The sequence below is a fragment of the Sphingobacterium faecale genome (assembly GCF_016746095.1).
GTDB lineage: Bacteria > Bacteroidota > Bacteroidia > Sphingobacteriales > Sphingobacteriaceae > Sphingobacterium > Sphingobacterium faecale.
The window spans coordinates 403,701-461,371 of record NZ_JAERTY010000004.1 but is presented as its reverse complement, the minus strand read 5'-3'; the positions used below and the strand labels follow the sequence as shown (position 1 = coordinate 461,371).

Genomic DNA, 57,671 nt, shown 5'->3' with positions numbered 1-57,671 from the left:
TCCTAATGGATTTAATCTGTATCTTACAGGTTTATATGTTGCTTCTCGTGAAGAAATGTCTATGGGAGACAATACTTATTTTGCTTTAAACTTTGCGTCTACAGATATTGGTGCAGATGCAGGAGTGGAATATACGGGTTTACGGAATTACGAAACCACGTATACCCCGAATAATACAAATTTGAACTTATTGTGGAACTGGGCATACACACAAATGATCCTCCGTGCAAATACACTGATAACGTATGCTAACAAAAATGGAACCTCAGTCTGGACAGATGAAAAGGAAAAAAATAAAGTCATTGCCGTAGCCAAATTTTTTCGGGCATATACCTATAATCTACTAGTAAATTCTTTTGGCGGTGTGCCATTGGTCGAAGAGATTTATTCTACACCTAAGAATGATTTTAAAAGAGCTACAAAGGAGGAGATTCTAAACTTTGCTAAGGAGGATCTTTTATTCGCAATACAGTGGCTCCCAACTATTGCAGAGGAGAAAACGGATGGTAAAATTACAAAAGGTGCAGCGCAACATTTATTGACAGAGGTGTATTTAGGATTGGGAGATAATACTTCGGCAATAAGTAGCGCCTCAGATCTTATAGGTTCGGGAATGTACAAGATTATGACTACGCGGTTTGGTGGGAAATCAACCGAGGCGGGAGATGTGTTTTCAGATTTGTTTTTGGATGGAAATGCTAATCGGTCTTCTGGAAATCAAGAATCTATATTTGTGTGGCAATTTGAAAATATGGTAAATGGAGGAGGTTCCAGCTTAAATGGTAACGTACAAATAAGAAATTGGGCCCCTTTTCTCAGTAAAATTGTGGATCCTGATGGTAAACCGATGCTGGTCGTAGATAGTTTGGGGAGAGGTGTTGGAAGAGTTAGAGGAACCAACTATTTTTTATATGATATTTGGAAACCAGCACCTAATGATATGCGTAACTCTTCTTATAATATGCGAAGAAAATTCTATTATAATAATCCAAGTTCGAAATACTTTAATACATTGGTTGAGAAGAAGACTGTTTATGACGATACGATGCGAAATATTTATCCTTACTCTAGAAAAATTGAGGGGGCGCCTTGGGCTAATAATGCTACATCGGGCAGAAGTGCTAAAGATGTAATCGTGTATCGTCTTGCTGAGACCTATCTGTTACGGGCAGAAGCTTATTTGAAGGCAGGGAGGAAAGATCTATCTGTTTTGGATATCAATGTTTTACGATCTAGGGCAGGAATTGCCCCAATAAACGAAGGAGAAGTAACCATTGACTTTTTACTTGACGAGAGAGCAAGGGAATTAACTGTTGAGGAACCAAGACGAAGAGTGCTAGTTAGGTTGGGAGTTTTAGTGGATCGTGTTAAGAAGTATAATCTCCTAGAAGAAACTAGGAGTTCTATTCAACCCTACCATCTCCTTTTTCCGATACCTCAAGCGGCTATTGATGCCAATTATGGATATAAACTGGATCAAAATACTGGATATTAATTGTTAAACATTAAAATAGAACATACGGGATAATCAGATAACGTAAGTCGTGAAAATTTGGTTATCTTGAGTGTAACATGTACCAAAAAAAGAATTATGAAAACAAATGTTAAAAAATTACTCGCTTCATCTTTGTTGTGTTTTGGCTTTTATGGCGGTTTCTCACAGGATTTTAAAATACCTCCTTTATCTGTCGTTGGTCAAAATGGAATTGTAAGTGCTCAACTTATATATGATATGGATGAAAAACCGACCGCACAATGTCATTCTTCGACAATTATCGAAACTTCAGATGGCTTAATGTGTGCATTTTTTGCAGGCACACATGAAAAAAATAAGGATGTAGGTATCCGTGTCTCTCATTTGAAAAATGGTAAATGGTCTTGGCCCGTTGAGGTTGTCAATGGGTTTCTAACAGATTCAGTAAAACACCCCTCTTGGAATCCTGTTTTATTTAAACCTAAAGATGGACCGACATATCTTTTTTATAAGGTGGGACCTAATGTTGACACTTGGTGGGGAGCATATACAATTACTGAAGATGAAGGGAGAACGTGGACCAGACCAGTGAAAATGCGGACCGACAAAATAGTTGGGGATCTTTTGGGACCGATAAAAAACAAACCAGTGCAACTAGCTAATGGTACTATTATAAGTCCAACAAGTATCGAGAGTCGAGGAACATCGAATGATAGAAATTGGCGAATTTATTTTGAACTGAGTTATGATAATGGAAAGAATTGGACGGTCGTACCACCAATTAACGATGGAGAGGAGTTTGATGCTATTCAGCCTAGCGTACTTGTCCACAAGAATGGTGACCTTCAGATCATCGCGAGAACTATGCAAGGAGTCTTGGTCACAAGCTGGTCTAAAGATGAGGGAAAAACTTGGTCTCCATTAAAGAGTACAGGTTTACCGAACCCTAATTCGGGAACAGATGCGGTAACATTAAAAGATGGCAGACACCTTCTTATTTATAATCATAGTACTAATAAGGGAGAGCAACCTAAAGGGCGAAATCTTTTAAATCTGGCAATTTCAGATAATGGGATAGATTGGAAAATTATTTCGACGTTAGAAAATGAGCCTAAACCAGATGGTTATGCATATCCTGCGATTATCCAGACTTCCGATGGTATGGTTCATATTACTTATACTTATAACAGGCGGTCAATTAAGCACGTAGTAGTGGATCCTAGAAAAATAGATTGAATTTTAAATAAACATAAAAAATAAGACATTAATATTGGTCTCTAGGAACACTTAAAATGATTTTTTTTAATTTTAAACGCTTAGCGATGAAGAGTGTTATACTGTTTGTTTTAATACTCAGTATCGGAATAGGGCAAATCAGCGCTCAAAAGTATTGGCAGGTTCCTGGTAAAGTTGTTCATTATCAGCCCACAAGTACACAGAAGTATATCGGTTCGCCGAGCTTAGCTATATTACCAAATGGCGATTATGTGGCATCTCATGATTTTTTTGGGCCCCAAAGTTCTGAATGGCAACAGGCTGTAACTACCATCTATAGATCTAAAGACAAAGGAAGAAGTTGGAAAAAGGTGGGTGAGATTAATGGTGCTTTTTGGAGTTCTTTGTTTGTACATAAAGGAGAGCTATACCTGTTGGGTCCCGATAGACATCATGGTACAGTATTGATCCGTAAATCGCTCGATGGTGGGAGGTCCTGGACTAAACCCACGAACAAGGAGAATGGTGTATTGTTGGCTGGAGAGTTTCATTGCGCACCTATGCCGGTCGTGGAGTACAATGGACGTTTGTGGCGTCCTATGGAAACGGCACATGGGCCTGAGCTGAAATGGGGGGAGCGCTATGGTGCAATGGTTATGTCCGCGGAAATTGATGCGGACTTGTTAAATTCCAAATCGTGGCAAACAAGCTCGACTTTATTTTTTGATAAAAGTTATCTGAATGGAAATTTTACGGGTTGGTTAGAAGGTAATTTTGTTGTAGGACAGGATAATAAGATGTGGAACATTCTGCGTGTGGATGATCGGACTACACTAGACGAGAAAGCAGCTATGGTAGAAATATCTCCGGATGGTAAGAGACTTAGTTTTGATCCTGTTAGTGGTTTTATTCCATTTGACGGTGGAAGTAAGAAGTTTGTCATAAAACATGATTCGGAAAGCGGCTATTATTATACGTTGACCAATTCAATACCAGAACGTTATCGGTATGTGGATTCTAAAAGAACGAATCCCTCGGGGTATAGAAACGTATTAATGTTGCGTAAGTCAAAAGATCTAAAGCATTGGGAGGATGTAAAGGTTATCCTTGAACATGAAGATATAGTTAATCATGGATTTCAGTACGTAGACTGGTTATTCGAGGGGGAGGATATTATCATATTATGCAGGACAGCCTATAATGACGGTAAAGTGGATGCTAAAAATAATCATGATGCTAACTTTTTAACTTTTCATTGCATTGAAGAGTTTAGGAAGTTATAAGATCTATAATCTTAAATGAGATGAGTTTACGATTTTGTTATTTGTTATTTAGTTTTTTAACCGTAATATTTAGTAGTTGCATGAACAAATCTAAGGTTTTAACCTTGACCAAACCTATAGGTGGTCATACCATACACCATAATGGCATTTTTTCTCCTAATGATGAATGGATTGTTTTTGATGGTCGTAATGATGATACCAAAATCGGGGAGACCTCGACAGTAGGCATGGTCAATGTTCATACAGGCGAGGAACGTATTCTTTATAAAACGGATCGTCAGACAATTTATGGCCCAGGTGTTGGAGCTGCCTCTTTTAGCCCCAAAGAAAATATGGTTTTGTTTATACATGGTCTTTATGATGCCGACGAGAAAGAACCTTATGACATGACTAGACGCTTTGGATTAGCTATAGATACTGATAACCCTATGCAAGGGATACATATGGATGCTCGTGACGTAGTGGAGCCTTATACAGCAGGAACATTACGAGGAGGTACGCACTCGCATTGTTGGAGTGGGGATGGACAGTTGGTCAGCTTTACCTATAACGATGAATTTGTAGATTCTGATTTGCGAATGGTCGGTGTGATGGTTCCGAATGAGAATGAAATAGAAGTGCCCAAAGCCAGAGGCAATAACAACGGAAGGTTGTACTCCGCAATAGTGAGTGATGTCATTCGAGAGCCAAAGTGGGGATCAGATGAAATATCAAAGGCTTTTGACGAATGTTGGATTAATGGTACGTCTAAGATCGCATTCCAGGGAAATACCCGAAATGACAACGGAGATACTATAACAGAAATCTATTCGGTAACAATAGATCCTGGATTAATTTTGAGCGATTCAGCGGCAGTCGGTAAGATTGGAGAACGACCGCATGTGCCAAAGGGAATTCGTCAGCAAAGGTTATCCCGTACCTCAAAAGGATTATCTGATTTAAGACATTGGTTGAGGAGTTCGGCTGATGGCCGCTTTATATATGCTCTGGCAAAGGATGAACAGGAACGTAATCAAATAGTACGATGCGAGGTGTCTACAGGTAGTTTTAACTATGTGTCGAGTTTTGATTTTTCTATTTCGTCGCCGATAAATGTGAGCGAAAGAGGTGACAAGATAACTTTTGTAGCTGATAATAATGTACATCTATTCGATTTGGAATCGAAAAAATTAGATAAGTTGACTTCATATTCTTCTAATGATTTAAAGGTAGTGGGTGCGCCTGTATTTTCTAGAAAGGATGATAAGATAGCCTTTAATCAGTTCGTCGATCAGAATGGAAAGCTGGTTGTACAGATTAAGTTGATCGATTTAAACCAAATATAGGCAATGATACATAAAAGGGAAGTTCATACTTCCCTTTTTTATTTATACAGAAAAAAATGAAGCGAAGTGTCTAATACTTTATAGCGAGTTTATGTCTTAGTGGGTAAGTCTTGTTACTGATGAAATGGTCGGATAGATAACCCGAAGTTATCTTTTCATGTAACCGTTCTTGCCATATCCCCAGTATGCAATCCATCCCAAAAGGGTTGCTAGGAGAATAATTAAAATCCATATAAGCCGTTGTGTATTATAAAGGCGTGGGTTGTTTACTGCATGATAAACGGTGTATATAAAAAAGGCAAACAAAGCGACCATAATCAAGATTAGCTCTATAGTGTTTGAAAAAGGTAGCTGCATATTTCCTAACTCGGTTTTAAATGTCATGTCTTTATAGCTCAAAAGTAGGTTTCCTGCGGCATAGAAAATATGGGAAACCGTAAAAGTAATTTTTTATCCTAACAAGGACTTCTAGGTTTTTGAGATATAGATCGCAAAAGCTGCGAATTATGTAAAGTATAAAAGCAAAAGATCATTGTTCTTGCCCCTGCTTTATACTTGTATTGTCAATTTTATCTATTTAATTGAATTATTTTGTAATAATAACTACTATTTAGGTAGACTTAGTGTATATTTGTTTTTTTAATATCGGTAAGATGATGAAACAACCTTTTTTACGAATGTGTTGAGGGGATAATGTAGCAGGAATCAATTATCCCCTGAAACATTGACCATTAGTTTTTAACCCACTAAATATTCTTATTTTTAGTATGAACAGAGCTTTACACACAAGTCTCGTATGGGTGGCCATTACCCTCGGGACAGGAAAAATTTATGCCCAATCTACCCTCGTTGGAAGGGTAGTAAATCAACAAGGGCAAGCTGTAGCCGGAGCTACGGTAACAGATCTCGCTACAGCATTAAAAACGCAGACTAATGCAGAGGGACATTTTTCATTAAACATTAAGTCGGATAAACCGAGTATCAGTGTCAGCTATATCGGATACGAAGAACAGGTACTACGTGATTTTTTGCTTTCGGGAAATCTACTGATTACATTAAAATTGGTACCCGAACAGTTAAATGAGGTAGTCGTTACGGCTCTAGGGATATCCCGGGAAAAGAAAGCCCTAGGCTATGCAGTACAGGAGGTCAAAGGAACCGAATTGCAAACAAGACCCACAAATGCCGTTAGTGCCCTTTCGGGTAAAGTTGCAGGTTTACAGGTTATTTCTTCGGGAGGGAATATGGGAGGATCTTCTCGTGTGCTTTTGAGAGGGATAAACTCTATTACAGGTAATAATCAACCACTTTATGTCATTGATGGGACACCTATAGACAATAGTGACCTGAATACAACAGCGACTATAAACGGTAGTGCAGGTAAAGATTTGGGAAATCTAATTCAGGATATTAATCCAGATGATATAGCTAATGTAACGGTTCTTAAGGGACCAGCTGCTGCGGCTCTTTACGGTTCTAGAGCTGCGAATGGTGTGATTTTGATTACAACCAAAAAAGCAGCTAAAGGAGATCGTGTCGATATCTTTGTGAATACAGGTCTGGAGTTTGAGAATGTGATCCGACTACCTAAGCGACAGAAGCTCTATGGACAGGGCTATTCTATGGACTTCAAAACTCAAGAAATTAATGGAAAAGATTATCAGATTGTAGACTATGCTTCGGATGAAAGTTGGGGGCCTCGTCTGGATGGACGTAATGTATTGCAATGGTATGCTCTGGATCCGGAAGATGAAGATGCCTATTTGAAACCAACCTCATGGTTATATCCCAAGCATGATGTAAATTACTTTTTTAGAACAGGGGTGTCCAATACGAACAATCTTGCCATAGCAGGGGCAAGTGGTAATACAAGCTATAGATTTTCGTATACCAACAAAAATGTCCGTGGTACAGTCCCGAATGCTACATTGAATAGAAATACCTTAAATTTTTCGGGAGGAACACAACTTGGTAAGCTTCGTATTACATCTAATATAAATTATGTTAAGAATGGATCAATAGGTAAGCCATGGTCTGGAGCCTCGAATAGAAATATTATGTTGGAGGCATTTCAATGGGGAGCAGTACAGGTCGACTATAAAATATTGGAAGACTACAAGCGTGCGGATGGTACTCCAAAAGCATGGAACCGGACAGGATGGCAAAATACGCCCGCCGGAAAGGCAACCCGTTTTATTGATAATCCTTTCTGGTCGGCCTATGAAAGTTATTTGGAAGAGCAAAGAGATCGGTTCTACGGCAATGTGGGCTTTCAATATGAAATTAATAATTGGTTAAGCTTAAGTGCAAAAGCACACGGAGATATTTATAACTTTAGATCTCAGGATAGAATAGCGGTATATTCTAGAAGCACATCGCAGTATGAGGAGTCTACCAATACATTGAATGAGTATAATTATGAGTTCTTAGCGACGGCTAATAAAAAATGGAATAATTGGTCGTTGGTAGCCAATATAGGGGCCAATCTGAGGGATCAACAGCGTACGGTTGACTATGCTATTACGCAGGGAGGTTTGGTCGTGCCCAATTATTATAACTTGAAAAATGCATCGTCAGTAAAGGTCGACAACTTTCGCTACCATACGCGAACACCCTCCCTATATGGTAGTGCATCTTTAGGTTACGCAGATTATCTCTTTCTGGATGCGACATTACGAAATGACTGGTCATCGACTTTACCTATTAATAATAATTCATTTTTATATCCCTCCGTGACGGGAAGCATTATTCTGAGTCAATTAGAAGCAATGAAACAGTTGGATTGGCTTTCGTTTGCTAAAATCAGATTAGGATGGGCACAGGTAGGTAATGCTACAGAGCCTTATCAGTTGGCGAAAGCGTACGATGTAGAACAGGCATTTGACGGAAGGCCTGCTAATAGCTTGTCTCAAAAGTTAAACAATGAATTCTTAAAGCCGGAGATAACGACATCTTGGGAAACCGGTGCACAGGTACAATTATTCAGCAATCGTCTCGGAATGGATGTGGCCTATTATAATAACGACTCACGTAACCAGATATTGGCAGTCCCGGTTTCTTCGTCTTTTGGATATGAGACAAAAGTGCTCAATGCGGGTAAAATTAGTAATAATGGAATTGAGGTGACATTGACGGGAATACCTATTAAACAGTCCGATTTCGAGTGGAATACCCTACTGAACTGGTCTAGAAACCAGAACAAAATTGTAGAAATAGACGATATGGTCAATACCCTGACTTTAAGTGATGTCTTAATTAACCTAGTCGCTAGAGAGGACGAGGCATATGGTCAGTTCCTAGGGTATGATTTTGTATACACGGACGATGGAAGAAAGGTATTGGATAAAGATGGACTGTATATGAAGACGTCGCAGTTGGCTCCACTAGGATCGGTATTGCCTAAGTATATATTTGGATTTCAAAATCAGTTCCGTTATAAAAGTTTTAATCTAGGCTTTCTGATTGATGGCCGAGTTGGTGGTAGTTTCTTCTCTCAAACTTATAAGGTGGGGATGTATGCTGGTATATTGGACAAGACAGCAGCCAATAATATCCGTGAAACAGGTATTGTATTGGATGGTGTGAAAGCTGATGTTAATTTCAATGCCGATGGAACCTATACCGTAAGTAATGTTAAGGAAAATGATACCCGAGTGACGGCGCAACAGTGGGCGAGAAATGAATATAATGGGCCAACAGCATTCTCGATATTTGACGCGACCTTCGTCAAATTAAGAGAGGTGACAATTGGATATAATTTCAAACTTAATAATACCAAAGCAATCAAAAATATAGGCGTATCACTATATGGCCGTAACCTTTGGAATATCTATACTAAGAGTAAATATATTGATCCTGAATTTACTTCGAGCGGAGGAAATATACAGGGGATAGAGGGAGGGAATATTCCTACGCCTGTGACGTATGGTTTGAATATAAATATGAAATTTTAGAGCGTTATGAAAGCATATAAATATATTATAGGACTGTTGTTGATGAGTTTACAGTTTGCGGGTTGTTCCGATCGTATTTTTGAAGAAATAAACACAGATCCCAATAGACCCGATGCGGTAAGTACCTCTAGTTTATTGGTTAGTGGTGAGCGTCTCTTGATGAATACAACCCGAAATCCAGACTTAAATCTACGTGGTGCACAATTGTATGCACAATATTTTAGCCAGAATATTTATACTGATCAATCGCGTTATATGATTCCAGTTAACTATTCAGATGCATTTTGGACAGGTATGAATCGGGCATTGAATAATATTAATGAGATAATTAAGCTGAATATAGACGATCGAACTAAGGAGTGGGTGACTATAGGAGGAATTGGAACAAATGTTAATCAGATTGCTATTGCCCGGATATTGAAATCCTATGCTTTCCATAACCTTACAGATGTTTTTGGTGATATACCCTATCAGTCCTATGGAAGCACGGATCCCGACTTTGAAGCGTTGCAACAAAATCCCGACAACCTTACTCCGAAGTATGCATCGCAGGAGAAGATATATACTGATATATTAAATGAGTTAAAACAGTCGGCAGATACCTTGCTCAAGTATAAAGAAGGACAGACTTTTAAAAATTCGGATATTATCTATGATGGAAACAACATGAAATGGGCTAAGTTTGCGAATAGTCTCAGGTTACGCCTTGCCAATCGTATAGCGCATAAGTTGCCAGGCTTGGCTACTGAGCATATCAATGACGCATTGGTGAAAGGTGTTTTTGAATCTAATGCAGATAATGCGGTATTTAAATACTCAAATTCTTCTCCCAATGAAGCACCTCTCTATCAGGCAACGGTAACTGCTAATAGAAAGGATTTTGCAATATCGCACATTATTGTTGATGTGTTGAAGGGAGATAGAGGACCTTTTGGAATACAGGATCCGCGCTTAAAAGTGTTTGCAAAACCTAATAGTAAAGGTGTATATTTTGGCCAGCCCTACGGTTTGCCATTGGAGGCCGCAGATTTATTCCCTGTCGATTCTATATCGCTTCCTAGTAATGTGATCAATGCGGCTAATTATGGCGAAGTCTTGATGGAGTACGCTGAGGTGGAGTTCCTGATTTCGGAGATAAAGGGATGGGATGATCAGGCTTATAAAAACGGGGTGCGAGCATCTTTGGAAAAGTGGCAAATCAGTTCAAATGAGGTAGACAGTTATCTTAATCTCTTGTCTCCTGCTAATAGAGAAAATGTATTAAGTCAAAAATACTTGGCATTATTTAATCAAGGAATAGAAGGCTGGTCGGAGATACGTCGAACAGGTTATCCGCTATTTTTGGTGAAGAAGGGAGATGTAGTATGGTCTGGTATAGTAAAAGATGCTCAAGTATCCTATGTCTTCTTGCCTGAGGTTGGGGATGAAATTCCAGGCAGGTTTATCTATCCGCTTAAGGAACAGAGTACCAATAGATCCAGTTATAGGCAGGCACTCGAGCGGCAGGGAGATGATGTAATCGGTACAAAAGTGTGGTGGAATAAATAGTAAGGTTGTCAGAATCTATCAAAAAGCCGTATTTCTGTTAAGAGTGCGGCTTTTGTCATTTACAAAAAGTCATTTTAAATTTTGCGAACGGTTAAAATAAGTTTATTTTTTATTTAAAAGTATTTAATTGTGTTTATTTATGTTTATATTAGTGTTTTATACCAATAACTAAATCATGATATGAAAGACAAATCGTTTGTAACTAAGTTGGGGATGCCTGACAATCTGAAGTGGGGGTACCTGGGAATCTTGATCTTTATGATGGGAGATGGAGTCGAGCAGGGATGGTTGAGTCCTTATCTCGTAGAGCATGGAATGAGTATTCAACAGTCTGCTACCTTATTTACGATCTACGGTATTACTATCGCGATATCCTCTTGGTTTTCTGGAGTTTTGGCGGAAAGCTATGGCCCTAGGAAATCGATGTTGATGGGACTAATACTCTATATTATTGGGACAATAGGCTTTGTGGGCATGGGCATGGCCAAATTAGATTACAGTGCTATGTTGTTTTTTTATGCGATTAGAGGGTTTGGTTATCCTTTGTTTGCATACTCATTTATGGTTTGGGTGACCTATAGGGCGCCTCAAAAGACCTTAAGTACTGCAGTGGGCTGGTTCTGGTTTGTTTTTACAGGAGGATTAAATGTTTTAGGAGCCTATTATTCCAGTTGGGCGCTTGAGCGGTTTGGTTATGAGGATACTTTATGGAGTTCAATAATATGGGTTCTGATCGGTGCTTTTTTTGCTTTGGTAATAAACAAGGATAAGTTCGAGACCAAGGCTGCTAAAGAGTCGAAGAGTAAGGAATTACTCAATGGATTGACGATTGTCAAAAGGGAACCCAAAGTACTGCTTGGAGGAATTGTGCGAGTTATTAACACTACGGCACAGTTTGCTTTTCCAGTGTTCTTACCGATGTATATGGCCGAGTACGGATTTGATACAAAAGAATGGTTGCAGATTTGGGGGACAATTTTTACAAGCAATATCATCTTTAATCTAATCTTCGGTTTTGTGGGAGATCGGGTAGGCTGGCGGAATACGATTATGTGGTTTGGAGGCGTAGGTTGTGCTATAGCCACAGTTGTTTTCTATTATTCTCCGATATGGTTTGATGGAAATTATTGGGCGGTGATGGCCGCCGGTGTGACTTGGGGAGCATTACTCGCTGGCTATGTGCCATTATCGGCATTGGTGCCCTCTTTAGTAAAAGATGATAAAGGTGCAGCAATGGCAATACTTAATTTGGGGGCTGGCTTACCTGTTTTTTTAGGGCCAGCCTTAGTCGGTATTCTAATTGGTACAATAGGAAATGAAGGTGTTGTTTGGGTATTAGCCGGTTTGTATGTCATCAGTGCGGTCCTGACTAAATTTATTACGATAGATAGACAGGATTAGAGATTACCTACTAAACTGAATGTAGCTATTAAATGATAGGTTCCCTGATTCAGGGAGCCTATTGTTGCTTCTGTCTTTTATTCCACCACCTAAGCAATTCTCTTTACCGATGTTTTGTCAGTTTAATCAGAATGCTAGATATAATAGCTGTTTTTTTTATCTATGGAAGAAGTATTTATAAGCTTTTCCAGTATAGTTGTAGGAGCTAATTCTTCCGGCTGAATAATTTTTTATTGGCTGGTTCAAAGGTATCTACCTTAAATAAAAAAATATGTTTTTTTCGTTTTTGGATCTATTTTCGAACGGAATAGTAGAAAATTTTATAAAATATTTCCTTTTGGGGATATAATTAAGTAGGTTGTGGAGATGAACATACTACAAACAGCACTCTTAAGCTTTAATGAAGCATCTACCAGTGAGATTTATCAATATGCATTTAATTGGATTAAGAAATTTGGCGCGACGGATCAGGTAGTTCATATATTAGCTTCCGTAGCACTGCTTTTTTTTGCCTGTATACTTTTAGCAATTGTTGACTATATAACACGGTATCTCTTCAATACACTGACCACTAGATTCATCAAAAAAACTGATACTGATTGGGACGATCGGTTGTTGGATAATAGGGTACAGGTTCATTTGAGCCGTTTGATTTTGGTCCTTATAGCGCAGCAGATATTTCCTATTATATTTATGGGTTTTCCCGTGTTTAGCGGTATATTAAATACTTTTTTGAAGATTTTACTGTTATTTGCTGTTTACACTTTGGTCAATAGTATACTGCGTACAGTAAGAGATATTCTTAGAAGTACCAAAGTATTTAAGGACAAACCTGTTGATAGCTACCTCCAGGTTGTGCAGATTTTTTTGATTTTTGTTGTTGGGATGTTGATCGTTTCGTTGTTAACCGGAGAATCTCCTTGGTCGTTTTTAGTATCTCTTGGTGCCGCATCTGCAATTTTAATGTTAGTTTTTAAGGACACAATCCTTGGGTTTGTAGCGAGTATACAGGTCTCTGCCAATGACTCTGTACGTGTAGGAGATTGGATTGAAATGCCTAAGTATGGGGTAGATGGGGATGTCTTACAGATCAATCTGAATAATGTACGTGTTCAGAATTGGGATAAAACTATTGTAACTATTCCGACTTACACGCTGCTTAGTGATTCGTTCAAGAACTATAGAGGTATGCAAGATAGTGGTGGACGGCGTATAAAGCGAGCGATTAATATCAAGATTTCTTCTATCCGTTATGTGACTTTAGAAGAAATTCAACAATTAAAAAAGATTGCTCTTCTAAAACCATATATTGAAAAGCGGGAAAAAGAAATAGCAGACTTTAACAAAGAAGAAGATGTCGATGAAACGATACTAGTCAATGGACGAAGAATGACTAATATTGGACTGTTTAGGGCTTACGCCATGGCCTATGCCCGAAAAAATCCAGGTATTCATCAAGAATTAACACTCCTGGTAAGACAGTTGGCTCCGACCGAACACGGTTTGCCCTTGGAGCTTTATATGTTTACCAGGGGAACGCAATGGGCTTTTTTTGAAGATACTATGTCTGATCTATTTGATCATTTATTTGCTGCAATCAAATATTTTCACCTTGAAATCTTTGAACTACCTGCTTCTGATGATTTGCGTGGTATTTTTGTAGAAAGCTCATCTTTATAGATAAGAGGTGTCGTTTACTCTTTTTTATTTTTGAAGCGCTGATAAGAGTAATTGTCTAGAATAATCGTGTTGAGAATAGTTCTGTTTGTAGGAAGTTTTGACTTTAGACGAAAATTACTTTTTTTCTCTCCCATTGTGTTTTGAATGTAAATAGTGCGTTTATGAGATAAATAAGTATACTGTTTTTTCTGAACTTGCAGGAAGTCGCCCGTAAGCCAATTTGAGACAGATGAAAACCCGATTAGCTTCAAATTATACTAGCTATCTTCACAGTGTTAATTGGTATCCTATATCATTTGGCTGTATGTGTAAGCTATGATAGAAGACTTCCTATTACCATTATAAATTTTCAATAAATTGTGTATGAAAGAAGTGGTCGTATAGGCCACTTCTTCATTGTTTTTCTTTAGTATTAAAGTTAGTGGCAATATAATTCATGTAAATATGAGTTTACCAATAGCTTATCACTGGGAGGGGATTTCTTTTTATAATTAATTGAAATGTCTGTATATAAGGAATTTGAGTAGGTGTTTGTAGCGATTGAGCTACATATGTAATTTCTGCTTTATATTTAGCTTTTTAAAGCTGTAATTTCATTTATTTTTGAAATATAGTTACAGCTTATGAAAAGAATATAATCTAGGAATGAAAATGAGCACTGCCTTAAGAAGCTAATTTTTTCTAAAGTTATATTGTCTAAACCCAATATTTAAATGAGTATCTTATTAACCGTTCTGACATTTACGGTAATTATGCTAAGCGTTTTTTTTATTTTCCTGAATATAGGAAAGGAAAAGATTCTATTTAACCGTTATCTCTTGTTAATGCTCTTAATAGGTGTTTTTTTTCTAATGTTAGAATATGTCTCCCAAATATTTGGGACATCTTGGTTACACCTAGCTTTGACATTTCCCATCGGGTTATTATATGGCCCAGGGATGTTATACTTATTTTATTGTTTACCCCAAAATCATGTAAGAATGATTCAATTTTGGGTTCACCTGATGCCATTTTTGTTGGCTTTTGTTCTCTACTTACTGTTTGTTCAAGATTCTACAATGCATTATCGTCATAGCTCAACGTATATTATAGGTATGCATTTTATGACTACGCTACACGTAGGTTGTTACTTATTGTACCTTAAGACTAATATCGCCCGCATAGTTAAAGAACGCCTTTATCAAAATAGATTACAAAGAGCTTTTTGGTTTGTATTCTTTATGGCTTTGATCATTTGTCTATTATATATATTGGCGGAGATGGTCAACGAAATAGGAAATACTCATATTCATAGAGTTTTTTCACTCTTGCTTTATAGTGTGTTTTTGTTAGGATCTTCATTTGTCTTTTTTATTCATGGCAGATTAAAGAAAGTCTCTGAAGCAGTGGATATAGCTGAGAAATTCATAGATAGATCTACCTCACAAAAATGTAAAAGGAAAAGTGCTTTGGTAACGGTTCCTTTGACAAAAGAACAGAAAGCATGCTATCGGAATCGTATCGAGCTATTTATACAGACACTTGCTTATTTGGATAGTGATCTTAACAAGGACAAATTCAGCACCCAATTGGAAATACCTGTACAACATATTGCTCCTTTTTTGAGACAGGAATTTGGTAAAGGATTTAACGGGTTTATCAATCAATTGAGACTCAATTATGCTATAAGACAGCTTAAGAACCAAGAGTTGATGTACACTATTGAAGATTTATCTATGGTTTGTGGTTTTAGCTCCCGAGCGTCTTTTTATCGAAATTTTCAAGCAGAGTTTGGCTGTTCTCCTCATCAGTACCGCTTGGACTTTGGTCTGTAACTTGCCCGATTCCCTTATTTATTTATTTATTTATTTCTCCATTTGGGCGGAACTATTCCTATCGGCTTGGTAAACTCTGCTATAGGCATTATCGCATTGGAGTAGTAGGTGCTTTTTGCCTATATTGATAATAACAAAACATATACTGGTTAACATCTTTTTTGTCTCTAGTCCTTTCGTAATGCCGAAGTTTTAACTTTGACCTATTTATCGCTCCTGCGATAAAGCGAGCTTGTGGTTTTTTGTCTACATCAGTTAGAATCATGCTTTTTAATGTCTTGTTTTATTTAGGAAAATGCTTTGTATGTGTAAGAAATGTTTTCCTTTTAGCGAAAAACAGCGTGCTATGCTTATGCTTGTTTTTGATTTATTTTTTTATTTAAGTGTTTGTTTTATAGTTGTTTTAGGTTTTTTTGTTTTGTCTTATTTTTTTTATTTTTCTTAGTTGCACAAGGTGTCCACTTGAAGTTGGATTGTTTTGAGACGCTATTGTTTGGAGCAATTGCAAACTTTGTTAAACATTAGCTCTCTAGCGTACGCTTTCGGACTAAACAAGCAAAAAGATGCAAAGTACTGTTCGAGATTAATGGAAATCAATCTAAAAACAACGTATTAAAAAAATAGTAAAAAGAAAGTTATGTATTACGACTACTATCTGTATTATTTGAGTTATTTGAGTTCAGTATATAATGGATATCCATTAATCATTCGTATTACTGTGGTTATGGTAATGGTGCTTGCTGCTATCACTTTGTTTGGTGTATTCCGGTTATTATATATCGGTTACCGGATGAATCGAAAGGAGAAAACGAAGAAAGGTACACGGGATCACTTTGAGGAAAAATTGACTTTTGTCATGCGAAATAAAGTGAATTATGAAGTGGAGGAAATTCAAGAATTACTACAGTATGATACCAACAGAGCCAAGCGGTGGAAATCGGATGTGCTGACAGATATAGTTCTGACTGTTAAAAACTCGGTATATAAAGAAGGCGAATTGAATGAAATTAATTACAAAAATTGTATTGAAGCTTTGCGTTTGATGGGGTTTTGGGAGAAGAGAATCCGTACATCAGGACCTGATAAACGTAAAGAGGCTCTGCAGATTGTCGGCGCTATAGATAATGGAATAAATAGTGGTATTCTTTCCAAGTCTACTTTTCATAAAAATAAACATCTAAGAAAGACAGCGCGGGATCTTCATACAAGCCAAGATAGCTATAATCCCTTTCGATTTATGGAAGAAAATTTTGATGAAGCGTTCACTCAGTTGGATAAATTGCGTTTGCACTCAACACTAATTAAACGATCCAAGGAGGGACGTCTCCCTAATCTATTGCGTTGGATTAATAATTCCAAAAATCCTAATTACATTGTTTTTATTCTACGCGAAGTAGGATTTTTCAAGCAATATGAAGCAGCGCCCACGTTGATGGAAATGTTGGATAGGCAAGAAAATAGAGATGTAAGGGCACAGGTTATACTGACTTTGGGTGAACTAGGTTACCTTGAGTGTGCTTCGAGTCTAATCGAACGGTTTCATTTAGAGACCAATGTGGTTAGGGAAGCTATTATTACCACGATGGGGAACCTGCAAGCCCGTGAAAATTTGGATTTTCTAGTGGAGGCCTATCGATCTACCGAAGATGTAAACTCAAAGCTGATTATAGCAAGATCGATTAAGAGCCACGGAGAATATGGAAATCAGGAATTATTGCGGTTGCAACAGGAGGCTTATGTTAAGGCAAATGAAAATGAAAATACACTTTTGAATCAGGTGTTTTCCGAAACAGCAATTTTACCCGTATAAACCACCGCACATCAATGATTTATTTTTTTACGTATCTGATTTATTTTTATGCTACTGCTTTAGCCCTTTTCTATTTAGGGTTAATGATAATGAGTTATTACAATACTTTGCGTTATCGGTATAGATATACTGAAAAGGAAGAAAACTATCTTAAAGATTTTCCTGAGGAAGCGCCAGGTATATCAATTGTTGCACCGGCATTTAATGAAGAAGTAATTATTTACGATAGTGTCAATTCACTATTGAACTTGGATTATCCAACTTTTGAAGTAATTATTGTCAATGACGGTAGTAAGGATAAAACGTTAGATATTCTTATTGAAGAGTTTGAGCTTGAAGAGGTGCCATACTACTATGCGTATAAAGTATACTGCAGGCCTGTGCGTCGAATATATCGGTCAAAAAATCCAGCTTATAGCAAGTTGAAGGTAGTGGATAAGGAAAATGGAGGAACTAAGGCCGATGCAATGAATGCAGGGGTGAACATTGCACAGTACGATTATTTCATCAATACGGATGTAGATTGTATTCTTGCTGAGGATACACTGAGCAAGATCATTCTTCCTGTTCTTGATTCGGACAAACATGTAATTGCTGTAGGAGCGACCATGCGTATGGTAAACGGCTGTACGGTCGACAAGGGGCGTATTACTCGTGTCAAGCCACCCAACCGTTTGATCCCGCTTTTTCAGGAGACAGAATACTTACGTTCTTATCTCGTTGCTAAGATGGGGTGGTCCATGGTTAATGCTATTCCCAATGTATCAGGAGGATTTGGACTGTTTGACCGAAATATAGTCGTAGCAGCTGGTGGTTTTGATTCCGCATCACATGCCGAAGATATGGATATGACAGTCCGTATGGTAGCCTACATGCGAGAGAATAAAAAAGCTTATCGGATTGTACAGTGTCCATATAGTCTCTGTTGGACAGAGGGACCCCCAAATATAAAGGTTCTGAATAGACAACGTACACGTTGGGGACGAGGTATGCTTCAATTCATTATCGACCATCGCAAATTTTTTCTCAACAGAGATTACGGTCGACTGGGATTCCTCGTTATGCCTTACATTGTTTTCTTTGAGTTTCTTGCTCCGATTATCGAATTTACTGGATTCCTTTTTCTTCTGTTTCTCTTATTTAGCAATCAGGTGAACTTTGATACATTCTGGATGATGATCGCTTATGCTTACCTGATAGGACTATCAGTATCAATAGTTACTGTATCCTATGATTTGGTCTTAGGTAAGCTTTATAAAAACTTCTGGGAGTACCTTAAGTTGGTGCTGTTTTCGGCGTTTGAGGCTATTTTATATCATCCTCTTGTCGTGATATTCACCTTAAGGGGGTATGTCCAATATTTAACTCGTAAAAATTTCAAATGGGGTCAAATGACAAGGCAGGGATTCTCTCCCTCGAAAAATGCTAATACTGTACATAATAATGCTTAAGAAATTTAAATACGCCAAAATACTGGTGGTCTTCTTGGGAGTGCTATCTTACTATCAGCCAGTGTACGCTCAGCGTGCAAGTACCACTATAGAACGCAATGAAGACGCCAAAGAGATTAATGATCTATACAAGCAGGGTAAATGGGAAGCGGGAAAAAATAGAGCAGAGGAGCATCTCAAGAAAAATCCTAGAGACTCGGATATGCGGATGTTGGTGGGTAAGTATTATACCCATAGACAACAATATGATAAAGCTCGCTACGAGCTGGTGAAATCGTTGGAATATGCGCCTGCCAATGTGGAATCCAAACATATGTTGGTTACAGTTGAGACCGAAACGCAACGGTTTTCAAGCGCAATATGCTATATCAACGAGCTTTTGGAAGTGAATCCATACTGGAAGGGGTTGTGGCGTAAAAAGATAGAGCTGTATAGAACCATGGGAAATCACGTAGAAGCGGATCGTTTGTTGAAGCGAATCTCCCAGATTTATCCAGAAGATAGTGAATTGAAAGGAGACCAGGCATACGCACAAGAGCAACGGGCCGTGACAGTTGCTAAAGCCGGTAGAATCGATGAAACTATAGAAGTGTCGAAGAAAAGGATTGACGAACAGCCTAGGCAACAAGATAGTTATTTCGCTGTTATCGATAATTATATCAAAGCCGGCGATTATAATAATGCTTTGGTATACACCGAACGTGCATTGAATGAGTTCCCTGGAAATGGAGGTTTCGTACAGAAGAAAATTGCAATTCTGGAGCACCAACAACGTTATCCTGAAATTCTGTCTTTTTTAGAGTTTCAGATGAAAAGAGGAGGTGGAAGCTTGCGTTCACAGTACAATTACTTCTTATTGGAAGCGGCGAGGGCTGCTAAAAATAGTGATCCAGCGAGTCTATATGGTAAAATATTTGAAAGTTCACCAAGTAATAAAGAGGCTTTTGAGTATGTTTTTAACGACCACATTGCTAAGGAGCAGTACGAAGAAGCCATTGTTGCATTGCATAAACATAGATATAGTGCCGGTACAAGCAAGGATTTGGACATGAGGGAGTTGATGGCGTATAAGCGAATGGGGAATGAAGGAAGAATAGCTGCTTTGACGAGGGAGTATTTTGTTAAATATCCGACTGATTTTGACTTGAGGGATTCGTATGTGACCATGACACTACGGCAAGCGAAGACTAATATGCAAGACGGTAAGATAGGTTTGGCTGTTAACGATTGGAAAGATATAATACGATATGGTGATGAAGAGTCTGTCGCGATTGCTCAAAGTGGTCTATATAATGCCTATGTTGTTGAAAAACGCTATCAGGAAGCAATAATGGTGTTGGATGACTTACTGTTAGATAGACCGGGAGATACGGAGCTATTACTTAAGAAGTCTGATTTGTATAACAAAGAAGGTCGCTATGAGTATGCGATAAGTATATATGAACAGGTTTTAGGAGGGGCTTCTCTGCAGGATCGGAATCGGCTCATGCATGGCTATAACGATATGGTGCAACCTTGGGTTAAGAGCCTAAAGGAACGTTATCAGCTAACAGAAGCAAGACAGCTTTGTGACCGTTGGTTGACTATTGATGAAAAAAATCAAGAAGCATTATTGTACATGATTAATATCTGTTACCAGTTAAAAGACAAAGACGCTATGTTGCGTTACGCTCAGATAGCAGAAGACCGCTATGGGGATGATGTGGCTTTTAAGATAAAACTCGCTGAAGCAATGAACCATAGTTCGGAGAAACGTCCAGATTCTTGGGCTTTGTTACATAGGCAGGTACAATTGAACCCTTATCACGAACCTTTGATCAATACATTTAGCCATACGACAGAAGAGTACGCTGGTCAATTGCTAAAACAGAAGGAACATTATCAGGCATTGACCATAATCGACACGGCGTTATATTACCAACAAGACAATAAGGTGCTGAAGTATATGAAAGGATTAGCTTACGAAGGTCTGAAACAGTATGATTCAGCCTATCGTTATCAGCAGTTTTATGAACCTTCGCTTTTAGAGTTCGCCGAGTTTAAGAGTCACCTTGATTATCTAGGGCAGAAGTCTTACCAGAATAACGTTAGTGTCTCACACATTCGTGCGCGATATGGAGATGATTACGCAATCACATCGATTTCAACGGTAGAATATAGCCGATTTCTCTCCGATGGAAATTCTTATACAGCTAGGTTAAATTATGCAGGTAGGGAAGAAGGGAAAGGTGTACAGGGGCAGGTAGAGTGGTTTTCACCTTGGACAGAAAAACTGTCCACAAGAATTGATCTTGCATTAGCAAATAAGTTCTTTGCAAAATTAGCCATAAACGGAACAGCCCTTTATGTGCTTAGGCCTACTTGGGAAGCGGAAGGGGGACTTGGATATAGAAGACTATTTACCAGACAAAATCTATTCAATCTTAATCTGGGGATGGCTAAGGAAATAGAAGACTTTAGGTTATCTGCGAAATGGAGTAATTTCTTTCTGGATAGTGAGGGTGAAGGGATATATCTCTACAGCTTAGGAGGAAGAGCCCAATATTTTATGCATAATCCCAAAAACTATTTGTTGGCTGTTGGAAGTATAGGTAATTCGCCTGATATCGATCTTTTGAATACGCAGTTCTATAATAGTTTTAACGTTTTCAATGTGATGGTAGGTGCTGGACTAGGTCGATCTATAACGAAGAATATCGGGGCTAGTGTGATGGGAACATGGTATAATTTTCAAACAGATAACTCTGTGATTACGGGCAATTATAGAAACCTTTATAACCTATATTTTCAGTTCCATGTGGCATTTTAAACAGAGCGTATGGTTTTGGATATTATTCTGCCTACTATCCTCGAGTTGTCAAGGAAGAGACTTTGATTTCGCGACGCAACAATTGTTGATTATATCGAATGGGGATAAGGAAAGTGCACGGGCTGCAGATTATCTATTTAGACATTTGGACAAGCGAAATTCAGAGAGAACAATATTCCAGGTTGACCGTTCTGATGTTTATTCTAAAGAATTTAAGGGAGGGATAGTCTATGTTGAGATTGTAGGGGATCTAGAAAGCGATTACGAAATTGTCAACGAATATGGACGATTATCGTTATTTGGTAGAGATCCGGGGATATTGCGTTGGTTGTCCTATATGTTGATCGATAGGTTGGGGGATTGTCATAAGTTAGATAGAGATGATATCCCACCTAATTATTTGGAATTTAAAACTCGTAAAGGCTATTTTGCGTTTGGGTATAGAGAACCCCATCTCCAACCTAATATGGATCAGGACCTATCGGGGATTCTCTTGACCCATAATGTAGATCGGGATTGGGGGCTTTGGGGACACAATTTAAGTAAGGTATTTGCAGGAGGTGCCGACTCTGGCGTTATGGCTTTGGTGGATGGGATTCGGGATAAGGATCAATACTGTTTTTCGTCCGAAAAGACTTTTCAAGCTATTAAAGCTTTCATCATAGAAGAATATGGTCATGGGCTTCGTGGAGCCACGTGGTTTATGGTTGCTCCCAATGATAACGACAAGGTATGTACCTGTACGTCCTGTAAAAAGCAAGGAAATACTGCGAAGAGTGCGAGTGGGGCCGTTGCCGTCCTTTTAAATAGATTGACAGAGGAGTTTCCACACGATCACTTTTATACAATGGCTTATAGAACGACCAGTGAGGCTCCAAAGATTAGGCTGGCCGATCGAGCAGGTGTACTTCTGAGCACTATAGATCTTCCCAAATCACCTCGCTTGGAAAGGAATGCTCCGTCTGTGCAGAAGTTCATTACATTGCTGAAGTCGTGGAATGAACAGACCTTTAGAATTTACTTGTGGGATTATATATCTAATTTTGACGATTATATTACTCCTTTTCCTGTTCTGCGGCGAGTGCAGGCACAGTTAACTTATTTTAGAGAGCTAGGCATTAATGGTCTATTTCTCAATGGCAGTGGTTACGATTATTCACCGTTTGACGACGTTAAAACGTATGTGTTGAGTGCGATAATGATAGACCCCTCCCTATCTGTATCCGATTTGGTGAGGAGATATCATAAAAGATTTTACCCACATTCAGCCGAACTACTCAGCCAATATCTGTTGGAAATAGAGGATAATGCATATAATGATAATAGGGATATCGCTATATATAGCTCTTTCCGCCAATCTATGAAAACTTACTTTGACACGGAGCGATTCAGTAAGTTTTATACGGATTTGGAGTTGTTGGTGGATGATTTACAGGGGAATGAGGGATATCGTGTTCGAACGCTATTAAATGTGCTGAGTTATACAAAATTACAGTTGGATTATCATAATGGTGACGTAGCAGATGGTTTTCTAGAGAATCAAGGCGGTATATTACGCACTTCTCATCGCAACGATACCCTTATTCATAGGTTGGACGAAGCCTTGGAAGAAGGTGTAGTGAATTATAAGGAAGAAAAAGGAGCTTTAAAATCTTATCTCAAAGAGTGGAAGCGATTGAAGGGTGTTTCGAAGCCTTTCAATAGATTTAAGGTAAGTAAGGCAATAGGGATTTCTTCAGCAGATGTAATTGAAAGCTCAGGTTTACTCTGCGATAATAAAGTGGGATTTGTCTCAGATTTTAATCAAGGCTGGTTTTTGGTTGGCGAAGATGTGCGTATAATCGGAAGGAAGCAGGGAGAAGAAAAAGAGCCGATGACATTGGAAATGACATTTCTATTGAATGCTCGGCATCGAATGTCTGCACCTGAACGAATAGAACTGTGGAGTACAGGGAACAAGATTATGCAGTTTAGTACTAACGACTTTTCAGTTCTTGGCGATTTAGTGACGTTAAAAAAGAAAATCGATCTGTTGGCACACTCAGACTTAGAAATAAGGATTTATAAAAATAAAGGATTGAAAAAATCAGTAATCGCGTGTGATGAAATACAGCTATATTAATTATTTTTTTATTATTGGAGTGACGTTTATGCTCGCTTCCTGCGTAGATCTCTCCAAGCGTAAGACGGTTATGGAGGTGGAGGACAATGAACGTCATTATTATCCCATATTGGCCGGACAACAAAAAGATCTTTCTTTTAAATTGAAAAACATTGGCCAGAATCCGTTGATGATTACGGATATTATAACATCTTGTGGATGTTTGAAGATGGACGAAGGCACGGCTGCTTTTACAGTACCTCCGGGCAAAGAACGATTGTTGACATTAAGTTACAATAGTGCCAAGAATATTGGATATGTCAAACATTATATCACGTTGTATGGAAATTTTGAAGATGCTCTTTACAAGGAATTGATTTTTGATATCAATGTTGTGCCAAATGCGATGTACACTAAGGATTATGAAGAACTCTATTCTGATGAGATCAAATCTCAAGGAGGATTTAAAGAGCTTATTGATGGTGATGCTAGCAATAAAGGATATTATATGAATGAGGATTTTGATAAAAGTATACATAATAATAAGTGAGATTTCAGTCGTATATCGTTGGAGTTTTTCTTTTTTTAATTGTAATAGTGGTTTAATAGTTTTTTAAATGAATAGAATTACGGATATTTAGCTCGGTTTGCATTGTTTTTCCAGCTAATGATGCTAAATATCTACGTATGAATTCAGTATCTTATAATCCAAAAGAAATACTGTCTACTTTGATGGAGTTAGAAAGTAGACTGAAGTATTCGATCAATAAGCATTGCCCTGATAGGGAATTGGCACTTTCAGATGATCTTGATAAAGCACTTGAGGAATTTTTAGAGCTTAAGACTGAGGCGGATAATGAAGTTGCATATCTGTCGTCGCAATTAGCCCTGCTACATCTCCATAGAGAACTGGAAAAAACTATTGGAGTGGTGTTAGACACGAACAATCTCCGTGCTTTTTATGATTTTAAGACATTTCATGGAATGCGCGTAATAGAGAAACCTTCGAGGGAAAAACGATGGAAGCTCCATAGGCTTTTTTTGATCGCCTTTATAATTGGATTACTCATTACTGTTACATTGTTCTATTGGTAATATACCGAAGAGCTTCTCATCAATTCTATTAAATTGGTAGAAAGGAAACTTTTGTAAGTAATTATGAAGTTAATTTATCTTTTACTTTTAGAAATTATATTATCTGCGCTTTCTGTCTATGGACAGAAAACATCCAGGAAAGATTCGTTTCATGAGCGATATGTCGAAGTAATAGTATCACTTGTCGCAACGGATATACATGCAGCCCACAGGGCGGCGGATTCGCTTTACGACGTTGCTGCTACGGACGAAGAGAAGATTAAATCGTTAATGTTATTGGCGAAGATATTCGATAATCAAGGTGATATGCGATCGAGTATTTATAAGGGAATGCAAGCAGATACTATTGCCAATGCAACGATGAATTTTTCCTGGCAGAGTAATACGGCAGGTTTTTTAGCGACAGCTTTTAGACAGATTGGGTTGTTTATGGTATCAATGAGCTATTTGGAAAGAGCAGAACGGGCAAATGAATACCAGGATGATAAGATGATGAAAAATCTGACACGTATTAATATTCTGCACGAGCAGGTTTTTCATTATCTCGAGCAGAACCAGTTTGAAGAAGCCCGCCAATGTGCTAAAAAAGCAGCAGCATCTATCGATACTAAGGAAAATGACAATAAAGGTGCAATTTTGGTTAAAGCGACCAATGACCAATTGATGGGGGTCTGTGAGTTTCATCTTGGGAATTTTAATGAAGCTAGCGTTTTTTTAGATAGAGCTTTGAACAGGATTGGTGAAATAGAAAATAACCTTACTCCCTATATTTATAGAATGCAGGCCGAGATCGCTCTGGCCGAAAGTCAATCGAGAAAAGCGAAGGAATGCTTAGATAAAATAGAACCTTACCTTGCTGCCGGTGGAGTCGAAGAGTTGATGATGCTAACCTATAGTACTTGGGCTAAGTATTATGCCAAGATTGGTAATTTGCATAAGACTATTGAAAATAGAATAAAATCAAGCGAAATCAAAAATAAGAGAGATAAGATTGCTAAACAGTTATCGGATGAAATGATATTTAGGCTTCACTCGACCAAGCAAGCTTATCGGGTTAAGTATATTTATGCTATCGGTAGTATTCTGTTTGTACTCGTTTCTACAACGTTTGCTATGTTGTATATATACCGTCGCAAAAACATATACAAACTAAGATGCAGATCTGTAGACAAAAACAATGACACAGTGTGCATAGCGGACAATTTACAGAAAAATGTACTTTCTCCGGTAACCCGTGTTGCTAAAAGAGAAGTTAGTGAAGGAACCAACGTTACCGTCAAGAAAAAAGAAGTTAATATTTCTAAGGATACAGAACAGAGATTGCGTGAACAGCTGAACAAATTAGAAAAAAAGAATTTCTACCTCGAAAAGAGTCTTACGCTCAATCAGCTGGCCAATAGTATGGGCACCAACCCTCGTTATGTGACTTATATTATACAGAAGTATAGAGAAAAGGATTTTTACGAATATATACAAACTAAGCGTATAGAATATATTATTGATCAATTGGATAAATCTCCCGAATTACTTGGATTTAAATTGTCTTATCTGGCCGAGATGTGTGGATTTACGTCGCTTAGTAAATTTTCAACAGCATTTAAATTGGTGACAGGGACACCACCTTCTGCTTATGTACATTTTATAAAGAAAGATCAAGATGAAAGATCGTCATGATTTTCAACCATGTGCTGCTCTTGCTTAAAATATAGTTAAACCATGCTTTTTTGTGAGATCCAGAATCATGTGATAACCTGCTAGTGAGTTGCTATGACTATCCAATGCACGGCTAAAAGCACCTATACCCATGCGATGGGGAACACTAATCACGATACCTCCACCGACATCATATTTGCTTTAAGTCTACCGTACGCCCGTACTCTCCACTGAATTCATACATCGCTGCAATCAGCATCTGTGATAAAACCAGCTTTGCTAATGAACCGTCTTCATATTTACGATCTCCGTCATAGTGGATATATTGATTGGCGAAAAAATAACCGATTTTGGCGAGATCTTCCGCAGTAAGCTCAATGGAGCATTGACGGAAATAATTATCTAATTGATCTTCAGGACCCGTAATAACTCCTGTGTTTTTCATCAGATAGAACCTAACTCCATTACGGTGTCCTGTTGCTTTTTCCGATTGATATACCATTTGGTTATAGGTTATCGAAGGGTTTTTCGTAATATAGCGTACTAGTGCTTTGATCTTGTCAATGTGGGATTTGGTTTATGACCAATTTACGGGAGATAAAAATACAAAATAATACCTGGCTTTATAACATTCCAATCAAATGAAACGTTTTTCAAAATAGAATGTTATAGTAATAGTACATGGTGAAATTTGAAAAATTAACCCGCAGGGTGTTAGTATATTTAAAGAAAAAGGGGTACAATATTTTAACCTCCAATAATGAATTAATAGATTCTGTGATCTACTGGTTTCCAGAACGTATAGACAATACAAGAGTATATATGAGGGATTTGAATAATCTAGGTTACGAGCCGCCGCTCAATCAACCGACCCTACTTCGGATTGAAGAAGCATTAGAGAAGGTGAAAGAAGAAGAGCTGGAAGGATATGTTTTTATAGTGACTTAGGTAGTTTTATCGAGGGTAATGTTATAATTTATATATTAACTTTGCTTAAAGTTAAAGTAATTATCATATCTTTATAAGGTAATTAATTATTTATATTTTTTTAAGTTATCTATGAAAGAAGGTATTGTAAAGTTTTTTAATGAATCCAAAGGTTTCGGATTTATTACTCCAAACGACGGAAGTAATGAGGTATTTGTACATGTGACAGGCCTTACACAAAATATACGCGAGAACGATCACGTATCTTTTGATATTCAGGAAGGAAAGAAAGGTCCCAATGCAGTAAATGTAAAATTGATTTAAAGATTATTCTTGCATATATTGTTAAAGCCGTTCATACTAGGGACGGCTTTTTCTTTTTCCTCTTATTTTTATGTTTTTGTTTAATTCAAAATATATATCATTATTTATTGCTAAATTGTGATTCTAAAAGGCTTTAAAGAGAAATATTTCCAAAAGTTAAATGTTTGTATAAATTTGAAATGATTCGATCAAAAATAATAGGTACAGGAGCTTATATTCCGACAGAAGTAGTTGGTAATCATTGCTTTTTGAATAGTAATTTTTTTACGGATGGAGGTGTTAAGATAGAGCAATCTACCGAGACTATTATTCGTAAGTTTAAGGATATCACGGGAATCGAACAACGACGTTATGCTAGTCTGGGGATTGGTGCTTCAGATATGGGAGCTTTTGCTGCCGAGGAAGCTATTAAGAATTCGGGAATAGACAGAGAGTCAATAGATTTGATTGTGGTTGCGCACAACTATGGCGAAATGTATCATCTGGGGGCACCACGCGACATGGTGCCTTCTGTAGCATCGCGGATCAAAAACAAATTAAGTATACAAAGCACCTCTTGTATTCCCTATGATGTTATTTTTGGTTGTCCCGGTTGGGTACAGGGGGTGATCCAAGCTGACATGGCCATACGCTGTGGCGAAGCTCGAACGTGTTTGGTCATCGGTACCGATACGCTTTCGAGAGTATTGGATTCTTCGGATCGGGATAGTATGATTTTTTCTGATGGGGCTGGCGCATGCATTATTCAGGCTGTTGATGGGACTAATTCGGGAATTATCAATACTGCCGTAAGATCCGATACAGGGATTGAACTCGACTACATTATTTCCGCAGGCGAGAATAGTGGAGAGGTTGAAGAACCCCAGTTTATCAAAATGAAGGGACGCAAGGTTTATGAATACGCGCTTAAATATGTGCCCCAGGCCATGAAAGAATGTTTTGATCGGAGCAGCGAAAATATCAATGATCTTAAGATGATATTCTTACATCAAGCCAATGATAAAATGGACGAGGCCATCGTCAAAAGGTTTTTTGAATTGTATGGTATAGCCGAACTTCCCGAAAATATAATGCCTATGAATATCGCTCATATGGGAAACAGCTCTGTAGCAACAATACCTACACTACTACATCAGGTATTGAACAGAGAAATCGGGAATTTTGCGGTTCAGGAGGGAGATCTTATTATGTTTGCTTCAGTTGGAGCAGGGATGAATATAAATGCTATAACCTATCGATGGTAGATTTGGGAGATTTGGCAGGAGTATGACAACGGTCTTCTTAAAACAAGAAGACCGTTGTCATTTATATTCCCTGAATGAGTCAACCTATCTTGTTGGAGTCTTTTATTGAACATTTTTAGGTTTTCATTGTTCTCTTACAAAAAGATAGCAATGGCAACAGATTCAAAAGACAAATGCTTCGGTTGAATGACTTGGCGAACTGTACGATATAAAGAGTAGTGGATATGATAGGATTTGTAAAATTGAGCTTCAATACACTGATGGATTTAAAGCATAGAGGATATAATATCCTGCGCTCTACATCTTACGTTTCCAATCCCAATCCCACATGGATCCCAGATTATGTAGATGTGACACGCTTTTTTGAAATGGACAGCGAAGAAATTTCTAAAATATCCGGTCCACTAGTTGGCAAACATTTTCTATTGATAGATGACGCCTTAGCCAATAATACCAACGACGAATTTATAGGAGAAGTTTTTATACATGATGAGGTTATCGGTTGACCGTTTCTTCACAATAGTATTTCAAACGTTGTAGGAACATAGCCCAATTGTAGTTACACCATTGGTAGTACTCCGTTATCGATTTCCAATTGGAGTGTTTTAGCACTACTGCTATTTTATCCTTCCGTTGAAATAGCTCGAATGACACGATCGTTTCGAGCCATTCCTTATCTGATTCAATACATTTCCAGAGAATATATTTGTCTGGACATAATTCTAATATCTCCATTTTCGTGATTTCCGGTTCATTAAAATCAAATTCATTGATAAACCCTACTATTGGTTCTACCTTAAGTTTTTTAGTCCATATCTGAGAAAGCCCTGCTTCTAAAGTCAATGTGCGGTATATGTGTGAAGCCGGCGCTTTGATATAATTAATGAGTTGAATTGTTTCCATCGTTTTATTGCTTGAATCGAGTTTTATGAGTTAAATTTAACAATGTCAAAGGGGAATCCACTTGTCTGAGGACAAGTTTTTAAGCACGAATGTTATCATTAAATAACTACCTTAGCATATAATGATAAGATATAGAAGGTATGTAAAGATGAATATGCTTTTCCGTTATGAACATTAATAACTTGATAAAAGAGCTAGAACTGAATCTCGTAGATAATCAACAGATTACTGAGGCATGTGCTATTATAAGTAAATATCTTGATAGTTCCTTGTTGGCTATTCACTTATACGGCTCTGCAGTAGCTGGGGGATTAAAGCCTTTTAGTGATATCGATTTATTGGTGACTATAGACAGGCCGATGAGTGACGATGTACGTACCGGACTTATGCAGCGTTTTTTAACCTGCTCAGCGCAACCAGGTACGAGTGCTAACAAAAGAGCATTAGAGGTTACCGTAATTAACTATTCAGAAGTTGTACCTTGGAAATATCCGCCTAGAAGGGAGATGCAGTTTGGAGAGTGGTTGAGGAATGATATTTTGAAAGGAGTTGTTGAGGGAGCGGTTCTCGATGCAGACTTATGTATATTGATAAAAAAAGCGAGAATATCAAGTATCCCGATGGTCGGTGCAATCGCATCGAAATTATTTGTAGATGATGTTCCAAATGGTGATTTTTTTAAAACCCTTCAAAGTACATTGAGTCAATGGAATAACGAGGAGGATTGGCGTGGAGATGAAAGGAATATCATATTGACAATTGCCCGAATCTGGTATAGTGCATCGACGGGAAACATCGGTTCCAAGGAGGAGGCATCAGGATGGTTAATGGATAGAATACCCACGAACCACCAGTTTTGGCTTGCCCAAGCAAGGCGACATTATTTAGATGGAGGAGAAGGTGAGCTGATTCCAAGCCCTGAGGAGATGGCGTCATTTATCAAGTTTGCTAGAGGGTCGATTATGATAATTCTAGACGGGAGAAAGTCGGTTTAGTTAAAAAATAAATCCTATCTATTTTACATTTTAAAATCCTTAATTGATTAGATCGTTTGTTTTTTTAGGATAAGCTTTTCTGTAGGTAAGCCATCCTCTACACCAATGAAATAACTCTCAAATCCGAATTTTTCAAGAAGTTTCTTCGACGCTATATTATCAGGGTCGATGATTCCTAGAATATCTTTTTCGGGCGATACCTTCTTCGCAAGAGCGAGCATCGCGGCACAGATCTGAGTCCCATACCCTTGACCCCAATAGCTTTTCTTCAAGATGTAGCCAATTTCCAACTTCCTCGAATCATATTTACAGCGTTCCAACTTACAGTCTCCCAAAAATTCTTTATCCGTATTGTAGACTTTGAAATAGCCTAGATATTCTTCCTCATCGTTAATAGCTAAAATAGAATCGAATTTATCCCTCGCTTGGAGAGTGGTAAGTGCTTTACCCGAAATATAACGCATAACATCGTCATTGTAAACCAAGGTTTCGAAACTTCCAAAGTCAGCAGATGTGTATTTACTATATACAATCTTACTTTTTTTCATGTTTGTTATTTTTAACTGTTCGATGTCATTGGGATTAGCCATTCCCTCGTACACTTCATTTCCTCAAGTCTATCTTGCCACTTTCCTTTTTTCGTGTTTCCAGTTTGTTGATCATATAAAGACGATGGCTGGAAAGGTACTCATTTTCGTGCAAATTTAACAATATCAAAGTCTACAAAAGAAAATTAGTAGGATAAAAAAGAGGGTTACCTGTAGCTCTTATCACTGCTTGTTTTAGTTTTAATGATCTTAGCATTCCGATGTATATTTAATATCTTCATAAGTGAGCTATTTAAAATAATAAGCGCTCTTTTTAGTAACTTGCGCCATGTCAGAAAAAGAAAGTCCCTACCAATTATTCACGAGAGAGATACTGTCTATGTGGACCAGCCAAGATGTGGCTTATATTAAGGTGGAAGAATTGTCCAACATTGATGGTACCACTTTTTATGAGCTTATACCCGATTCTGAACTTTTAGATGGCGGAGGACATGACACCCTTTACCCCATAGACTCCGAAGATGTGGATGATATGCTTCTACCCCATAAAAAAATCAAATTCGTCGTTCACAGTGTGTACCTGGAAGAAGACGAGTAAGCGATCTTACTCATCTTGGCATAGCATCTTCATAAAGACAGCACGGGGCCACAACAGTATTGGTTAGTAGATCAGTGTGCTGGATTATGCTTCGCTATCTCCAGCATAGCAGGCGAAGCATGTTTAAATGTAGGAGCTTGTTCAACTAGGCTGCCCGCACCTTTTTTATTAATTTTGAATGTAAGGTCCATTTCTGTGGTAAATAAGACTACACTCGTAAAGGGATTTTTTATGTAGGTACCCAAAGCCGTGAAGAACTCCTCAGCCGGATAGAACTGTTCAATTTCTTCCGTCTTATACCTCAGGTTTAACACAAAGTCATAAGCACCGTTGTCTAGAGGGCGGAGTTGCACATAAATATTTTTAAGCTCCGTATCGCCCATTGTTTTGGCAAAAGTTAATTTGGCAAAAGTTCCTTGATCGATACTTGACTTTATCTGTTCACAAAATTCAACAAATACATTCTGATAGGGCATAGCAAAGAAGTTTGAGCTGTAAAGCTACAGGAAGTAATTGTCTTTTGTGCAAAATAATGTATTAATATCCCATCATTATTTGCTTTTCATCACTATTGTTGGCTTGTGTCTGCTGGCGAACCCACATGCGGTAGTCCCAGATACAGTGAGAGCCCCGCCGCGGGGATGATTTCCTTTTTTGGTATGTTTGCCAATAAATGTTTATATTTCAATTCTAATATAGTCGCTTATGCTCTGGATGAGGAATTTTTTGCTGTTTTTTTGTGGACTGTCCTGTTTTTCACAAGCAGTTGGGCAGGAGGTTTTACCGCAGGAAAATTTTGATATTAAGACCTTGAGGCATATTGCTCGTACACGTACCGAGACACAGCACCGGGTATTTCGAACTATCTCCGATGCCAACAACTATGTAAATATCGGAGTTCCCATCGGCCTGTTCGCTGCCGGGGCTATCAGTGACGATAAGACCATGCGTCAGAATGCCGTATATATAGGCACCAGTACAGCGATTACTGCGGTGGTCAATTATGGACTCAAGCAAATTTTTAAACGGGCGCGACCCTTTCGGAAGTATAACAATTTTGTAGCAGTGACCCAAGCTAGCGGATATTCCTTCCCATCAGGCCATACATCGTCTGCTTTTTCTACAGCAGTCTCCCTTTCACAATCCTATCCCAAGTGGTACGTTATTGCGCCTTCGCTGGTGTGGTCCTCCAGTGTAGCCTATTCGAGAATGTACCTCGGTGTGCACTATCCTTCCGATATAGCAGCAGGAGCGCTGCTCGGAAGCGGTCTGACGACAGGGATTCATATGCTACGTAAATAGATTTGGAGTTTTTATCAAAAATATTCGTATAGATTGGAAATTATAATAACAAAAGCCACCCTAACTAATGCAGGGGGGCTTTTGTAGGAAGGCCCTATTTTTTCTTGTTCTTCTTTGTCATTTTGGCTTTGGCGCCACCACCATAATTGTATGTCTTGCTATTACTTTCCTTTTTCCGGTGAAAAGCTCCTCCTTGGGACTCATCTACCTCGGGTTTACTCCTTGGAGCATTCGATGGTCTATATATGGTTAGATCATCCGGGAGCGGCACAACAGGTATTTTCTCTCCTAGGGATTGTTCCAGTTTTTTGACCGCCGGAAGTTCCAGATCAGTAGCAAATGTGATAGCGATAACGTCATCCTCATTGGTCTTTGCGACATGCTCCATAAAGACATCTCCACTTTCGGGGATCTCAAAATGGAATATAAATGGGATTCCGCTCAGATCAATAGCCGTGGTACCTTCATTGGCAACGATCAGAATCCGACATTCCGGTATCTGTTTGAAATCATCGATATTATCAATACCAGCATCATCATGGAAAAAAGGATTCAACACCGTGACTTCTCCTTTTTTAGCGTGCAAGCTCTGACTTAGTTTTTGTGCCGTCAGTCGGCTATTGACAAATACAACTACTTTATCAAAAATCTCTTCGTCACGCATCAAGAGATTAAGTAAGTTGACCTTCGTCGTGAAATTGGGGACATGGTACAGCATGAGCTCATGTGTGTCCGTAGTCTTCCCGCTCAGTTCATCGACCTCCACGACAGTAGCCAGTGACATGAAATCATCGATCATGTGGTGCAGCTTATCATGTTCCACCGTGCTGAAAGCCAAGTATTGCACCTTGCCACAGCTTTGTGCCAACTCTCTTACAGGTGTCGACATACCCTGTTTTACGATCTCCTCAGCATCATCAATGATAAATGTCTGAATACGGTTTAAATTAAGGCCTAATTTGAGGTATATAGCCCGCGCGCGATTAGGGGTGGCCACTACGATATCTACCCCGCGTACCAAATCTATGATTTCATCTTCCGTACTACCACTTGCTTTGAGGCCCATGATATAAAGATCGTTATTTGCGCTTACGGTTTTAAATCGATCTACGATCTCATTGACTCGCTCTTCGTTCGGTGCTAATACCAATACCTTAGGAGCTTCGTCACGTGTATATTTCAAGCGCATCAATACCCCTAGTATATACGTGGTCGTCTTGCCCGCACCTTCAGGTGCGATACCAATAAGACTATGGCCCCCCACGATACGGGATAGGGTTTGTAGTTGGAATTCTTTTGCTGTAAAGTACCCCAGATCATTCATCGATCTGTGTAGACGCTTACTAAGCTTTAATTTATCTAAAGACACTGCAGAATTATTAAATGTATACGAAGTGACAAAGTTAGCTAAAATATATTTGCTGGGATTATGGGAGATTCTAGTCCGATAACCAACGAAATAACACCTTCTTGGTTGTGAATTCTAAGCACATACAAAAAGGAACTTACTTGCTTTTAAAAAATACTACAGTACCATTTTTAGTAAGTATTGCTTCTGCCTGATGCTCCGTAAAGGTATAGTTCTCATTGCTGTATTGAATACCCGAAGCCGTAGTATCTTGTATCATATGGATTGTATCCTTGCCAAAAATAAGGGTAGCCGTACCAGCAGCATTGTCAAATGTTAGATTTAACTTGTTGCCTTTGTCGTCCGTCAAAGAATCTATAATCAGCTTCGGCACCTCTGTTTTTATAGGAGTTTCAAGCCCTGTGGATTGATCTTCGGTCTGCTGCTTATTTCCATTCTGACAAGCAGTTGTACCTAATAAAGCGCCCACGAGCAATAAGCTCCAGTATCTTTTTTCCATTGTACACATAGTTTTGATACAAAGTTATAAAAATGTGCTCGCTTTTCCATTTTCTTTGCATGTCTATTATGGCTCATCTATTATTTAACATAATTAATTTTATTTGTAATAATATGAACGCAATAAAGTAATTCATTTATTAAACAATAAGGCTGTCGGCTTGTTAGCATAGATAAAGTAGATAGCATGCTGATAAGACTTAATTTATGGCTTTACTAACGATAAATGAAAATGGTTTGTACTGTAAACAGGGAGATTTTTATATCGACCCTTGGCGACCTGTCAAAGTCGCATTGATCACACATGGACATAGCGATCATATGCGATGGGGAATGAAGCATTATATCTGCCATCAGCATACAGTTCCTATTCTCAGGTTACGATTAGGCATTGAGCAGTCTGTACAAGGAGTGGAATATGGTGAACCCTTCGAGATTAACGGTGTCTCGGTCTCTTTCCACCCAGCAGGTCATATTATTGGATCATCTCAGATCAGGCTTTCCTACCGAGGAGAGGTATGGGTATTTACAGGAGACTATAAGATGGAGCCGGATGGCGTTAGTGCGCCGTTTGAATCTCTACTATGCGATCACTTTATTTCAGAATGTACATTTGGATTGCCTGTTTATCGTTTTCCAAGAGCAACGGTATTATATCAGGCAATAAATGATTGGTGGAAATCTAATGCACAACAAGGGTATAATACAGTACTCTACGGTTATTCATTGGGAAAGGCACAGAATATATTGGCTCATCTTGATAAGTCGATTGGGGATATTTATTTACACGGTGCTGTTGCCAATGTAAATGAGGCTCTTGAAGAAGTAGGGTTTCATTTTCCTGGGGTACGTATGACAACAGATATGGACAGACAGTCAATGGAAGGCGCGGTGATTGTAGCGCCACCATCCGCTAATAACACACCTTGGGTGAAGAAGCTTAAGCCTTATCGAGAAGGAATGTGCAGTGGTTGGATGCAGCTGCGGGGATCGCGGAGAAGACGGTCCGTGGATAAAGGATTCGCGCTATCTGATCATTGTGATTGGAATCAGTTAAATATTGCTGTGGAACAGAGCGGAGCCTCCCATGTGTACTTAACGCATGGGTATGAAGTTAATTTTGCCCGTTGGCTAGCCGAACGATATCAGGTAGAGGCCGCGGTGTTAAAAACACTTTATAACGATGAGATGGAGGAGGAAGGATGAATTTCGCGACCTTGTTTGAACGTCTGGACAGCACGACAAAGACCTCGGAGAAGGTAACCGCGATAACGGATTATCTTCACGCTGCGGATGAAACTGAAAAATTACTGACAGTGGCGGTATTGATGGGATATAAGCCCAAAAGACCAGTTAAGACGACCGAACTCAGGGTATGGGCTGCTGAGATAACAGAAATTCCATTGTGGCTGCTTGAGGAGTCGTATTATGTGGTAGGCGATCTGGCGGAGACGCTTGCACTGCTGCTCACTGCGGATCACGCTTCGGATGTGTTCAAGTTGCGGGCAATTTTGCAGGATATCATGATGATGCAGACTTATTCTCCTGCGCAACAGCGACGTGCTATAGAGGCCTACTGGAAAAAGTTTGGTGGTACCAGTCTGTTTCTGTTCAACAAGTTATTGACCGGTAATTTCAGAGTAGGAGTATCGCGTAAGTTAGTGGTCAGGGCGCTTTCGGAATATCTGGCTATGGAAGAAGCAGTGGTCGAGCACCGTGTCATGGGCAAATGGGATCCCTTCGAAGAAAGCTTTAATACCCTGTTCCATCAGCAACTGCTGGAGGAAAAGCACTTCTTACCTTATCCTTTTTTTCTAGCTTATCCCGTAGATCCTGTTTTTTTTGATGGTGCAGCGATTGAAGATTGGATTGTGGAGCCTAAGCTGGACGGCATTCGTGGACAGATCATCGTCCGGCAGGGCGAACTATTTGTATGGAGCCGGGGAGAGGATTTGATGACCGAGAAGTTTGTCGAGTTTGACGAACTCAAAACGATACTGCCAGATGGTACCGTCCTGGATGGGGAGATCATTCCCTGGAAGAACGGGCGACCATTGGATTTTCAATTGATGCAGACTCGTATCGGTCGTAAGAAGATAAGCCGAAGGCATCTGGAGGATGTACCCCTAGTGATGGTCTGTTATGATATCCTGGAGTGGAAGAGTATCGACCAACGTGATCGACCGCTGCTCGAACGACGTGAGCTGTTGGAGCAGGTCTTACAGACCTATCCGGTAGAAAATAGATTGAAATTGTCGGAGATCAAAACGTTTGACAGTTGGGAAGCGGCAGATCTATTTCGGGTCGAAGCCCGGCAGCAACAGGCCGAGGGACTGATGCTCAAACGTAAGGATAGTCCCTACGAGGTAGGCCGTAAACGGGGCAATTGGTGGAAGTGGAAGACGGATCCGATGACCGTAGATGGTGTACTTATATATGCGCAATCCGGGCATGGTCGACGTGCTAATTTATTCACGGATTATACCTTTGCAGTGTGGGATGGGGGGGCTTTGGTCCCTTTTGCTAAGGCTTACTCGGGACTGACAGATAAAGAACTTTTACAGATTGATCAATGGATCAAACGCAATACGGTAGAAAAATTTGGTCCTGTACGCAGTGTCCGTCCAGAGCTGGTATTCGAGTTGGCGTTTGAAGGAATCAGCCTGAGTTCACGGCACAAGTCGGGAATCGCTCTCCGCTTTCCGCGGATCTTGCGCTGGCGTGAGGATAAGCCTGCGGCGGAAGCGAACACCAAGCAGGATTTGTTAGATTTGATAAACGCTAGGCATGAATCCAATAGCTGAGGTCTGGTTTTTTAATCAAGGGTGGCAGCCACATGGTTTTCAAAAGGAGACCTGGAAAGCCATTGCAACGGGGAGATCCGGCCTATTGAATGCACCGACGGGCTTCGGTAAGACCTTTGCCCTGTGGTTTGGGATTCTGCAGCATTATTATGAAGACAAACACTTTCGCAGACAGCAGCAGAAATTTAAAACAACAAAGCTGCATGCGTTATGGATAACACCACTGCGGGCGTTGTCGAAAGAAATCTATAAAGCCACACAGGAGTTGAGTGCGGAGTTGGAACTGGATTATCGGATCGAATTGCGGACAGGGGATACGACTATTGCCCAACGGCAGAAGCAACGTAAATCTCCGCCCCAGGCATTGATCACCACGCCAGAAAGTGTTCACCTGATCTTAGCATCCAAAGGGGCGGCGGATTATTTTAAGCACCTGGAGTTTATCGTGGTCGATGAATGGCATGAGTTGATGGGCAGTAAGCGAGGAGTACTTGTCGAGTTGGCATTAAGCCGATTGAAGGCCATCAATCCCAAACTGAAAATATGGGGCGTTTCAGCTACCATCGGAAATCTTGAGGAAGCACAGGAAATATTGTTGGGAAAAGACCATAACGGGGTATTGGTACGGGCGCAAATACAGAAGAAACTATCGATCGAAACCGTATTTCCGGACAATTTGGAGCGATTTCCTTGGGCAGGCCATCTGGGTATCAAACTCTTGGATAAGGTGGTCGATATCGTGAATCGCTATGGAACGACACTGATCTTTACCAATACACGATCGCAGGCTGAAATATGGTATCAGCATATCATTACGGCCTATCCAGAGTTTGCAGGGCTATTGGCCATACACCACGGCTCCTTGAGCGATGAGATCAGGCAGTGGGTCGAGCAGGCTCTGCATGAGGGTAAACTGAAAGCTGTGGTGTGTACAAGTAGTCTGGATCTGGGCGTTGATTTTCGCCCTGTGAACTGTGTCGTACAGATCGGCTCCCCCAAAGGGATAGCACGTTTTTTACAACGTGCCGGCCGCTCGGGACACCGCCCTTATGAAACCTCGCATATTTACTATGTCCCTACCAATTCGCTGGAGATTATTGAAGGTGATTCGCTGAAATACGCGGTTGCACATCATATCGTGGAGCAGCGCATACCGTATATCCGCAGCTTTGATGTACTCCTGCAATACCTGACGACCTTGGCGGTAGGGGATGGTCTGGAGGCACATGTCGTTTTTGAGGAGGTCAAAAAGACGCATTGTTTTGAAAGTATCACGGAGGACGAGTTTGCACAGTGTATGGCTATGCTGGTCCACGGTGGTAAGTCATTGTCAGCTTACCCTGATTTTCACCGCTTGGTATTGGTCGATGGACTGTATAAGGTCGAAAGTCGTAAATTGGCCATGCGACATCGCCTCAGTGTCGGAGCTATCGTATCTGATCTCATGATGCGTGTGAAATTTATGTCTGGGAAATACTTGGGGAGTATCGAAGAGTCATTTATCTCCCGATTGAAAGCAGGAGATGTGTTCTGGTTTTCCGGAAGACAGCTGGAACTGATCCAGGTTCGAAATATTGAGGCGATCGTCAAGCCTAGTACACGCAGGACAGGGGTGGTCCCTTCGTGGATGGGTGGACGTTTTTCTATATCTCCGGATTTAGGGATCGCTATCCGGCATAGCTTTAGCCATATCCGTAAGAGAACGGGGAAAAGCGACGAAATCAAATTCCTGCAACCTTTATTTAAGGAGCAGGAGAACCGGTCTGGATTGCCTCAAGAAGATGAATTGTTAGTTGAGTATATACATACTAAATATGGCTATCACCTTTTTGTTTATCCCTTCGAGGGTAAACTCGTACACGAGGGGGTGGCACAGGTTTTGGCATATCGGTTTGGAAAGATACAGCCCGTTACATTCAGTATTGCAAGTAATGAATATGGTTTTGAGCTACTGTCGGCTACACCTTTTTCTATCGACCAAGCGTTGATCACCGAATTGCTTTCTCCCAAACACCTGCATAAGGATATTACGGAAGGTATTAATGTACAGGAAATGGCGCGAAGACGATTTAGAGATATTGCCGGTATTGCCGGTTTGGTGTTTCAGGGGTATCCCGGAAAGCAGATGAAAAGTAAGCATCTACAGGCCAATGCAGGATTGTTCTTCTCCGTATTTGAGGATTATGATCCACACAATCTTCTGTTACGTCAGGCTTATGATGAAGTTTTTGATTTTCAGCTGGAGGAAGGACGGATGCAGCGTGCCTTTGATCGCATCAGTAGTCACCGTATTGTGCTGACCTTCCCCGAAAAGTTGACGCCTTTCGCATTTCCTATCTTTTCAGAGTCTTTTAGGGAGCGGTACAGTAATGAAGATTGGCAAAGTCGGCTGGAAACCTTAAAATTGCAGTTAGAAGGAAAATTCGAATAATGGAAAGGAGCTTGTATTGGCGTGAATTGGAATTACAGATGTTGGCTGAAAAAGTATTGTATATACCTTCATATCAGATATTAGTACTATCGGATTGGCATCTGGGCAAACTAGGACACTTCCGACAGGAGGGGATATTCGTACCGCGTATGCGGCTGCAAAGAGAATTGGATAGGTTGGGGATTCTGTTGCAAGAGCGCTCCGTGCACAAGGTCGTGTTTTTGGGAGATCTTTTTCACTCCGTATGGAATAGAGAATGGGACGAATTTATCGAATACATACAGGAATTCCCCACAGTAGAATTTATTCTTACTAAAGGCAATCATGATATTCTTACCGATACGCTGTTAAGCGAGTCACCTCTTTTGGTCGTAGATTATCTAACGATCGAAAAAGATCTTGTTCTGTCACATGAGCCCATACCTGTATCTCTTGGAGCGTTAAATATTGTTGGGCATGTACATCCTGGTACGGAGATCTATGCTAAGGGAAGGCAAAAATTTAAGCTCCCTTGTTTCCATCTACAGGATAATATCCTTACGCTGCCGGCATTTGGTCGGTGGACAGGGGTATGTATTATAAAAAAAACAGTAAGTAACAGACTGTTCCCCATACTAGGTAATGAAGTATTGGAGATTCTATAGTTTGTTTTTTTTATAGTGACACCTGTCGTATCGCGTTGCCACTGTACTATTATACAAAATAACAGCAAGATATAATAAGATAGCGCAAATATCATTAACGTAAAAGTGATTAAACCGCTTAGTTGATGCTGTACCAGCATTAAACTATATCTTAGCGATATACTACGAGGTATTGCTCCAGCCATTTGTTTCATAGATACAGGTCTACATGTAATTTGCATTTTATAGGATAATACTTATATTGCGATATATAGCCATATTATGTACATTAAACCGCTTTCGGATGAAGACAAAATTGCTATAGGCCTATATCGTGATGAAAAGGTTTTTAAGATTTTTTTTATTAATAATTTCAAACGGTTACGGGACTATGCATTTTTATTTTTAAAGGATAGACATATAGCTGAAGACGTAGTCTCCGAGGTTATGTGGAAAATATGGCATCTCGAGTCAGATCTCGTACATATTGTACGTGTCGAACAGTACATGATGCGTGCCGTTAAAAATAAGTGTCTTAATCTAAGCCGGCTAAATATCCCCATATTTACCTCCAGTGATGAACTGGAAAATAATGATTTAAGATCAGAAACCTCTTCCCCCGAGGAAATTTTAATCCAGGTAGAATCTATACATCGTATTAATCAGGCTATTGAATTACTCCCCGAAAAGACAAGGATAGCTTTCAGGTATGTCAAAGAAGAAAAAAAGACATATAAAGAGACAGCAGAGAAAATGAATATCTCTGTTAAGACGGTAGATAGACATATACAGATCGCCATCAAAAAGCTATGGGACTATCTGAAATAATAAAATAATATTAATTTAATATTCGATTGGGGATTTTGCCATGGATTTGTGTCTATGTATATAGAAACGAATTAAAACTATGTCTTTATCCGAACAGCAAATCCTAGACTTACTTCAGAAACATTTGGAAGGAAATCTGACTGACGATGAGCTCTCTTGTTTAAAGGAAGAGATAAAGCATAATAATAACCTAAAAACCATACTGCTTTATCTGGAGTCTCCCGAGGAGATTCCGTATCTCGATATCGAAGCAGAACTTGTTTATGAAAAAACGAGGCCCAATTCTCTGTCGCATCTATCAAAGGATATTCCACGACAGCATAAAGGTATAAGCATAAAGACCATATTGGCTATTGTTGCGTTACTCGCTCTTTTTGGATTTGTGTGGCTAACCTTTAAAAAGGGGGCTGCTCCACAGAGAGATGGAAAATGGAATGTAGTGAAGACGGCAAAGGGGGAACGAAAATTCTTTAAACTAATAGATGGCACATCGATCTGGCTGAATAATGAAAGTACCTTAAGTGTCAAGGAAGGCTATGGTAAGCGCCATCGAGAAGTTCTGTTAATAGGTGAAGCTTATTTTGATGTTGCCAGAAACGAAAATTTGCCTTTACATGTATATACCGAACAAACAAGTATCGAGGTATTAGGTACTGTGTTTAATGTGCGTTCCTATCCAGAAGACAAAGCGACGGAGGCATCCCTGATAGAAGGTAAAATCAAACTAACAGTAAAGGGAGAAAAGAAACCTGACTATACGCTGTTGCCCGGAGATCGTGTTATTGTAACCAAGGTTAGTTCGACCGATAGTTCCCCTATTAAGCAGGTTTCGCCAGAAACAGTAAAAATGCAGGTCCACTATAAAAAAATGGATCTTAAAAGCAAGGATCTTGTTGATTTTAAGTGGATTGATAACCAGCTTGTGTTTAACGGAGATCCACTTCCGGTTATGTTGCAAAAGCTTAGTCGTTGGTATAATAAAGTGATAATCTTGGAAACAACAGCCTTGGAACAAGAAGAGTTTTCGGGAGTATTTAACGAAGCGGAATGCGAACAGGTGTTAGATATTCTGCGGAAAACAGGAGCAAAGTTGAATTATGAGACCAAAAGGGATACTATTTATATAAAATAAAATAATATGGAGTAAATCTAATAAAAAGGGCACAGCTGTTTAGAGCGGCTGTACCCAGAGTTTAACCCAGAGCACCGTGCCCTAGGAAAGTAGGTGCTCTTTTTTGATTAAAATTTAAATCTAATGTATGAAAAAAATCTTACAAGGTGGGCATTCTGTGCCTATCAGAAAATGCCTAAAAAGACTACTAATGCTCAAGTTTATTGTTATATTACTGTTATCCTCTACCTTCGGTGCGATAGCCAATGTGTCGAAAGCACAAGGGACTGTATCTTTACGGTATACAGATGTCAGTCTCAAGAATGTACTTATCGCTATTGAACAACAGACCAAGGTTACATTTGTATATCACGACAATTCAATCAATGATATTAGGATTCGAAATTTGGATATATCCAATAAAGATTGGAAAGCATTTTTAATGCCTCTATTGGCATCCGAAAATTTCGATTTGGAGTCCTTAGGAGCGAATCGGGTACTTCTCAAAAAGAAAAATGGTCAAGATAGAATCGTTTCAGGTACCGTCAAGGACGAATACGGTAAGCCGTTGGTTGGTGTTTCTATTAAAGAAAAAGGACGGGACAATGCCACTTCCACAAATTCTGACGGTCAGTACTCCTTTGTCGTTAGTACCCAAGATATAGTGTTGCAGATTAGTTATCTAGGCTATCTTTCACAAGAAATATCGGCAAATACCAATAGCAGGCTCGATGTGATTCTGAAAGAAGATTTGGCTCAATTGGAAGAGGTTGTCGTAGTAGGATACGGTACACAAAGAAAAAAAGATTTGACAGGAGCTGTTTCCAACATTTCTGCAGACAAGTTAAACACACAGAGCAATGTGAATATTGGTCAAGCGATCCAAGGCAAGATAGCCGGCGTAGACGTCGTCTCCCAGGGAGGTGCCCCTGGAGCAGGTAGTCGAATTACTATCCGAGGCATAGGAACGTTGAATAACGTCAATCCTCTGTATATCGTCGATGGGATATATATGAATAATATGGACAATATCAATCCCAACGATGTCGAGAGTATCGATGTTCTTAAGGATGCTTCTTCGGCGGCTATATATGGCTCTCGTGCTGCGAACGGCGTGATAATAGTTACAACAAAATCAGGTACAAAAACGGATGGCGTACCCCAGATTGAAGCTTCAGTAAATACAGGTTTACAGAGCCCTTCCCGTTATATGGAAATGCTAAATGCGGAGGAATGGGCACGTATTACCACACTATCCCGAGCAGCAATAGGAAAGACTCCTCTAGCAATGGCCGAAGAGCTCTCCAGCAAAGAAGATAATGATTGGCAACATATTATGATGGGCAGTGCATTAATGCAAAATTATAATGCGACTATAAAAGGAGGAAGTCAAAACTTTACTTATTATACGAGCGTAGGTTATATGAATCAAGATGGCACCATAAAAGGAACAGAATATAAGCGCTATAACGCACAGTTTAAGACGGATTATACACGTGGGTGGTTCAAAATGGGAAGCAATGTGTTGTTTTCAGCTCAACAGAATAATCCTTTATATGGCTTTGCCCGGGGTGGTTATTTAGGAATCATCTTGCAATCGATCCCTACATTGTCTCAATATGACCCGAGCAATAGTAGAGGAGGGTACGGAAAAGTTTTTGGAGATGCTACAGATATTCCAAATCCACTTGGTATCCTGGATGAAAAGTTAACCAAACGGACTTGGGATGAAAACAAGATCTTCCTTAACTTCTATGCGGAAGTCAAACTACCCTTGGGTTTAAAGTATCGATTTAATGTGACACCCGACTTTTCTTACGCACGTAATACCATTTTTGAAAACGTCTATGATTTTGGATTGAGGAACAATAGTATTTCCAGTTTATCAGATGACAGAACGAATGGGAAAAATCTGTTGGTGGAAAATCTATTAAATTACGAAGCAAATTTTGGAAAGAGCAGGGTTACAGCGATGGTCGGCTATGCCTACCAAAACTTTCAGTCAAGGTATATTATGGCCTCCGGTCGTGGTCTGCCACAAGGTATTTATGAAGTCGGGGCAGCTACACAGGATCGCTTAAATAATGCTTACTCCAATGAAAGTGCGCTAACTTCTATTATCTCCAGAGCATTTTATTCTTATGATGACCGTTATTTATTGACGGCGACCTATCGTAGAGATGGCTCATCTAAATTTAATAAAGATAACCGATACGGTCATTTCCCTTCATTCTCGCTGGGGTGGAACGTGATGCAGGAATCTTTTATGAAAAAAGTACACTTCCTGGATCAAATGAAACTCAGAGGGGGGTATGGTGTGCTTGGCAATCAGGAGATTGCGGACTATATGTATAGCTCTGTTGTGACTTCCAATATCAATTATCCGGATGGAAATGGTGGATTGCTATTAGGAGCATTTCCAAAAGAATTCGCTAATCCGAGTATCCGTTGGGAAGAAACTGCTATGACCAATATCGGAATAGATATGACGATGTTATCGAATAGACTAGGTGTTACTGCAGACTACTATGTAAAGAATACGAAAGATATTTTGCTTACTGTACCTATTCCAATATCAACCGGTGGTGCGAATGATCCTGTTGTAAATGCTGGTAGAATACAGAATAAGGGTGTCGAATTTTCTTTGAATTGGAATGAACGTCCATCCGAACATTTTAGTTATGGTATTACCGCTACGGGAAATGTATTGACCAATCGTGTTGTAGCTATGGGAGAAAAAGATCAAATAATCCATGGAGGAACTAACCGGACCAATGTTGCTACTACACGCACTTTGGCGGGATATCCTATTGGAGGTTTCTGGTTGATCCCTACAGCAGGTATTTTTCAGAATGATTCGGAGGTAAGTGCACACTCTTCCAATGGTTCATTAATACAACCAAATGCCAAAGCTGGTGACATTCGATTTGTGGACAGCAATGGAGATGGCAAGATCACCGACGACGATAGAGTGTACATGGGAAGTCCATTGCCATCATCATCATTTGGTCTCAATTTTAATGCAAGTTACCATAGTTTTGATCTGCTATTGGGACTGCAGGCTGTTTTAGGTAATAAAATTTATAATGGCACCCGTCTGGAACTCGAAGGTGTTAATAAAGGTACAAATTATCTCCGTACGGTACTTGATTATTGGACACCAGAAAATCCCAATACAACTATACCAAGACTGGTGTGGGATGATCCAAATCAGAATTCACGGCCACAATCGGATCGTTATTTAGAGAAAGGTGACTTTTTTCGGTTACGTAATGTACAGGTAGGTTACACGCTACCAGCCTCGTTATTCAGAGAGCGTATAAAAAAACTACGTTTGTATACGAGTATAGAAAATCCTTGGACGATAACAGGTTATTCTGGATTTACCCCCGATATTGATGGAGGAGGTAGTGTTACTTCGCGGGGTTTTGACAACTTCGTTTATCCAATCAATCGCATTTTTATGTTTGGTGCACATCTTTCATTTTAATAGATTAGTCATGAAATTATATAAATATTTTACCATAGCAACCATTTCAGCTTTACTCTTTTCGTGCGAAAGCAAGCTTGATTTGGTCAATCCCAATAGCGTCACTATTGAAACCTTTTGGAAGACTGAAGCCGATTTTAGTCTAGCGATAAATTCGTGTTATACACCGTTGAAGAACTGGAATGGTGGATACTATGGGACGCGGGGTTTAATGACCCGTATATCCAGAGCAGATGATATCGAATTTAGAAATGATATTAATGAGATTTATGCTATGCATCGTTTTACTAATGATGCATATAATGCTGTAGCTCAAAATATATTCTATCAGTTTTACAACGCTATATATCGAGCAAACTCGGTATTACAGGAAATAGAAGGGAAGGGCTTTTCTGATGATTTTGTGGCCAATATACGCGCTGAAGCCCTGTTTATCCGTGGCATGTATTACTTTCAATTGGCAAAGGAATTTGGCGATGTCCCTATCCGGATGAATGCATCACAGGAACCAGCGACTTTTCCTAAAGAAAAATCTCCCCAATCGGACGTCTACAACCAGTCTGTAAACGATTTTAAAGCAGCAGCAGATCTGTTGCCGTTGAAAAATACCAAAGGCAAACCTACTAAGGGGACTGCCTATGCTTATTTAGGCAAAGTATATGTTTATATGAAAAAGTGGGAAGAAGCACGACAAACCTTACTCCCTTTGACCAAAGCGCCTTACACCTATAGACTGGTAGAAGATTATGCTTGGAATTTTGATGAAGAGCATGAAAATAATGAGGAAAGTATATTTGAGATATTGTACGAGCCTGTAGGTGGTTCAGATATATGGGATAATGGAGAAACGGCAAATTCGGCACAATCGACAACCATAGCCGTAGAATATGCAGCAGGTAGTGTGGGAGGTTGGTTTGAAGCTCAGCCTACCCAAAAAATGATGGATATATTCTGGAAAGAGAAACGCGTTGATGGGACTTATGATTATCGGGCACTAGTCTCTGTTGCCTGGGATTATCCAGGTTGTATGTATTATCAAAAGCCAATACAAGATGTTCTCAATGCTGCGGAGTTAAAACAGTATTGGATTCTAAAATCACAGAATTCCAAGACACGGACCCAAGAGGTGGAATCAGAACCCTCTTTTATTAACGAACGGGCTATGCGCTATGCTGACGTCATATTGTTGCTTGCTGAGACTGAAATCGAGTTAAAAGACGCCTCTGCCGCAGTCGGGTATATTGATCAGGTACGCATGCGCGGTGGTAATCTTCCCCCTTATGGTGGTGATAAAGATCTCGTATCTCTTAAACACGAATTAGTCCATCAGCGTGCCATTGAGTTTTTCAAAGAAGGTGAGCGTTTCTATGATTTGCGGAGATGGGGGCTTTTGGAGCAGGAATTAAAAGCACAGAATCCGCTGCGGTTTGCAAACTTTGATCAGCGTCACTATTACCTGCCTCTCCCAGCTAAAGAGATACAGACGAATCCGTTAATAAAAGAGAATAATAAGGGCTGGTAGATATCAAAATAGATGTATAGTATGTTAAAAACTGATTTGAAAATTATAGTATTAGTATTTTTTCTTTTCGTGGTTGATCAGTTGGCTTTTGCACAAGAGCACAGCGAAAAGGAGCTTCCAGAACTGAACGATCCAAAAGTACGGAACCGGCTGTCTTGGGACTTAGTGAAGCCAGACATAGGGGTCGGATTCGGTTCAGTCAATACACATTATGAGAAATCTTCTGCACCATCAATTGCGGATCTTCAGCCTACTTGGGAGAAGAGAGCATGGAAGGGGGAGCGTATACATACACAGCTTGTATTGTATAGTAAAAAAAGCTTGAGTAATGTAGAACTACAGGTCAGTGATTTAAAGAGGAAAGATTCCAATAAAAAGATCGGCAATAACAATATAAAAGCAAATTTTGTGCGTTATGTGATGACGAGTGATCTGGGAGATCTAAAGCAAGGCTGTGATATCAGGATCAAATTGGATTCTTCATTGCGGGCCGATATCATTGATGATGCAGCCGTTTACAATATCGCTGATTCGACGACACGACCAATATGGCTTAGCATTAATATCTCCAGAGATACAGAAGCTGGAGTCTACAGAGGGGCATTAATAGTCAAAGCTACAGGTTATAAACAAAGGCTTCCTTTTGAAATTACCGTTTTAGAGCATATATTGCCAGATAGCAAAAAATGGAGTTTTCATTTAGACCTATGGCAAAATCCATATAGCGATGCCCGTGTGGCTGGGGTTAAACTTTGGTCAAAAGCACATTTTGATGTTATGAAGCCTGTTTACGAACGTCTGGCTTCAGCAGGACAGAAAGTTATCACCAGTACGTTGATCCATGACCCTTGGAAATCTCAAACCTACGATGTCTATGGTGGAATGATTAAATGGATAAAACAGAAAGATGGAAACTGGAGATATGATTTCGATGTATTCGATCGCTGGGTTGAATTTATGATTTCGCTTGGAATTGACAAACAGATAAACGCCTATGGTATGATACCCTGGACACTTGAGTTTACCTATTATGATGAGGCTACAAGAGAGAATAAACTGTTTAAAGCCAGTCCAGAATCAATAGAGTATGCTGCGTACTGGAGAAGAATGCTATCTGCCTTTGCGACGCATCTAAAACATAAAGGGTGGTTTGAAAAGACAATGATAGCTATGGATGAACGGCCATCGGCACACATGCAGGCTGCAATTAAAGTTATAAAAGAAGCAGACCCTAATTTTAAAATTTCTATGGCTGGCAATTATCATGAAGAGCTACAGGCATATCTTACAGATTATTGTATATCATCCACAAACCGTATGCCTTTTGATGTGGTCAAAGAGCGCAGAGAAAAAGGATTTATTTCAACTTTTTATACCTCATGTACAGAAATATTTCCTAATACATTTACATCTTCAGAATATGCTGATCTAGCTTGGTTACCTTGGCATGCGTTGTATAATAATTTCGATGGATATTTACGTTGGGACTATAACAATTGGAATGCCAATCCCACACAAGACTCCCGCTACAGCGTATTTCCTGCTGGGGATTGTTTTTTTGTTTACCCTGGTAACCGGACATCTATTCGTTTTGAACGCCTACGTGAAGGTATCCAGGACTTTGAGAAAGTACAAGTATTACGCCATCAATTTGAAAAGAATGGCGATCAGGACAAATTACGAAGGCTACAGCAGATTATTGGTACCTTCAAGATAGAGTCCTTAGATCAAACTAACGCTCATTATTTTGTGGATAAAGCACAACAGGAATTAAATACATTTTAGTTTCAGTTTCAAGTAAGCTTTAAAAATCCCCTTGGTACTTACTAAGGGGATTTTTCATTTGTATGCAGTCTGTAGCTGGAAGATAAGCAAAGCAAAAAAACATTAAATATTAATAAAAGCATAATAATGATTAAATGATGAGTGAACACCATGTGCGTATATTCGGCGCAGTGTACAGCTTCTGTTTAGCTGTCAATTTTATTTTATATTGAAAGACAATAAAAATCAGTAAGAACCGATGGTTTTTGATAATAAAAAAAACGTATCTTGGGTATTATTGTACATTCCAACATACTTAAAAAGTGCTATGAGAATAGGTTTCAAGATTACCAGTGTCATTATATTATTTTGTCTGTGCAATGTTTGCGGACTCGCGCAAAGAAGCTTAAATCTGGATTTCGAACTCAAAAATTATGCTACTTCCTTGCCCAAGCGCTGGTATGCGGGGGGAGAGGGATTCAAGGTCTATATGGATAGTATCGAAAAATATTCAGGCAAGTGGAGTCTAGCTATGGAAAAATTTGGTGATACAAATGGTAAATTCGGTGTATACACAGGCAGACTCCCGATTGAAGTTCTCGTTGGTAAAAATATAGAGTATAAGGGATGGATAAAGACCAATGATGTTAAAAATGGATATGCAGGGCTATGGCTCAGAATAGATGGGGAGAATGGGGCTATGCTTGCACTTGATAATATGAGTAACCGAGGTTTAAAAGGTAATAATAACTGGACTCCGGTATCCATAAAGATGAATGTCGGTCAAGAAGCAAAAAATATAGATTTTGGTGGTTTGTTTACCGGAGAGGGCAGCGTATGGTTTGACCATCTCGAATTGTATATCGATGGTCATAAATTTATAGACATTATAGAACCTGAACCAAAAACTTTTATTAGGCTTGATGAGCTCGCTAAGCTTCAAAAGTATATATACCCCTTACGTACATACGAGCCCGATGGAGGTGATACAAAAGATCTCAAAGTTCTAGACCGCCTCGTGGGCAATAGCAAAGTCGTCGCTTTAGGAGAGGTCACACACGGTTCGAGTGAGATTTTCAAGATGAAAAATCGTATTGTGCAGTATCTGGCGAGGAATAAGGATTTCGATATCTTTTCTATCGAAGCTAATATGCCCGAATCCTATAAGTTGAACGATTATATCGTAAAGGGAGAAGGTGATCCTCGTAAACTTATTGCTGGCATGTATTTCTGGACATGGAATACCGAAGAAGTGTTAAATATGGTCGAATGGATGCACAAGTTTAATCAACCTAAGCAACGGATCACATTCACGGGGTTTGATATGCAGTTTTATGAGGGTGCTCTAAAAGAGATTAGCGAAGCATTCCAACAAAATGAGGGCATAGCCAGTGAAGTCGATGATCTGAAGGTAGAACTCGACAAGATCCGGAATGCTTCACGGCAAAATAAGGGTATGGTTATGATGGGAGATACCGTAAAACAAAAAATCAATAGTATAATCACATCTTTACAGCATGGTATTAACGTGTCATCATTCAAAACTCCGGAAAAAATCTGGTTGCAAAAGAATATAGATATCGTCCAGCAATACCTCGGATTGAATAGCTATTCATGGCGGGACAAATGTATGGCAGATAATGTGTTATGGATAAAAAATCAAAATCCGGAATCAAAAATTGCAATCTGGGCACATAATGGACATATTCAGAAGACCGATCAAAAGCAGGGAGAACATCTGGCAAAACAGCTTGGAGATGACTATGTGACTTTTGGTTTTACATTTTTTGATGGAAGCTTTACAGCGACAGGCAAGAAAGGTCTTACTTCGTATGACGCAGTAGAAGCGTATCCAGGTACACTGGAATACTTGCTTGATCAAGTGAAAGAACCAGTTTTTATTCTCGATCTGAAAAAGATAAAGTTGGATAATAATAAAGAAACAGAATGGTTATTGGAGCAATTGGAGTATAGAAGAACAGGAGCGATGGGTGGGAATACCATAGAGTTTTCAGAAAGTAAAATTTCTGAAGACTTCGATTATCTGATTTTTATAAAGAGTTCATCTCCCTCAAAGCTTTTGACGGAGATCAGTTGGTAAAGTGTGTTTTAAGGCATTTTGAAGGAGCTAAACGCCGATATTTTTATCTGTTCAGATTGGCTGATTTGGCGATAGTCATTTCTGCCGGCCATCATGTAGCGACCATTTTGCAGGAATATCATATGAGAGCTGCTGCCATAGATAGTCATATTAACTGCTTGATCTGCAATTTTCACATAGATCAATTCTTCGACAGGACTTGATTTTCCCATCCATCACAGAAAAACTATAAGTTCGAGTATGGTTTCAAAAACTTAATTATATAAAATTAGTAGCTATTAAGTAGCTCATTCTATTGGTTAAGCAACTGTTATTCAAATAATGAAAATCGGTTTAGTTTAGTCCTTTAGGAGAGTCCATATTAACAAGATGAAATTTTAATTTTCGTGTTTTAGAAATTTATTTTCTAATATTGATTCGGAAATGAAAAACCTAAACTCAATTTCTGATTCGCAGTTGTTGGATATGTTGATTGAATCTGATCAGATGGCCTATACGGAGATTTATTCAAGGTACAGTAAGTCTATCTACGTCTTTGTATTGAGGCGTTTGTCTGATGTTGATGAAAGTCAGGATATTGTGCAAGATATATTTTTGTCATTATGGAATAGACGTAGTACCATTCGTATTAGTGGTACATTATCGAGCTATTTGCTTACGGCCGCAAGGAACAAAATAATTGATACGATTAATAGACAAAAATTAGCGGATCGCTATCTGGATAGTTTTCATCGCTTCCTGAGTAATACGGTAGAAAATACAGATTATCTAATCCGTCATAATGAATTAAATACGCTTATCGAAGACGAAATTTCAAAGTTACCCGCAAAAATGCGTGAAGTATTCGAATTGAGTAGGAAGGCTTCTAAAACGCGTAAGGAAATAGCACTAGAATTGGGAATATCAGAGCAGACAGTCAAAAGTCATATGCAGCATGCCCTGAAAATTCTAAAGAATACCTTGGGACTAAACCAATACGTATTGTTTGTTTTTTTTCTCTGTGAAAAATATTTCAAAAACTTTTAACCCTTCTTTCTTTTTCATTCGACTATATATTCAGACTAGCACAATTCTGAAAGTACTATTATGGATAAAAAGGAAATAAACAAATTATTCGAGCGATATAGTCAGGGACAATGTACTGATGCGGAGAGGCAGTTGGTGGATGAATGGTTGACCTTTGGCGATTTTGCGGAAATACAGCGCACCGATCGTGATATTGATGGAGATCTGAATCGTATAAAGAGTACACTACCTGTATACCGACCTTTATCACGTGTCCGATTGTGGAAGGTTGCTGTTGCAGCGTCACTCATTAGTATCTGCACGTTTGGATTGATCAGGTATTATAATACTGTGCCTTTTGTCGAGCAGAATACCGTTCAGTTGGATGTTTTTCCAAAAGGGGATAACCCTACATTGACATTGGCAAATGGCCAAAAGATAAGTTTGAGTAAATCGCAATCAGCCATCATTATTAAAGCAAGCGAACTTACCTATAGTGATGGAAGTACACTCTCGGATAAACCTGATAAATTATTAAATATCTCAGACAACGATCTTCAAAGCATTGAAACACCTTACGGCAGCCAATATCAGGTTATATTGGATGATGGTACCAAAGTATGGTTGAATGCCGGATCTATCTTACACTTTCCTCAATCTTTCGAGGGAAAGAAAGAACGTGAAGTAACGTTGTCAGGCGAGGGATATTTCGAAGTAGCGAAAAAAAGGAAGCAACCATTCATAGTGCGCGGACGTGATCAAAAGATTGAAGTATTAGGCACCCATTTCAATGTATCCAACTATCCCGAATCTGTAAAGACTAAGACAACCTTAATAGAGGGAGCGGTAAAAGTCAACGTATTACGTTCAAAGGCAACGAGAGTACTACGACCTGGAGAGCAGGCGGTATTGGACGGAGTCGATATAGTGATCCGTGATGTAGATGCAGAGAGTGCGTCGAGCTGGAAGGATGGAATGCTGGATTTCAGAAATGAGATGCTAACTGATATTTTGAGCGAGATAGCGCGGACATATAATATTGAGGTGGACTATGAAGGTAGACTACCTCAAGAGCGTCTTTACGGAAAAATATCTAAAAATAAATCTTTGCAGTCGGCAGTCAAGATTCTAGAATTGTCCAGCGATGCGAAGTTTAAAATTGTTGGTAGAAAGCTTATTGTTTCTTCGAAAAAATAGAGCAGCTTATACCCGCTAAATCTAATGAACAACCACTAACTAATTTTTAAAATCAAAAATAATGAAACACAAGTACATCTTGAGGAGGGGAATTCTATACCCAAAGAGCTATCTCTTCGCATTGATCATGTTTTTTTTTCTAAGCATCCCGGCTATTGCGTTAGCACAACAGCGGGTCCGTATCAAAGAAAAGCAGATCACTATTGAAAGGCTACTAAGCCAGATCGGTAAGCAGACGGGAATGGATTTTGTAATCAATACGAAATTGATTCAGTCTGCACCACGCATTGACGTGGATATCGATAATCTCGATATAAAAGCGGCGTTGCAAACTAGTCTACAAGGACTTCCTTTGGAGTACATTATTACCGATAAAACTGTGGTAATAAGAGAAAAAGTCTCCGTTAACAGACCAAAATCTGACAACAAACAGCAGCGTATAGAAGGGGTGGTCCTTGATACTAAGGGTAAACCTATTATTGGAGCCTCTATATCGGATCCCAAAGGTATAAGTAAATGTCAATGTGATCAAAATGGAAAGTTTGAAATGGTTATGCCTCATAGTTCAAATAGGCTTGTAATCAGTATGATGGGGTATGAAAAATTGGAATACGATATCAAAAATGATGAAGTAATCCAGCGCATTGTATTGAGAGAGGCGAGCAATAGTATAGCTGAAGTAGAGATAACAGTAAAAACAGGCTATTTTGAAAAAAACAAACAGACATTTACGGGGGCTGCTACTTCATTTTCCGGAGATGAATTACGTACGGTGACCAATCAGAATATCCTATCGGCTCTGTCGGTACTGGATCCTTCTTTCAAATTAATGGAAAATAATTTATTAGGTTCTGATCCGAATAGTCTTCCCGAATTCCAAATTAGAGGGTCTTCGAGTATAAGTACAAGTTTGGAAGAGAAGTTTAAAGGTAATCCAAATTTACCTTTGTTTGTATTAGACGGATTCGAAGTGAGTCTCGAAAAGATTTATGATTTGGATCCGCTTCGAATCAATGGTATCACCATACTTAAAGATGCATCTGCTCTGGCTATTTATGGTTCTAGAGGAGCGAATGGTGTTGTAATCGTAAGTACTTATGCCCCGCGACCAGGAAAGTTGAGAGCTACCTATACGGGCAATATGGATTTTGATTTTGCAGACCTTTCGGATTATAACCTATTGCATGCAGCCGATAAGTTGGAATATGAACGTCTTGCTGGTGTATATACGCCAGGTAGCGCTGTATATGTAGGCGAGCGGTATGCGCAGTATTATAACGATCGGCTTAAGATGGTGAAGCAAGGAATAGATACGGATTGGCTTACAAAACCGTTGAAGTCTGTAGGTGTCAACCATAAACATAATGTCAATCTTGAAGGTGGTGATAATACATTTCGTTACAATATCGGGGGATATATGAACCCTTCCTCGGGTATAATGAAGGGCTCGTCGAGAGATAGGACAGGATTAAATATCACGCTCAATTACAATTATAAAGCGTTAAAATTCTCTAATCAATTGACCTACGATCATGTAAAGTCCAAGAACTCTCCTTATGGCGCTTTTAGTACATATGCTTACCTGAATCCGTATTATACACCTTATGGAGATAATGGAGATCTGTTGAAGATACTTTATCGGTTAGAGTCAGTAACTAGTCCTACTGTTGTTATCCCTAATCCGATGTATAATGCCACCATTAACACCAAAGATGAGACAAAGTACGATAACTTTATCAATAATTTTAGAGCGGAATGGGACCTTTCTACTGCTTTTAGGTTTACAGGTTCATTCTCGATAAATAAGAAAACGCAACTGTCTGATATTTTTAAACCTTCGCAGCACACGGATTTTATTAGTAGTGCCGTAAAGGGCAGGTACCAAAAGTCTACAGCTGAGTCAGTACAATATGAAGGTACCCTTGGCTTTGCATATAATAAATTGTTTGCAGAAAAACATATGCTGGTACTAAATGCCAATTACAACATCCGCCAAGCTACCACGGATAGTTATTTAGTGGTAGCGGCAGGGTTTCCCAACGATCTTATGGATCATGTGGGGATGGGCTTAGAATACCTCGAAGGAACTAGACCGCAAGGGAGTGAGAGTACTTCACGGTTGATCGGGGCTCTAGCCAATTTTAATTACAGTTATGATAATCGCTTTCTGGCAGATTTCGCTATACGCTACGATGGCTCGTCTCAGTTTGGCTCAAATAAAAAGTGGGGACAATTCTGGTCCGCTGGATTGGGATGGAATCTTCATAATGAATCCTTTTTGAAAGACAACGAATTGATCAACCTTTTGAAAATAAGAGGTTCAACAGGTATCACGGGGAGTCAGAATTTTTATCCTTATCAAGCACAGCTTACTTACGCCTATAATGCAGACCTTGTCTACGATAACGGGCTGGGGGCAGTAGCCACTGCATATGGTAACCAAGACCTAAAATGGCAGATCACTCAAAAGCGAAATATCGGTGTAGATTTTGAATTACTTAGATCTAGATTGACGGGATATTTTAACTACTATGATGACAATTCGAAAGATGTTCTGATTGATGTTACGATGGCTCCTTCACTAGGGTTTAACACCTACAAGGCTAATCTCGGTGAAGTCGCAAATAAAGGATACGAACTGTCGTTGCGTGGTAAGATAATAAGTGCGCCTTCCAAGCAGTTTTACTGGAACCTTTTTGGTATAGCTGTACGTAATAAAAACTCGCTGCGCAAACTCTCAAACGCATTACAGGCTTATAATGAAAAAGTAGATGGGCAGGAGGGGAATAAGCCTAGCGTACGTTACATCGAAGGACAATCCGTTAATACCATTTGGGTGGTTGAATCATTGGGGATCGATCCGGCTTCCGGACAAGAGGTATTCATTGACAAGACTGGCAAATTGACCAATGTATGGGATGCACAGAACTATAAAGCCTATGGTACAACCGATCCTAAATTAGAAGGCACATTCGGTACGATAGTAGGGATGAAGGGGTTCGAATGTAATGTTTTCTTTAGATATAAATTTGGTGGATACCTATACAATAATACGCTTGTAGACCGTGTGGAAAATGTGAATCCAAATCAAAACGTAGATCAGAGGGTGTTTTTCGATCGTTGGAAGACTGTTGGCGATGTATCCGGTTTTAAAGGTATTACGAATCGCAGCGTGACTAGACCCACTTCGCGTTTTATCGAGAAAGATAATGTGTTGGAACTTAAGTCTGTAAATATCTCTTACAATTTTAAAGCGCATCAATTTGTTAAGAATATTGGAGCACAGTCATTTCGGGTTACAGCCTATTTGAACGATGTATTTAGAGCATCTAGCGTAAAGGTAGAGCGAGGTATAGATTATCCTTTTGCTAGACACTATGCATTAGGTGTACAAGCTACATTCTAACTGATATTGAAAATCAAATTATATACATACGAAATATCCAAGTAGCAGAACTGCACAAACACGAATAGA

The 57,671-nt window shown here is 39.3% G+C and carries 44 protein-coding genes (1 of these 44 only partly in view); 36 read left to right on the top strand and 8 right to left on the bottom strand.

The annotated features are described in order from the left end of the window. The 16 genes from JKG61_RS09925 to JKG61_RS09850 all read left to right on the top strand — a co-directional run. A protein-coding gene (locus JKG61_RS09925; RefSeq protein ID WP_202102814.1) for a RagB/SusD family nutrient uptake outer membrane protein crosses the window boundary here: on the top strand, nucleotides 1-1,495 show its 3' portion. The gene continues 113 nt to the left of window position 1, outside the view; the window shows 1,495 of its 1,608 coding nt (coding positions 114-1,608); the start codon falls outside the window, past its left edge; it ends in the stop codon at nucleotides 1,493-1,495. A 96-nt stretch (nucleotides 1,496-1,591) separates the two neighbouring features. Beyond that, the gene (locus JKG61_RS09920) at nucleotides 1,592-2,710 is read left to right on the top strand and encodes a sialidase family protein (RefSeq protein WP_202102813.1); all 1,119 of its coding nucleotides are present in this window, start codon (nucleotides 1,592-1,594) and stop codon (nucleotides 2,708-2,710) included. 86 nt (nucleotides 2,711-2,796) lie between these two features. Then, on the top strand, nucleotides 2,797-3,972 hold the full coding sequence (locus JKG61_RS09915; RefSeq protein ID WP_237249426.1) for a sialidase family protein: 1,176 nt from the start codon (nucleotides 2,797-2,799) through the stop codon (nucleotides 3,970-3,972). Nucleotides 3,973-4,052: 80 nt separating this feature from the next. Next, complete coding sequence (locus JKG61_RS09910; protein ID WP_202102812.1) at nucleotides 4,053-5,297, top strand: DUF3748 domain-containing protein; 1,245 nt, start codon at nucleotides 4,053-4,055, stop codon at nucleotides 5,295-5,297. Nucleotides 5,298-6,064: 767 nt separating this feature from the next. Then, entirely contained in the window at nucleotides 6,065-9,250 is a 3,186-nt protein-coding gene (locus JKG61_RS09905) for a SusC/RagA family TonB-linked outer membrane protein (protein ID WP_202102811.1), read from the top strand. 6 nt (nucleotides 9,251-9,256) lie between these two features. After that, nucleotides 9,257-10,798 carry a SusD/RagB family nutrient-binding outer membrane lipoprotein gene (locus tag JKG61_RS09900; RefSeq protein ID WP_202102810.1) on the top strand — a complete coding sequence of 514 codons (1,542 nt, stop codon included), beginning with the start codon at nucleotides 9,257-9,259 and terminating at the stop codon, nucleotides 10,796-10,798. A 180-nt stretch (nucleotides 10,799-10,978) separates the two neighbouring features. Then, nucleotides 10,979-12,199 (top strand): MFS transporter, encoded by a 1,221-nt coding sequence (locus JKG61_RS09895; RefSeq protein ID WP_202102809.1) that lies wholly within the window; start codon nucleotides 10,979-10,981, stop codon nucleotides 12,197-12,199. A 366-nt stretch (nucleotides 12,200-12,565) separates the two neighbouring features. Next, nucleotides 12,566-13,879, top strand: coding sequence for a mechanosensitive ion channel family protein (locus JKG61_RS09890; RefSeq protein ID WP_202102808.1), 1,314 nt, complete (start codon nucleotides 12,566-12,568; stop codon nucleotides 13,877-13,879). 980 nt (nucleotides 13,880-14,859) lie between these two features. Continuing rightward, on the top strand, nucleotides 14,860-15,693 hold the full coding sequence (locus JKG61_RS09885) for a helix-turn-helix transcriptional regulator (RefSeq protein ID WP_202102807.1): 834 nt from the start codon (nucleotides 14,860-14,862) through the stop codon (nucleotides 15,691-15,693). Between the two features lie 637 nt (nucleotides 15,694-16,330). Next, a complete protein-coding gene (locus JKG61_RS09880; RefSeq protein WP_202102806.1) occupies nucleotides 16,331-17,503 on the top strand; it encodes a HEAT repeat domain-containing protein in 1,173 nt (390 codons plus the stop codon). A gap of 89 nt (nucleotides 17,504-17,592) precedes the next feature. Continuing rightward, nucleotides 17,593-18,954: a glycosyltransferase family 2 protein gene (locus tag JKG61_RS09875; RefSeq protein WP_202102805.1), complete on the top strand. Its 1,362-nt coding sequence runs from the start codon at nucleotides 17,593-17,595 to the stop codon at nucleotides 18,952-18,954. Then, entirely contained in the window at nucleotides 18,947-21,763 is a 2,817-nt protein-coding gene (locus tag JKG61_RS09870; protein ID WP_202102804.1) for a tetratricopeptide repeat protein, read from the top strand. Before JKG61_RS09875 ends, JKG61_RS09870 begins: the two co-directional genes overlap by 8 nt. Further along, nucleotides 21,750-23,885 (top strand): DUF4838 domain-containing protein, encoded by a 2,136-nt coding sequence (locus JKG61_RS09865; protein WP_202102803.1) that lies wholly within the window; start codon nucleotides 21,750-21,752, stop codon nucleotides 23,883-23,885. The genes JKG61_RS09870 and JKG61_RS09865 overlap by 14 nt, the downstream gene beginning before the upstream one ends. Beyond that, a complete protein-coding gene (locus JKG61_RS09860) occupies nucleotides 23,866-24,414 on the top strand; it encodes a DUF1573 domain-containing protein (protein ID WP_202102802.1) in 549 nt (182 codons plus the stop codon). Before JKG61_RS09865 ends, JKG61_RS09860 begins: the two co-directional genes overlap by 20 nt. Before the next feature lie 137 nt (nucleotides 24,415-24,551). After that, nucleotides 24,552-24,959 carry a hypothetical protein gene (locus tag JKG61_RS09855; protein WP_202102801.1) on the top strand — a complete coding sequence of 136 codons (408 nt, stop codon included), beginning with the start codon at nucleotides 24,552-24,554 and terminating at the stop codon, nucleotides 24,957-24,959. Nucleotides 24,960-25,022: 63 nt separating this feature from the next. Beyond that, a complete protein-coding gene (locus tag JKG61_RS09850) occupies nucleotides 25,023-26,633 on the top strand; it encodes a helix-turn-helix domain-containing protein (RefSeq protein ID WP_202102800.1) in 1,611 nt (536 codons plus the stop codon). Nucleotides 26,634-26,657: 24 nt separating this feature from the next. Here the strand turns inward: JKG61_RS09850 and JKG61_RS23090 are convergent, their stop codons facing one another. Both JKG61_RS23090 and JKG61_RS09845 read right to left on the bottom strand, forming a co-directional pair. Then, nucleotides 26,658-26,765, bottom strand: a complete 108-nt coding sequence (locus tag JKG61_RS23090; protein WP_262896199.1) for a glutaminase — start codon at nucleotides 26,763-26,765, stop codon at nucleotides 26,658-26,660. Between the two features lie 37 nt (nucleotides 26,766-26,802). Continuing rightward, a complete protein-coding gene (locus tag JKG61_RS09845) occupies nucleotides 26,803-27,129 on the bottom strand; it encodes a glutaminase (protein WP_317192404.1) in 327 nt (108 codons plus the stop codon). Between the two features lie 164 nt (nucleotides 27,130-27,293). Here JKG61_RS09845 and JKG61_RS09840 point away from each other — a divergent pair, with 164 nt between their 5' ends. The 4 genes from JKG61_RS09840 to JKG61_RS09825 all read left to right on the top strand — a co-directional run bounded on the left by JKG61_RS09840 (nucleotide 27,294) and on the right by JKG61_RS09825 (nucleotide 29,613). Then, nucleotides 27,294-27,560, top strand: coding sequence for a hypothetical protein (locus JKG61_RS09840; RefSeq protein WP_202102799.1), 267 nt, complete (start codon nucleotides 27,294-27,296; stop codon nucleotides 27,558-27,560). A gap of 111 nt (nucleotides 27,561-27,671) precedes the next feature. Continuing rightward, nucleotides 27,672-27,863 (top strand): cold-shock protein, encoded by a 192-nt coding sequence (locus JKG61_RS09835; protein ID WP_202102798.1) that lies wholly within the window; start codon nucleotides 27,672-27,674, stop codon nucleotides 27,861-27,863. Between the two features lie 179 nt (nucleotides 27,864-28,042). Further along, entirely contained in the window at nucleotides 28,043-29,107 is a 1,065-nt protein-coding gene (locus tag JKG61_RS09830) for a 3-oxoacyl-ACP synthase III family protein (protein ID WP_202102797.1), read from the top strand. 224 nt (nucleotides 29,108-29,331) lie between these two features. Beyond that, nucleotides 29,332-29,613 (top strand): hypothetical protein, encoded by a 282-nt coding sequence (locus JKG61_RS09825; RefSeq protein ID WP_202102796.1) that lies wholly within the window; start codon nucleotides 29,332-29,334, stop codon nucleotides 29,611-29,613. Here JKG61_RS09825 and JKG61_RS09820 read toward each other — a convergent pair. After that, on the bottom strand, nucleotides 29,603-30,010 hold the full coding sequence (locus JKG61_RS09820; RefSeq protein WP_202102795.1) for an SRPBCC family protein: 408 nt from the start codon (nucleotides 30,008-30,010) through the stop codon (nucleotides 29,603-29,605). The two genes, JKG61_RS09825 and JKG61_RS09820, sit on opposite strands and share 11 nt — an antisense overlap. A 167-nt stretch (nucleotides 30,011-30,177) precedes the next feature. Here JKG61_RS09820 and JKG61_RS09815 point away from each other — a divergent pair, with 167 nt between their 5' ends. Then, nucleotides 30,178-31,005, top strand: a complete 828-nt coding sequence (locus JKG61_RS09815; RefSeq protein ID WP_202102794.1) for an aminoglycoside adenylyltransferase family protein — start codon at nucleotides 30,178-30,180, stop codon at nucleotides 31,003-31,005. Nucleotides 31,006-31,052: 47 nt separating this feature from the next. On the opposite strand, the gene JKG61_RS09810 is transcribed toward JKG61_RS09815, so the two are convergent. After that, a complete protein-coding gene (locus JKG61_RS09810; protein WP_202102793.1) occupies nucleotides 31,053-31,553 on the bottom strand; it encodes a GNAT family N-acetyltransferase in 501 nt (166 codons plus the stop codon). A gap of 328 nt (nucleotides 31,554-31,881) precedes the next feature. Between JKG61_RS09810 and JKG61_RS09805 the strand changes: the two genes are divergently transcribed. Further along, nucleotides 31,882-32,151, top strand: coding sequence for a hypothetical protein (locus JKG61_RS09805; RefSeq protein WP_202102792.1), 270 nt, complete (start codon nucleotides 31,882-31,884; stop codon nucleotides 32,149-32,151). Nucleotides 32,152-32,222: 71 nt separating this feature from the next. Here JKG61_RS09805 and JKG61_RS09800 read toward each other — a convergent pair whose 3' ends face one another. Beyond that, entirely contained in the window at nucleotides 32,223-32,627 is a 405-nt protein-coding gene (locus tag JKG61_RS09800) for a hypothetical protein (protein ID WP_202102791.1), read from the bottom strand. A 238-nt stretch (nucleotides 32,628-32,865) separates the two neighbouring features. On the opposite strand from JKG61_RS09800, the gene JKG61_RS09795 reads away from it, so the two are divergent. Beyond that, complete coding sequence (locus JKG61_RS09795) at nucleotides 32,866-33,453, top strand: phosphatase PAP2 family protein (RefSeq protein ID WP_237249425.1); 588 nt, start codon at nucleotides 32,866-32,868, stop codon at nucleotides 33,451-33,453. A gap of 94 nt (nucleotides 33,454-33,547) precedes the next feature. Here the strand turns inward: JKG61_RS09795 and JKG61_RS09790 are convergent, their stop codons facing one another. Both JKG61_RS09790 and JKG61_RS09785 read right to left on the bottom strand, forming a co-directional pair. Then, the gene (locus JKG61_RS09790; RefSeq protein ID WP_202102789.1) at nucleotides 33,548-34,822 is read right to left on the bottom strand and encodes a DEAD/DEAH box helicase; all 1,275 of its coding nucleotides are present in this window, start codon (nucleotides 34,820-34,822) and stop codon (nucleotides 33,548-33,550) included. Between the two features lie 136 nt (nucleotides 34,823-34,958). Continuing rightward, nucleotides 34,959-35,321 (bottom strand): MliC family protein, encoded by a 363-nt coding sequence (locus tag JKG61_RS09785; RefSeq protein WP_202102788.1) that lies wholly within the window; start codon nucleotides 35,319-35,321, stop codon nucleotides 34,959-34,961. A gap of 206 nt (nucleotides 35,322-35,527) precedes the next feature. On the opposite strand from JKG61_RS09785, the gene JKG61_RS09780 reads away from it, so the two are divergent. The 10 genes from JKG61_RS09780 (at nucleotide 35,528) to JKG61_RS09735 (ending at nucleotide 51,994) form a co-directional block, all read left to right on the top strand. Further along, entirely contained in the window at nucleotides 35,528-36,526 is a 999-nt protein-coding gene (locus JKG61_RS09780; RefSeq protein ID WP_202102787.1) for a ligase-associated DNA damage response exonuclease, read from the top strand. Then, nucleotides 36,523-38,124 carry an ATP-dependent DNA ligase gene (locus JKG61_RS09775; protein WP_202102786.1) on the top strand — a complete coding sequence of 534 codons (1,602 nt, stop codon included), beginning with the start codon at nucleotides 36,523-36,525 and terminating at the stop codon, nucleotides 38,122-38,124. Before JKG61_RS09780 ends, JKG61_RS09775 begins: the two co-directional genes overlap by 4 nt. Further along, on the top strand, nucleotides 38,108-40,555 hold the full coding sequence (locus JKG61_RS09770) for a ligase-associated DNA damage response DEXH box helicase (RefSeq protein ID WP_202102785.1): 2,448 nt from the start codon (nucleotides 38,108-38,110) through the stop codon (nucleotides 40,553-40,555). The genes JKG61_RS09775 and JKG61_RS09770 overlap by 17 nt, the downstream gene beginning before the upstream one ends. Then, nucleotides 40,555-41,199 (top strand): ligase-associated DNA damage response endonuclease PdeM, encoded by a 645-nt coding sequence (gene pdeM / locus JKG61_RS09765; protein ID WP_202102784.1) that lies wholly within the window; start codon nucleotides 40,555-40,557, stop codon nucleotides 41,197-41,199. Before JKG61_RS09770 ends, pdeM begins: the two co-directional genes overlap by 1 nt. Before the next feature lie 261 nt (nucleotides 41,200-41,460). Next, entirely contained in the window at nucleotides 41,461-42,006 is a 546-nt protein-coding gene (locus JKG61_RS09760) for a sigma-70 family RNA polymerase sigma factor (protein WP_202102783.1), read from the top strand. A gap of 79 nt (nucleotides 42,007-42,085) precedes the next feature. Continuing rightward, nucleotides 42,086-43,138, top strand: a complete 1,053-nt coding sequence (locus tag JKG61_RS09755; RefSeq protein ID WP_202102782.1) for a FecR family protein — start codon at nucleotides 42,086-42,088, stop codon at nucleotides 43,136-43,138. A 127-nt stretch (nucleotides 43,139-43,265) separates the two neighbouring features. Then, nucleotides 43,266-46,607, top strand: coding sequence for a SusC/RagA family TonB-linked outer membrane protein (locus tag JKG61_RS09750; protein WP_202102781.1), 3,342 nt, complete (start codon nucleotides 43,266-43,268; stop codon nucleotides 46,605-46,607). 10 nt (nucleotides 46,608-46,617) lie between these two features. Further along, on the top strand, nucleotides 46,618-48,129 hold the full coding sequence (locus tag JKG61_RS09745; RefSeq protein WP_202102780.1) for a RagB/SusD family nutrient uptake outer membrane protein: 1,512 nt from the start codon (nucleotides 46,618-46,620) through the stop codon (nucleotides 48,127-48,129). A 21-nt stretch (nucleotides 48,130-48,150) separates the two neighbouring features. Next, entirely contained in the window at nucleotides 48,151-49,914 is a 1,764-nt protein-coding gene (locus tag JKG61_RS09740) for a DUF4091 domain-containing protein (RefSeq protein WP_202102779.1), read from the top strand. A gap of 307 nt (nucleotides 49,915-50,221) precedes the next feature. Then, on the top strand, nucleotides 50,222-51,994 hold the full coding sequence (locus JKG61_RS09735; RefSeq protein ID WP_202102778.1) for an erythromycin esterase family protein: 1,773 nt from the start codon (nucleotides 50,222-50,224) through the stop codon (nucleotides 51,992-51,994). Between the two features lie 8 nt (nucleotides 51,995-52,002). Here JKG61_RS09735 and JKG61_RS09730 read toward each other — a convergent pair whose 3' ends face one another. Next, on the bottom strand, nucleotides 52,003-52,206 hold the full coding sequence (locus JKG61_RS09730; RefSeq protein ID WP_202102777.1) for a hypothetical protein: 204 nt from the start codon (nucleotides 52,204-52,206) through the stop codon (nucleotides 52,003-52,005). Nucleotides 52,207-52,417: 211 nt separating this feature from the next. On the opposite strand from JKG61_RS09730, the gene JKG61_RS09725 reads away from it, so the two are divergent. The 3 genes from JKG61_RS09725 (at nucleotide 52,418) to JKG61_RS09715 (ending at nucleotide 57,602) form a co-directional block, all read left to right on the top strand. Further along, a complete protein-coding gene (locus JKG61_RS09725) occupies nucleotides 52,418-53,020 on the top strand; it encodes an RNA polymerase sigma factor (protein WP_202102776.1) in 603 nt (200 codons plus the stop codon). 60 nt (nucleotides 53,021-53,080) lie between these two features. Then, nucleotides 53,081-54,196, top strand: coding sequence for a FecR family protein (locus JKG61_RS09720; RefSeq protein ID WP_202102775.1), 1,116 nt, complete (start codon nucleotides 53,081-53,083; stop codon nucleotides 54,194-54,196). A 61-nt stretch (nucleotides 54,197-54,257) separates the two neighbouring features. Next, entirely contained in the window at nucleotides 54,258-57,602 is a 3,345-nt protein-coding gene (locus JKG61_RS09715; RefSeq protein WP_202102774.1) for a SusC/RagA family TonB-linked outer membrane protein, read from the top strand. The last annotated feature ends 69 nt before the right edge of the window (nucleotides 57,603-57,671 follow it).

Bases quoted from the DNA above. Each gene is read 5' to 3' on its own strand.
- JKG61_RS09805 (WP_202102792.1), top strand. From the start codon at position 31,882: ATGTCAGAAAAAGAAAGTCCCTACCAATTATTCACGAGAGAGATACTG.
- JKG61_RS09870 (WP_202102804.1), top strand. From the start codon at position 18,947: ATGCTTAAGAAATTTAAATACGCCAAAATACTGGTGGTCTTCTTGGGA.
- JKG61_RS09775 (WP_202102786.1), top strand. From the start codon at position 36,523: ATGAATTTCGCGACCTTGTTTGAACGTCTGGACAGCACGACAAAGACC.
- JKG61_RS09915 (WP_237249426.1), top strand. From the start codon at position 2,797: ATGAAGAGTGTTATACTGTTTGTTTTAATACTCAGTATCGGAATAGGG.
- JKG61_RS09720 (WP_202102775.1), top strand. From the start codon at position 53,081: ATGGATAAAAAGGAAATAAACAAATTATTCGAGCGATATAGTCAGGGA.
- JKG61_RS09890 (WP_202102808.1), top strand. From the start codon at position 12,566: ATGAACATACTACAAACAGCACTCTTAAGCTTTAATGAAGCATCTACC.
- JKG61_RS09850 (WP_202102800.1), top strand. From the start codon at position 25,023: ATGAAGTTAATTTATCTTTTACTTTTAGAAATTATATTATCTGCGCTT.
- JKG61_RS09830 (WP_202102797.1), top strand. From the start codon at position 28,043: ATGATTCGATCAAAAATAATAGGTACAGGAGCTTATATTCCGACAGAA.
- JKG61_RS09740 (WP_202102779.1), top strand. From the start codon at position 48,151: ATGTTAAAAACTGATTTGAAAATTATAGTATTAGTATTTTTTCTTTTC.
- JKG61_RS09725 (WP_202102776.1), top strand. From the start codon at position 52,418: ATGAAAAACCTAAACTCAATTTCTGATTCGCAGTTGTTGGATATGTTG.
- JKG61_RS09895 (WP_202102809.1), top strand. From the start codon at position 10,979: ATGAAAGACAAATCGTTTGTAACTAAGTTGGGGATGCCTGACAATCTG.
- JKG61_RS09795 (WP_237249425.1), top strand. From the start codon at position 32,866: ATGAGGAATTTTTTGCTGTTTTTTTGTGGACTGTCCTGTTTTTCACAA.
- JKG61_RS09750 (WP_202102781.1), top strand. From the start codon at position 43,266: ATGAAAAAAATCTTACAAGGTGGGCATTCTGTGCCTATCAGAAAATGC.
- JKG61_RS09785 (WP_202102788.1), bottom strand. From the start codon at position 35,321: ATGGAAAAAAGATACTGGAGCTTATTGCTCGTGGGCGCTTTATTAGGT.
- JKG61_RS23090 (WP_262896199.1), bottom strand. From the start codon at position 26,765: ATGGGTATAGGTGCTTTTAGCCGTGCATTGGATAGTCATAGCAACTCA.
- JKG61_RS09730 (WP_202102777.1), bottom strand. From the start codon at position 52,206: ATGGGAAAATCAAGTCCTGTCGAAGAATTGATCTATGTGAAAATTGCA.
- JKG61_RS09780 (WP_202102787.1), top strand. From the start codon at position 35,528: ATGGCTTTACTAACGATAAATGAAAATGGTTTGTACTGTAAACAGGGA.
- pdeM (WP_202102784.1), top strand. From the start codon at position 40,555: ATGGAAAGGAGCTTGTATTGGCGTGAATTGGAATTACAGATGTTGGCT.
- JKG61_RS09745 (WP_202102780.1), top strand. From the start codon at position 46,618: ATGAAATTATATAAATATTTTACCATAGCAACCATTTCAGCTTTACTC.
- JKG61_RS09755 (WP_202102782.1), top strand. From the start codon at position 42,086: ATGTCTTTATCCGAACAGCAAATCCTAGACTTACTTCAGAAACATTTG.
- JKG61_RS09865 (WP_202102803.1), top strand. From the start codon at position 21,750: ATGTGGCATTTTAAACAGAGCGTATGGTTTTGGATATTATTCTGCCTA.
- JKG61_RS09905 (WP_202102811.1), top strand. From the start codon at position 6,065: ATGAACAGAGCTTTACACACAAGTCTCGTATGGGTGGCCATTACCCTC.
- JKG61_RS09800 (WP_202102791.1), bottom strand. From the start codon at position 32,627: ATGCCCTATCAGAATGTATTTGTTGAATTTTGTGAACAGATAAAGTCA.
- JKG61_RS09770 (WP_202102785.1), top strand. From the start codon at position 38,108: ATGAATCCAATAGCTGAGGTCTGGTTTTTTAATCAAGGGTGGCAGCCA.
- JKG61_RS09855 (WP_202102801.1), top strand. From the start codon at position 24,552: ATGAATTCAGTATCTTATAATCCAAAAGAAATACTGTCTACTTTGATG.
- JKG61_RS09815 (WP_202102794.1), top strand. From the start codon at position 30,178: ATGAACATTAATAACTTGATAAAAGAGCTAGAACTGAATCTCGTAGAT.
- JKG61_RS09880 (WP_202102806.1), top strand. From the start codon at position 16,331: ATGTATTACGACTACTATCTGTATTATTTGAGTTATTTGAGTTCAGTA.
- JKG61_RS09885 (WP_202102807.1), top strand. From the start codon at position 14,860: ATGATTCAATTTTGGGTTCACCTGATGCCATTTTTGTTGGCTTTTGTT.
- JKG61_RS09920 (WP_202102813.1), top strand. From the start codon at position 1,592: ATGAAAACAAATGTTAAAAAATTACTCGCTTCATCTTTGTTGTGTTTT.
- JKG61_RS09825 (WP_202102796.1), top strand. From the start codon at position 29,332: ATGATAGGATTTGTAAAATTGAGCTTCAATACACTGATGGATTTAAAG.
- JKG61_RS09840 (WP_202102799.1), top strand. From the start codon at position 27,294: ATGGTGAAATTTGAAAAATTAACCCGCAGGGTGTTAGTATATTTAAAG.
- JKG61_RS09910 (WP_202102812.1), top strand. From the start codon at position 4,053: ATGAACAAATCTAAGGTTTTAACCTTGACCAAACCTATAGGTGGTCAT.
- JKG61_RS09900 (WP_202102810.1), top strand. From the start codon at position 9,257: ATGAAAGCATATAAATATATTATAGGACTGTTGTTGATGAGTTTACAG.
- JKG61_RS09810 (WP_202102793.1), bottom strand. From the start codon at position 31,553: ATGAAAAAAAGTAAGATTGTATATAGTAAATACACATCTGCTGACTTT.
- JKG61_RS09715 (WP_202102774.1), top strand. From the start codon at position 54,258: ATGAAACACAAGTACATCTTGAGGAGGGGAATTCTATACCCAAAGAGC.
- JKG61_RS09820 (WP_202102795.1), bottom strand. From the start codon at position 30,010: ATGGAAACAATTCAACTCATTAATTATATCAAAGCGCCGGCTTCACAC.
- JKG61_RS09735 (WP_202102778.1), top strand. From the start codon at position 50,222: ATGAGAATAGGTTTCAAGATTACCAGTGTCATTATATTATTTTGTCTG.
- JKG61_RS09835 (WP_202102798.1), top strand. From the start codon at position 27,672: ATGAAAGAAGGTATTGTAAAGTTTTTTAATGAATCCAAAGGTTTCGGA.
- JKG61_RS09875 (WP_202102805.1), top strand. From the start codon at position 17,593: ATGAGTTATTACAATACTTTGCGTTATCGGTATAGATATACTGAAAAG.
- JKG61_RS09760 (WP_202102783.1), top strand. From the start codon at position 41,461: ATGTACATTAAACCGCTTTCGGATGAAGACAAAATTGCTATAGGCCTA.
- JKG61_RS09860 (WP_202102802.1), top strand. From the start codon at position 23,866: ATGAAATACAGCTATATTAATTATTTTTTTATTATTGGAGTGACGTTT.